This window comes from Photobacterium sp. (assembly GCF_057456235.1).
Genome location: NZ_JBVCPH010000024.1, coordinates 1 through 51,628, shown reverse-complemented (window position 1 = coordinate 51,628; position 51,628 = coordinate 1). Strand labels below are relative to the sequence as shown.

General features: G+C 47.7%; 48 protein-coding genes and 1 tRNA gene. 37 read left to right on the top strand and 12 right to left on the bottom strand.

The genetic code is table 11. The annotated features are described in order from the left end of the window. Positions 1 to 43: 43 nt before the first annotated feature. Positions 44 to 120, top strand: a tRNA-Met gene (locus AC2204_RS19645). 851 nt (positions 121 to 971) lie between these two features. Here the strand turns inward: AC2204_RS19645 and queG are convergent. Further along, the gene (gene queG / locus AC2204_RS19640; protein WP_318927588.1) at positions 972 to 2,105 is read right to left on the bottom strand and encodes a tRNA epoxyqueuosine(34) reductase QueG; all 1,134 of its coding nucleotides are present in this window, start codon (positions 2,103 to 2,105) and stop codon (positions 972 to 974) included. A gap of 179 nt (positions 2,106 to 2,284) precedes the next feature. On the opposite strand from queG, the gene AC2204_RS19635 reads away from it, so the two are divergent. From AC2204_RS19635 to motX, 12 genes are all read left to right on the top strand, one after another. Continuing rightward, positions 2,285 to 3,772: an NAD(P)H-hydrate dehydratase gene (locus AC2204_RS19635; protein WP_318927587.1), complete on the top strand. Its 1,488-nt coding sequence runs from the start codon at positions 2,285 to 2,287 to the stop codon at positions 3,770 to 3,772. 8 nt (positions 3,773 to 3,780) lie between these two features. Further along, complete coding sequence (gene tsaE / locus AC2204_RS19630; RefSeq protein ID WP_318927586.1) at positions 3,781 to 4,245, top strand: tRNA (adenosine(37)-N6)-threonylcarbamoyltransferase complex ATPase subunit type 1 TsaE; 465 nt, start codon at positions 3,781 to 3,783, stop codon at positions 4,243 to 4,245. 5 nt (positions 4,246 to 4,250) lie between these two features. Next, entirely contained in the window at positions 4,251 to 6,008 is a 1,758-nt protein-coding gene (locus AC2204_RS19625; RefSeq protein WP_318927585.1) for an N-acetylmuramoyl-L-alanine amidase, read from the top strand. A 2-nt stretch (positions 6,009 to 6,010) separates the two neighbouring features. Continuing rightward, the gene (gene mutL / locus AC2204_RS19620) at positions 6,011 to 8,200 is read left to right on the top strand and encodes a DNA mismatch repair endonuclease MutL (protein ID WP_318927584.1); all 2,190 of its coding nucleotides are present in this window, start codon (positions 6,011 to 6,013) and stop codon (positions 8,198 to 8,200) included. After that, the gene (miaA, locus tag AC2204_RS19615; protein ID WP_318927583.1) at positions 8,193 to 9,128 is read left to right on the top strand and encodes a tRNA (adenosine(37)-N6)-dimethylallyltransferase MiaA; all 936 of its coding nucleotides are present in this window, start codon (positions 8,193 to 8,195) and stop codon (positions 9,126 to 9,128) included. Before mutL ends, miaA begins: the two co-directional genes overlap by 8 nt. Before the next feature lie 87 nt (positions 9,129 to 9,215). Then, on the top strand, positions 9,216 to 9,485 hold the full coding sequence (gene hfq / locus AC2204_RS19610) for an RNA chaperone Hfq (protein WP_318927582.1): 270 nt from the start codon (positions 9,216 to 9,218) through the stop codon (positions 9,483 to 9,485). A gap of 26 nt (positions 9,486 to 9,511) precedes the next feature. Next, the gene (gene hflX / locus AC2204_RS19605; protein WP_318927581.1) at positions 9,512 to 10,801 is read left to right on the top strand and encodes a ribosome rescue GTPase HflX; all 1,290 of its coding nucleotides are present in this window, start codon (positions 9,512 to 9,514) and stop codon (positions 10,799 to 10,801) included. Between the two features lie 54 nt (positions 10,802 to 10,855). Continuing rightward, positions 10,856 to 12,013, top strand: a complete 1,158-nt coding sequence (gene hflK / locus AC2204_RS19600) for an FtsH protease activity modulator HflK (protein ID WP_318927580.1) — start codon at positions 10,856 to 10,858, stop codon at positions 12,011 to 12,013. 2 nt (positions 12,014 to 12,015) lie between these two features. After that, complete coding sequence (gene hflC, locus AC2204_RS19595) at positions 12,016 to 13,011, top strand: protease modulator HflC (RefSeq protein WP_318927579.1); 996 nt, start codon at positions 12,016 to 12,018, stop codon at positions 13,009 to 13,011. 113 nt (positions 13,012 to 13,124) lie between these two features. After that, positions 13,125 to 13,319 (top strand): DUF2065 domain-containing protein, encoded by a 195-nt coding sequence (locus tag AC2204_RS19590; protein ID WP_318927578.1) that lies wholly within the window; start codon positions 13,125 to 13,127, stop codon positions 13,317 to 13,319. A 122-nt stretch (positions 13,320 to 13,441) separates the two neighbouring features. After that, positions 13,442 to 14,740, top strand: coding sequence for an adenylosuccinate synthase (locus AC2204_RS19585; protein WP_318927577.1), 1,299 nt, complete (start codon positions 13,442 to 13,444; stop codon positions 14,738 to 14,740). A 282-nt stretch (positions 14,741 to 15,022) separates the two neighbouring features. After that, complete coding sequence (gene motX / locus AC2204_RS19580; RefSeq protein ID WP_318927576.1) at positions 15,023 to 15,649, top strand: flagellar protein MotX; 627 nt, start codon at positions 15,023 to 15,025, stop codon at positions 15,647 to 15,649. Between the two features lie 99 nt (positions 15,650 to 15,748). On the opposite strand, the gene hmpA is transcribed toward motX, so the two are convergent. Beyond that, a complete protein-coding gene (gene hmpA / locus AC2204_RS19575) occupies positions 15,749 to 16,933 on the bottom strand; it encodes an NO-inducible flavohemoprotein (RefSeq protein ID WP_318927575.1) in 1,185 nt (394 codons plus the stop codon). Between the two features lie 101 nt (positions 16,934 to 17,034). Here hmpA and nsrR point away from each other — a divergent pair, with 101 nt between their 5' ends. The 7 genes from nsrR to rplI all read left to right on the top strand — a co-directional run bounded on the left by nsrR (position 17,035) and on the right by rplI (position 22,682). Beyond that, complete coding sequence (gene nsrR, locus AC2204_RS19570) at positions 17,035 to 17,469, top strand: nitric oxide-sensing transcriptional repressor NsrR (protein ID WP_318927573.1); 435 nt, start codon at positions 17,035 to 17,037, stop codon at positions 17,467 to 17,469. 134 nt (positions 17,470 to 17,603) lie between these two features. Next, the gene (rnr, locus tag AC2204_RS19565; RefSeq protein ID WP_318927571.1) at positions 17,604 to 20,156 is read left to right on the top strand and encodes a ribonuclease R; all 2,553 of its coding nucleotides are present in this window, start codon (positions 17,604 to 17,606) and stop codon (positions 20,154 to 20,156) included. Beyond that, positions 20,156 to 20,896, top strand: a complete 741-nt coding sequence (gene rlmB / locus AC2204_RS19560) for a 23S rRNA (guanosine(2251)-2'-O)-methyltransferase RlmB (protein ID WP_318927570.1) — start codon at positions 20,156 to 20,158, stop codon at positions 20,894 to 20,896. The genes rnr and rlmB overlap by 1 nt, the downstream gene beginning before the upstream one ends. Before the next feature lie 320 nt (positions 20,897 to 21,216). Then, entirely contained in the window at positions 21,217 to 21,636 is a 420-nt protein-coding gene (rpsF, locus tag AC2204_RS19555; protein WP_107285306.1) for a 30S ribosomal protein S6, read from the top strand. Between the two features lie 9 nt (positions 21,637 to 21,645). Further along, positions 21,646 to 21,960, top strand: a complete 315-nt coding sequence (gene priB / locus AC2204_RS19550) for a primosomal replication protein N (protein ID WP_318927568.1) — start codon at positions 21,646 to 21,648, stop codon at positions 21,958 to 21,960. 3 nt (positions 21,961 to 21,963) lie between these two features. After that, positions 21,964 to 22,191, top strand: a complete 228-nt coding sequence (gene rpsR, locus AC2204_RS19545) for a 30S ribosomal protein S18 (protein ID WP_006233798.1) — start codon at positions 21,964 to 21,966, stop codon at positions 22,189 to 22,191. Between the two features lie 38 nt (positions 22,192 to 22,229). Beyond that, positions 22,230 to 22,682 (top strand): 50S ribosomal protein L9, encoded by a 453-nt coding sequence (gene rplI / locus AC2204_RS19540; protein ID WP_318927560.1) that lies wholly within the window; start codon positions 22,230 to 22,232, stop codon positions 22,680 to 22,682. Between the two features lie 77 nt (positions 22,683 to 22,759). On the opposite strand, the gene AC2204_RS19535 is transcribed toward rplI, so the two are convergent. Then, on the bottom strand, positions 22,760 to 23,515 hold the full coding sequence (locus tag AC2204_RS19535; RefSeq protein ID WP_318927559.1) for a DUF481 domain-containing protein: 756 nt from the start codon (positions 23,513 to 23,515) through the stop codon (positions 22,760 to 22,762). 239 nt (positions 23,516 to 23,754) lie between these two features. On the opposite strand from AC2204_RS19535, the gene AC2204_RS19530 reads away from it, so the two are divergent. Both AC2204_RS19530 and alr read left to right on the top strand, forming a co-directional pair. Then, positions 23,755 to 25,152 (top strand): replicative DNA helicase, encoded by a 1,398-nt coding sequence (locus AC2204_RS19530; protein ID WP_318927557.1) that lies wholly within the window; start codon positions 23,755 to 23,757, stop codon positions 25,150 to 25,152. Positions 25,153 to 25,180: 28 nt separating this feature from the next. After that, positions 25,181 to 26,260, top strand: coding sequence for an alanine racemase (alr, locus tag AC2204_RS19525; protein ID WP_318927555.1), 1,080 nt, complete (start codon positions 25,181 to 25,183; stop codon positions 26,258 to 26,260). A gap of 78 nt (positions 26,261 to 26,338) precedes the next feature. On the opposite strand, the gene AC2204_RS19520 is transcribed toward alr, so the two are convergent. After that, positions 26,339 to 26,758, bottom strand: coding sequence for a secondary thiamine-phosphate synthase enzyme YjbQ (locus tag AC2204_RS19520; protein WP_318927553.1), 420 nt, complete (start codon positions 26,756 to 26,758; stop codon positions 26,339 to 26,341). Positions 26,759 to 27,039: 281 nt separating this feature from the next. Here AC2204_RS19520 and pgi point away from each other — a divergent pair, with 281 nt between their 5' ends. Beyond that, complete coding sequence (gene pgi / locus AC2204_RS19515) at positions 27,040 to 28,692, top strand: glucose-6-phosphate isomerase (RefSeq protein WP_318927551.1); 1,653 nt, start codon at positions 27,040 to 27,042, stop codon at positions 28,690 to 28,692. 66 nt (positions 28,693 to 28,758) lie between these two features. Here the strand turns inward: pgi and AC2204_RS19510 are convergent, their stop codons facing one another. From AC2204_RS19510 to zur, 3 genes are all read right to left on the bottom strand, one after another. After that, positions 28,759 to 28,968 (bottom strand): cold-shock protein, encoded by a 210-nt coding sequence (locus tag AC2204_RS19510; protein WP_318927550.1) that lies wholly within the window; start codon positions 28,966 to 28,968, stop codon positions 28,759 to 28,761. 307 nt (positions 28,969 to 29,275) lie between these two features. Continuing rightward, a complete protein-coding gene (locus tag AC2204_RS19505) occupies positions 29,276 to 29,737 on the bottom strand; it encodes a chemotaxis protein CheX (protein ID WP_318927547.1) in 462 nt (153 codons plus the stop codon). 38 nt (positions 29,738 to 29,775) lie between these two features. Next, complete coding sequence (gene zur, locus AC2204_RS19500) at positions 29,776 to 30,222, bottom strand: zinc uptake transcriptional repressor Zur (protein ID WP_318927545.1); 447 nt, start codon at positions 30,220 to 30,222, stop codon at positions 29,776 to 29,778. Positions 30,223 to 31,041: 819 nt separating this feature from the next. Here zur and dusA point away from each other — a divergent pair. The 7 genes from dusA (at position 31,042) to AC2204_RS19465 (ending at position 38,071) form a co-directional block, all read left to right on the top strand. Continuing rightward, the gene (dusA, locus tag AC2204_RS19495; protein ID WP_318927544.1) at positions 31,042 to 32,082 is read left to right on the top strand and encodes a tRNA dihydrouridine(20/20a) synthase DusA; all 1,041 of its coding nucleotides are present in this window, start codon (positions 31,042 to 31,044) and stop codon (positions 32,080 to 32,082) included. A gap of 196 nt (positions 32,083 to 32,278) precedes the next feature. Further along, positions 32,279 to 32,521 (top strand): envelope stress response protein PspG, encoded by a 243-nt coding sequence (gene pspG, locus AC2204_RS19490; RefSeq protein ID WP_318927542.1) that lies wholly within the window; start codon positions 32,279 to 32,281, stop codon positions 32,519 to 32,521. A gap of 146 nt (positions 32,522 to 32,667) precedes the next feature. Next, positions 32,668 to 33,297 (top strand): TIGR04219 family outer membrane beta-barrel protein, encoded by a 630-nt coding sequence (locus AC2204_RS19485; protein ID WP_318927541.1) that lies wholly within the window; start codon positions 32,668 to 32,670, stop codon positions 33,295 to 33,297. 118 nt (positions 33,298 to 33,415) lie between these two features. Further along, on the top strand, positions 33,416 to 33,649 hold the full coding sequence (locus tag AC2204_RS19480) for a thymidylate kinase (RefSeq protein WP_318927539.1): 234 nt from the start codon (positions 33,416 to 33,418) through the stop codon (positions 33,647 to 33,649). A 165-nt stretch (positions 33,650 to 33,814) separates the two neighbouring features. Further along, on the top strand, positions 33,815 to 35,626 hold the full coding sequence (locus AC2204_RS19475; RefSeq protein WP_318927538.1) for an assimilatory sulfite reductase (NADPH) flavoprotein subunit: 1,812 nt from the start codon (positions 33,815 to 33,817) through the stop codon (positions 35,624 to 35,626). Then, positions 35,626 to 37,317: an assimilatory sulfite reductase (NADPH) hemoprotein subunit gene (gene cysI / locus AC2204_RS19470; RefSeq protein WP_318927537.1), complete on the top strand. Its 1,692-nt coding sequence runs from the start codon at positions 35,626 to 35,628 to the stop codon at positions 37,315 to 37,317. Before AC2204_RS19475 ends, cysI begins: the two co-directional genes overlap by 1 nt. After that, complete coding sequence (locus AC2204_RS19465; RefSeq protein ID WP_318927535.1) at positions 37,310 to 38,071, top strand: phosphoadenylyl-sulfate reductase; 762 nt, start codon at positions 37,310 to 37,312, stop codon at positions 38,069 to 38,071. The genes cysI and AC2204_RS19465 overlap by 8 nt, the downstream gene beginning before the upstream one ends. 175 nt (positions 38,072 to 38,246) lie before the next feature. On the opposite strand, the gene AC2204_RS19460 is transcribed toward AC2204_RS19465, so the two are convergent. Beyond that, positions 38,247 to 38,744: a DUF2780 domain-containing protein gene (locus AC2204_RS19460; RefSeq protein ID WP_318927533.1), complete on the bottom strand. Its 498-nt coding sequence runs from the start codon at positions 38,742 to 38,744 to the stop codon at positions 38,247 to 38,249. 164 nt (positions 38,745 to 38,908) lie between these two features. Continuing rightward, the gene (gene bamJ / locus AC2204_RS19455; RefSeq protein WP_318927531.1) at positions 38,909 to 39,529 is read right to left on the bottom strand and encodes a BamJ family beta-barrel-assembly machinery protein; all 621 of its coding nucleotides are present in this window, start codon (positions 39,527 to 39,529) and stop codon (positions 38,909 to 38,911) included. 125 nt (positions 39,530 to 39,654) lie between these two features. Here bamJ and AC2204_RS19450 point away from each other — a divergent pair, with 125 nt between their 5' ends. Then, positions 39,655 to 40,311 carry a LysM-like peptidoglycan-binding domain-containing protein gene (locus AC2204_RS19450; RefSeq protein ID WP_318927529.1) on the top strand — a complete coding sequence of 219 codons (657 nt, stop codon included), beginning with the start codon at positions 39,655 to 39,657 and terminating at the stop codon, positions 40,309 to 40,311. An 85-nt stretch (positions 40,312 to 40,396) separates the two neighbouring features. Here AC2204_RS19450 and AC2204_RS19445 read toward each other — a convergent pair whose 3' ends face one another. From AC2204_RS19445 to AC2204_RS19435, 3 genes are all read right to left on the bottom strand, one after another. Continuing rightward, entirely contained in the window at positions 40,397 to 40,858 is a 462-nt protein-coding gene (locus tag AC2204_RS19445; protein WP_318927591.1) for a GNAT family N-acetyltransferase, read from the bottom strand. Positions 40,859 to 40,947: 89 nt separating this feature from the next. Further along, a complete protein-coding gene (locus tag AC2204_RS19440) occupies positions 40,948 to 41,514 on the bottom strand; it encodes a Crp/Fnr family transcriptional regulator (protein ID WP_318927527.1) in 567 nt (188 codons plus the stop codon). A 102-nt stretch (positions 41,515 to 41,616) separates the two neighbouring features. Then, positions 41,617 to 43,581 carry a bifunctional 2',3'-cyclic-nucleotide 2'-phosphodiesterase/3'-nucleotidase gene (locus AC2204_RS19435; RefSeq protein ID WP_318927525.1) on the bottom strand — a complete coding sequence of 655 codons (1,965 nt, stop codon included), beginning with the start codon at positions 43,579 to 43,581 and terminating at the stop codon, positions 41,617 to 41,619. A 403-nt stretch (positions 43,582 to 43,984) separates the two neighbouring features. Between AC2204_RS19435 and cysG the strand changes: the two genes are divergently transcribed. Genes cysG through cysQ form a run of 6 tightly spaced genes read left to right on the top strand, consistent with a single transcriptional unit; the run spans position 43,985 to position 50,907 of the window. Further along, positions 43,985 to 45,394 (top strand): siroheme synthase CysG, encoded by a 1,410-nt coding sequence (gene cysG / locus AC2204_RS19430; RefSeq protein ID WP_318927523.1) that lies wholly within the window; start codon positions 43,985 to 43,987, stop codon positions 45,392 to 45,394. 13 nt (positions 45,395 to 45,407) lie between these two features. Further along, the gene (gene cysD, locus AC2204_RS19425) at positions 45,408 to 46,316 is read left to right on the top strand and encodes a sulfate adenylyltransferase subunit CysD (protein WP_318927521.1); all 909 of its coding nucleotides are present in this window, start codon (positions 45,408 to 45,410) and stop codon (positions 46,314 to 46,316) included. 10 nt (positions 46,317 to 46,326) lie between these two features. Then, on the top strand, positions 46,327 to 47,754 hold the full coding sequence (gene cysN, locus AC2204_RS19420) for a sulfate adenylyltransferase subunit CysN (protein WP_318927519.1): 1,428 nt from the start codon (positions 46,327 to 46,329) through the stop codon (positions 47,752 to 47,754). 5 nt (positions 47,755 to 47,759) lie between these two features. Next, positions 47,760 to 49,487 (top strand): SLC13 family permease, encoded by a 1,728-nt coding sequence (locus tag AC2204_RS19415; protein WP_318927590.1) that lies wholly within the window; start codon positions 47,760 to 47,762, stop codon positions 49,485 to 49,487. A 40-nt stretch (positions 49,488 to 49,527) separates the two neighbouring features. Further along, positions 49,528 to 50,148 (top strand): adenylyl-sulfate kinase, encoded by a 621-nt coding sequence (gene cysC / locus AC2204_RS19410; RefSeq protein ID WP_318927517.1) that lies wholly within the window; start codon positions 49,528 to 49,530, stop codon positions 50,146 to 50,148. Between the two features lie 15 nt (positions 50,149 to 50,163). Further along, the gene (gene cysQ / locus AC2204_RS19405; RefSeq protein WP_413466726.1) at positions 50,164 to 50,907 is read left to right on the top strand and encodes a 3'(2'),5'-bisphosphate nucleotidase CysQ; all 744 of its coding nucleotides are present in this window, start codon (positions 50,164 to 50,166) and stop codon (positions 50,905 to 50,907) included. The last annotated feature ends 721 nt before the right edge of the window (positions 50,908 to 51,628 follow it).

Genomic DNA, 51,628 nt, shown 5'->3' with positions numbered 1-51,628 from the left:
GCAGTAGTTGTTACCGTACTCTAACGGTGAGATATAAATCGGACGCGGGATGGAGCAGTTTGGTAGCTCGTCGGGCTCATAACCCGAAGGTCGTTGGTTCAAATCCAGCTCCCGCAACCAATTTACTTGTTGAGAGACAAGCATGCGAGACTAGCACTGCTAGTTGAGCTGACCTACTACTGTGAAGTAATAGTCTCAATGCAGCATTCCTGGATTTATCGATTAACGACAATCTAGTGTGTTGCCTCAAAGTACCTTTATTACGTTGGTTTTAAAGGGTCATTTGAAGCAATCAGCTTCGATACATCATCTTAATGTTTATTCAGATAACCTCCCTTAGGGTGGGCTTTTTTGTCTTCTGAAAAAATCAATAAGATGCTCTGTAACGGCCTGGTGGCCTGAATACCAATGCTGTGAAGCATTGGCGTCATACTACGATGTAAGTGTTAGTCAGTTCGTTGTGATTGTCAGCCGGTAGCATTATTGCTACCAGCCAGTGACTGAATGCTTATGATCCGTACCTGCTCTCTTTTATCCAGATCTTGAAACAGCATGAAAGCTTGTGTTTTCAGGCTTTGTAGCCATGTGGCCAGTCAAAACCATGCTCTTAGTTCACAGAGTTATCCACATACTCTCCGTTGTGGGTAAGTCAGTTGATTACGTGTGCCAGTACGGTGTGAATAACTTTATATTTCACAAAATAATCAACTGATCTCACTTTATCCACAAAACTCCCCTAAGTCTTAAGTTGTTGCTTTTAATTTGTTTTATCGACTTATTCAGTTTTTATATACAGCTTGATCAATATGTGGTGTGGCTGGATAAATATCTTAATGCTGTTATCCACCACCTGTGTTTAATGTTTTGGGGCGAGGTATGAAATCCAATCACTGAAAATGTTTTCCACATTCATATAGAATACAGACTTAGCTCTCATTTTATATGCTTGATCACTGCCGTACACAGGAGGATCAGGCGTCGCGAGGAAGGCCTTTTTCTACAATGCGAATAAGCCTTTTTGTCTTAGATGGTAGTACATCAATAACAAGTTCGGCACGTTTTTCTTGTTGTTTTGTTATCGCCCAGCGGATGTGGATGTCTAGCAGTTCACTGAGCCCCGCACGTTTGTCTAAGGCATCAAGAAGCTCCGCATCATAAGGTGCATTGCCGATGGCAATCGCCAGGTTGCGCAACCATTGGATATGGCCGATACGGCGAATCGCCGAACCTTCAGTGTATTTCAGGAAAGATGGTTCATCCCATTGGAAAAGTGTCAGCAAATCCTGCTGATATAAGGTATCACGGCAGTGGTAATCCGTTTCTTCCGTCAGCTCAGAGAAACGATTGAACGGGCAAACCAGTTGGCAGTCATCACACCCGTAAATACGGTTACCGATTTTTTCTCGAAATTCTTCGGGAATGATCCCTGCAAATTCAATTGTCAGGTATGAAATACAACGCCTGGCGTCAATGACACCTTCTTCGACAATCGCGCCAGTCGGGCAGCTGGTGATGCAGGCGACACATTTACCACATTGATTTTCAACCGGGGTATCAACGGGGAGCGGCAGGTCGATCAGTAACTCGCCAAGGAAAAACCACGAACCGCTATTATCGTTGAGGTTCAGTGAATGCTTCCCCGTCCAGCCAAGTCCGGCTTTTTCCGCTAACGGGCGTTCCAGGATAGGTGCTGAATCGACAAAAGGGCGGTGGCCAAATTGACCGACTTCGGTTTCAATCAGCTGGCCTAAACGTTTTAAGCGGTTGCGAATAAGCTTGTGGTAATCACGGCCCAATGAATAGCGGCTAATGTAGGCTTTCAGCGGTTGCTTAAGGGTTTGGGCAAAACCCGCATCCGGTGGCAGATAGTTCATTCTGACACTGATCACCCTTACGGTACCTGGCAGTAGCTCAGCGGGCCGCGCACGCATCATGCCATGACGAGCCATCCAATCCATATCTCCATGATAGCCCGCGTCTAACCAGCGCTGTAATTGCGCTTCATGCTGCTTGAGATCGATATCGCAGATCCCAACCTGTTGGAACCCTAGCTCTTTTCCCCATTGTTTAATTTTCTGGGTGAGTGCGGTGTAATCAATGCTCATGGTGTCAATGGGAGGCCGTTAAATAATGGGGGCGAAGTGTACCACATAACCTGGCAGACAATAATCGCCGTCGTCGTCAGTGAAAAGGAAAAAAGCGTCGGAAGGTTTTTTCAATGTGTTATGTTTTGTCTGGGAGAAATTGTTTTCTGTTAGCAAGAACAACACAGTAAGGAATGAGTATGGTTATGCCATCGCTGCCTATTTCTTTATATCGGGCAGAGCAGGTTAGAGTCGGAGAAAGGGCTGCCGCACAGGCGATGCAGCTGGAGATGTATCAGCTGATGGAAAGGGCCGGTCATGCGGTGTTTTCTACATTGTTAGAACAGTATCCTGATGCGACTTCTGTGCTGGTCTGTTGCGGCAGTGGGAATAATGGGGGCGACGGCTATGTGGCAGCCCGACTTGCCAAAGAGCATGGCTTGAACGTTCAGCTATGGCATTTAGGGGACGCCTCTCAATTAACCGGTGATGCGGCAACAGCGCGCGATGCCTGGTTAGCTGCCGGTGGTGAGATAGGAGTACCGCATGCCGACGTCCCTGAGCAGGTTGAGGTGATCATCGACGCGCTATTGGGTACCGGGCTTAAGGGCTCAGTACGCTCTGATTGTGCAGTCTTGATTAAGGCAATCAATCGGGCAACTAGCCCTGTTATTGCCGTTGATGTACCTTCGGGTTTATACGCCGACACGGGGGCTTCTTCCGGCGAAGCTGTAGAGGCCGATATCACCGTTACTTTTATTGGTGTTAAACAAGGCTTGTGCACCGGCCTGGCGGCTCGTTATTGTGGTCAAATCCAGTTTGCAGGCTTAGAGGTGGCTGATGCCTTTCAGCAGATCACCGAACCTGCCAGTGTCAGAGTTGATGAAGGTCAGGTATTACGTCATCTACCGAGGCGTGCTCGTACGGCACATAAAGGGGATCATGGCCGGGTATTATGTGTCGGGGGCGACCTAGGTATGGCTGGTGCTATCCGTTTAGCGGCGGAAGCGAGTGCGCGCACGGGGGCTGGATTAACGGCTGTTATCACACAACCTGACAATGTCTTGTCAATTGTGACGGCCCGGCCAGAGATAATGGTGCAAGGCTGGCAGGAAAAAGCCCATGAGATCAGTCAGCGGCTGGATTGGGCTGATGTGGTGGTGATCGGGCCGGGGCTTGGACAGAGCGACTGGAGCCAGGCGCTGTTCTTTTATCTTAACGGTTGTGAAAAAAAGACGGTTATCGATGCTGATGGATTGAACTTATTAGCATTTTCACCAGACCATAAAAATAACCGTATAATTACCCCGCACCCGGGCGAAGCCGCCCGTTTGCTGAAGACGACCGTGAAAGAGGTAGAAGCGGATCGGTTCCGTGCGGTGCGGTCATTACAGCAAAAATATGGCGGAGTGGCGGTATTGAAAGGGGCGGGAACCCTGGTTTATGACGGACACCAGCTTTGGATTTGCTCTGAAGGTAACCCTGGAATGGCAACCGGCGGAATGGGCGATGTGCTGTCTGGCATTATCGGCGCCTTGTTAGGACAAGGCTTATCCTTACCTGATGCAGCCTGCGCGGGTGTTTGGATTCACAGTAAAGCGGCCGATTTGTGCGCCAGAGACGGAGAGCGTGGTATGCTGGCGGGTGATTTGTTTCCGTATATTCGACAATTAGTAAACCCAAGATAAAGATAATAATGCAAACATTTGAAACCATACTTGCCGACGAGCAAGCAACAGTAGATCTAGGCCTGCGACTTGCGACAGCCTGTAAGCGCCAGACTACAATTCATCTTCATGGTGATCTCGGTGCGGGAAAAACCACGTTTAGCCGTGGTTTTATCCGTGCGTTAGGGCATCAGGGGAATGTTAAAAGCCCAACTTATACATTGGTTGAACCCTATGAATTGCCACCCTGGCATGTGTATCACTTTGATCTGTACCGTTTGGCAGATCCGGAAGAATTAGAATTTATGGGGATCCGTGATTATTTCACTGACGATGCGATCTGCTTGGTGGAATGGCCGGAAAAGGGGGAAGGTTTGCTGCCTGCGCCGGATCTGGTATTAGAAATGCGCTATCACGGTGAACAGCGTAAGGTTACGATAATCGCCAATAATGATTATGGTATGGCGTTGATCAAAAGTTTGGAGTTGTGTTGATCAAAATGTCTACGCGGGCTTTTTTTAATATTCTTTTATTAGGGGTAGGGCTATTTAGTTCTGTGGCCATTGCCAATGAGCTGAAAGGGGTTCGTGTCTGGCCGGCGCCAGACGAAACCCGAGTTGTTTTAGATCTAAAAGATAAGGCAACGTACAGTTATTTTACGCTGACCAAACCTGATCGCTTAGTTGTGGACTTAAAACAAACAACACTTAAGACCCAGCTTCCGATTGGGGTGAGTCACAGTGACGTATTGAAGAAAATCCGCAGTAGCAGTGCGCCTGAAAAAGGCTCCTTTCGGTTGGTGTTTGAAACTAAAGCGAAAACCAGCCCTAAGATATTTAGCCTGGCGCCGTCACCTGACGGGCATCACAGCCACCGTTTGGTGTTAGATTTACCGCATAGTAACAACATTGGGCAGAGCAAAAAAACGCAGCCTGAAGGAAAAGTAACCACTAACCAACAAGCCCAGTTACCGTCTGGGCGTGACGATATCATTATCGCAATAGATGCCGGACATGGCGGGGAAGATCCCGGCTCTATCGGGCCGGCTAAAAAGTACGAAAAAAATGTCACGTTGGCAGTAGCGAAAAAAGTGGCGGCAAAAATTGATGCGACACCAGGGCTGAAAGCGGTGATGACCCGCCATAGTGATTACTTTGTAAATCTTAATAAACGCTCTGACATTGCCCGCCGGAATAAAGCGCATCTGCTTGTTTCTATTCATGCGGATGGTTTCCATAAACCGCAGCCGCGAGGAGCATCGGTCTGGGTGTTGAATACCCGCCGCGCCAATAGCGAAATTGGTCGCTGGCTGGAGCAACACGAAAAGCAATCTGAATTATTGGGTGGCGGAGATGTCTTGTCGGGTGACAACAACGATCAATACCTCAGTATGGCAGTGCTCGATCTGCAATTCAGCCATTCCCAGAAAGAAGGCTATGAGGTGGCATCGAAAGTGCTGAAAGAGATCAGTAAAGTCACCACGCTGCACAAAAGCAAACCCGAGCATGCCAGCTTGGCCGTTTTAAAATCACCGGATATTCCGTCATTACTGGTGGAAACCGGGTTTATCACTAACCCTACAGAAGAGCGGTTGCTGAATTCACGGTCCCATCAAAACAAGTTAGCCGGTGCTATCTATAAAGGCATTCTGGCCTACTTTGACAGTAACCCGCCGGAAGGGACGCTGTTTGCCGCCAGGAAAAATGGCATTAAGCATAAAGTCACACCTGGCCAGTCGCTGAGTATCATTGCCAAGAAATACGGTACGTCGATATCAGCCATTAAATCAGCCAACAGTTTAACATCGAGTTCGCTGAAAATTGGACAGGTTCTGGTTGTTCCGAGCGCTGCGCCTGTTGCTCTTACTCATCGGGCGGTTACAAACAAGGCTGCTGCCAACACGATCATCTCGGCGTCAAAACCGAAGGCATCAGCCTCAAATGCAACTGTCACTCAAACCCTGGTGCATAAGGTACAGCGCAGTGAATTTCTGGGTAAAATTGCCGCACGCTATGGCGTGACGATTGCCAGTATCCGAAAAGTGAATAAGTTACGTTCAGATGATCTGGCCGTCGGGCAAAAGCTAAAAATTGAGGTGAGGGTGCCAGCAGCCAAGCAACATACCGTTAAGCGCGGTGAGTTTCTTGGTAAGATTGCCGCGCATTATGGGGTGAGTGTTGATAGCATCCGAACTATGAATAAGCTAAGCTCAGATACATTGGCCGTAGGCCAGACTTTAACCATACCCAGAAGTTAATTATGCCGATTCAGATTTTACCCGCTCGGCTGGCTAACCAGATTGCTGCCGGTGAAGTAGTTGAACGGCCTGCCTCTGTTGTCAAAGAGCTGGTCGAAAATAGCCTGGATGCCGGAGCTACCCGAATTGATATCGATATCGATAAAGGGGGCAGCCGCACGATCCGTATTCGTGATAACGGTAAAGGCATCGTAAAAGAAGAGCTCGGTCTGGCGCTTAGCCGTCATGCCACGTCCAAAATATCGTCGTTGGATGATTTAGAGGCGATTGTCAGTCTGGGATTTCGCGGCGAAGCGCTGGCAAGTGTCAGTTCCGTCTCCCGTCTGACCCTGACATCGCGTACTGAAGGGCAGGAGGAAGCCTGGTCGGCTTATGCTGAAGGGCGGGATATGGACGTGCAGCTTAAGCCTGCGGCACACCCTGTCGGTACCACGGTTGAAGTGCTCGATTTATTCTTTAATACCCCGGCCCGCCGTAAATTCCTTCGAACTGAAAAGACGGAATTTAACCACATTGATGAACTGTTAAAGCGAATAGCACTTAGTCGGTTCGATGTCTCGATCACCCTGCGTCATAACAGCAAAATCATTCGCCAGTATCGCAGTTCACAAACTCAGATCCAGAAAGAGCGCCGTCTTGCATCGGCTTGCGGGCAGGGCTTTTTGCAGCATGCATTGGCGGTTGAGCTTGAACATGGTGATTTGAAATTGTCGGGCTGGATTTGTAGCCCGCAAGGTGCTCGGGTGCAAAATGACATTCAATATTGTTATGTCAATGGCCGTATGATGAAAGATAAACTGATCAATCATGCGATCCGTCAGGCCTACGAGTCCAGCCTTGCGCCCGCTCAATATGCCGCTTATGTCCTGTTTATTGAAGTCGACCCGCATCAGGTCGATGTCAATGTGCACCCGGCTAAACATGAGGTACGTTTTCATCAGGCCCGTCTGGTTCACGATTTCATCTATCAGGGCATTCAGAGCGCATTGCAGCAAAGCGCCGTTGATGACGAACAGATCTACAGCGCCCCGCAGCGAGCCAGTGCGATTGCTGCTCCTTATGCAGAACCGGCCATAACATCAGCAGAAAGCACGGCACATCATATTGCAGAGCCGCGGCCTGTGATGAAGGCGATAGCACGTACGCCTGATTATCCGAACAAAGCACAGCCTGCGGAATGGCTACGTCCACAGACACCGCGTGTCGAGGAAGAAAGACCAGCCCCTGACCATGCCTGCCAAGAGGGTGAAGTGCAGGAGGGGGATAATGATCGTCACGCAGGCCCAAGCGGCGCCAGTTCCCATAATCTCAAGAGTGGCAGAGATTCCGATTACCCGGCAATTGATTCACGTCGCCCTTCTTCATCCGATGGGGCGAATCGTGCTCAGCGGCAGTTCGGTAGTGACAGTCCATCCAGACAGGAAGTGGCCGTTTATCAGCGTTTAATGCAAACGGCGTCGGAATCTTCCCGCTCAGCGGCTGGTTCGGTCGAGAATCCGTCTCATCGGTATGAGCCGTCTGGTCGTGCCATTAAGACAGATAACAGCCATGCCCCACCATCTCGGCAAGACAATAAGCCCATTCAACCAACACGACAAAATGTGATTGATACCAAGCCTGGGGGGGGATTAGGTAAAGCCCTTGGTCTGGTTAGCGATCGTTTTTTGTTACTTAGCCGAAATGCCGGTATTTATGTGCTGTCACTCGATTATGCTCAGGGGTTACGTCACAAGGGGCAATTACGTCGGGCTGCCACTGAAGGCTTAAAGCCGCAGCCACTACTGATCCCGCATTCCGTTCCGGTCGAGCCTGAGCTGATAGCATGTGCAGAGCTGCATGCTCAGCTACTAAAGCAGCTGGGGATCACTTTAAAGGCCAAAGGCAAGACGGGATTGATCATTTTGTCGGTTTGTATGCCGTTAAGGCAGCAAAACTTACAACAGCTTATTCCAAATTTGTTAACCTATCTGGTATCAGTCGCCGACGATCCTGACGCTCAGGGCTGGAGTAAGTTACTGGATTGGCTGTCATTGCAATGTACGGTGCCAGCGGATGCCTTTAGTTTGTCTCAGGCGATCCAATTAGTGACAGAAGTCGAGCAACTATGGGCCGACGATCTTGAACAGTATTATCAATATTTGTTGCGTCCCGTAGATGTTTGCGCAGCAATAGAAGCATTTGAATATGAGTAAGTCATTACCTCAGGCCATTTTTTTAATGGGGCCAACAGCATCGGGAAAAACAGATCTTGCTATCCGTTTGCGTGAACAGTTACCGGTAGAGTTGATTAGTGTCGATTCCGCCCTTATCTATAAAGGGATGGACATCGGTACGGCAAAGCCAGATGCTCGGGAATTAGCATTAGCTCCCCATCGTCTTCTCGATATTCGTGATCCAGCGCAAAGTTATTCAGCTGCAGACTTTCGTGCTGATGCACTGAAAGAAATGGCTGATATAGTTGCAGCTGGGCGCATCCCCTTGTTAGTTGGTGGTACTATGTTGTACTACAAAGCCTTACTTGAAGGTTTGTCGCCCTTACCAGCCGCGGATCGTGAAATCCGTGCTGAAATAGAGCAAGAAGCACAAGAGAAAGGCTGGCAAGGTTTACATGAGGAATTAGTGCGGATTGATCCGGTTTCCGGGGCTCGTATCCATCCTAATGATCCACAGCGATTATCTCGTGCGTTGGAAGTTTTTCGCATTTCGGGTCAAACTTTAACCGAATTGACGAAAGTTCAGGGTGAATCATTGCCGTACAAGGTCCACCAATTTGCAATAGCACCCAAGGATAGGGCTGTTCTACATCAAAGAATTGAGCAACGTTTCGAGAAAATGATCGATGCCGGTTTTGAACAGGAAGTGCGTATTTTATACGAGCGGGGTGATTTACACCCCGATCTTCCATCAATCCGTTGTGTCGGTTATCGACAGATGTGGGACTACTTGGACGGGAAGTGTGATTTAGATGAAGCGGTTTTCCGTGGTATCTGTGCAACCCGTCAATTGGCGAAGCGTCAAATTACCTGGTTACGTAGCTGGAAAGATTTGACGTGGTTAGATAGCAGTAACGGGGATACAGCGTTACAAACAGTCACAAACTCAGTTAGTTGTGATGTTTGAATAAAGTGTATACTCTGAACTGTTTTGCGTATTTTTAGTTTTTGTTCGTTGCTAAATACAACTACAAACAAATAAGGAAAAGAAATAATGGCTAAGGGGCAATCTCTGCAAGACCCGTTTTTGAATGCGCTGCGTCGTGAAAGAATTCCGGTCTCTATTTACCTGGTGAACGGCATTAAACTTCAAGGTCAGATTGAATCCTTTGATCAGTTCGTGATCTTACTTAAAAACACCGTCAACCAGATGGTTTATAAGCATGCTATTTCTACAGTTGTTCCTGCTCGCCCGGTGAATCATCATCATGCGAGTGATCGTCCGGCTGGAGCTGAGCGTACCCAAGAACAAACCGAAGAATAAGATTCTTCAATTAAGGAGTTGATTGCTTGTTTGACCGTTATGAAGCTGGTGAGCAGGCGATTCTTGTTCATATCAACTTCACGCAAGAAGGGGAATGGGAAGATCTCAGCGAATGTGAAATGCTGGTTTCCTCTGCGGGAGTCAATATGCTACGTGTCGTGACAGGTAGCCGTAAGACTCCCCACCCTAAGTATTACGTGGGCGAAGGTAAAGCACAGGAAATTGCCGATGCGGTTCGGGCCGAAGGGGCCGAGATCGTAATATTTAACCATTCTCTTTCTCCAGCGCAAGAGCGTAACCTGGAGCATTTGTGCAAGTGTCGGGTAGTAGACCGAACGGGCTTAATTCTCGATATCTTTGCTCAGCGAGCGCGTACCCACGAAGGTAAGCTTCAGGTTGAGCTTGCTCAGTTACGTCATCTTTCCACTCGATTGGTCCGTGGCTGGACTCACCTTGAGCGTCAAAAAGGTGGTATCGGCCTGCGAGGTCCGGGTGAAACTCAGCTGGAAACGGATCGGCGTTTATTGCGTGATCGCATTAAAACTATTTTGCGAAGGTTAGAGAAGGTTTCGAAGCAGCGGGATCAGGGACGTCGAGCGAGAAATCGCGCCGATATTCCGACAATCTCACTGGTCGGTTATACCAATGCCGGCAAGTCGACGCTGTTTAACCGTATTACCGATGCTGGAGTGTATGCCGCTGATCAGCTGTTTGCGACCTTGGATCCTACATTGCGTAAGATTAATGTAGCCGATGTCGGAACATCTATTCTGGCTGATACCGTCGGGTTTATTCGTCACCTGCCTCATGATTTGGTCGCGGCATTTAAAGCAACACTGAAAGAGACCCAGGAAGCGAACTTATTGCTTCATGTGGTTGATGCCAGTGATGAGCGCTACCGTGAAAATATTGATGCAGTGGATACAGTGCTGGAAGAGATCGAGGCCAATGAAATACCGACTCTGATTGTGATGAATAAAATCGACAATCTGGATGGGTGTGAGCCTCGTATTGAACGTGACGATGAGGGAATGCCGGTACGAGTTTGGGTGTCGGCAATCGAAGGGGAAGGCATTGACCTGCTGTTCGAAGCCTTAACGGCACGTTTGTCTGGTACTATGGTGAAGCACACCTTGCGTTTACCGCCGCCATTGATTGGCCGGTATCGCAGTATGTTTTATCAGCTCGGTTGTATTTTGTGTGAAGAATATGAATCAGATGGCTGTTTAATTATTGATATTCGTTTACCGTTGGCAGACTGGTCACGATTACAAAAAAGAGAAAGTACTTCATTAGATGACTTTATCGTTGCTTAATGGACTGCTACAGTAATAAAAACTGTCGTCATATCATATTGATGGAGTTCTATAATGGCGTGGAATGAGCCTGGAAACAACGGCGGCCGTGATAAAGACCCTTGGGGTAGTAATAATCGCGGCGGACGTGAACAAGGACCGCCAGATCTCGATGAGGTTTTTTCAAAACTGAGTCGTAAATTTGGTGGTATTTTTGGTAATAAAAAAGGCCCTTCAACCGGTGGCAGTGCTGTTGGTTTAGGGGTGATTGCAGTGCTGGCTGCTGCAGTTTGGGGTTTTTCTGGTTTCTATACCATCGGCGAAGCTGAACGAGGCGTGGTATTACGCTTCGGTAAGTTTTACGAGATGGTGGGGCCGGGTCTGAACTGGAAGCCGACTTTTATCGATGAGGTTGAACCCGTAAACGTTCAGGCGATTCGTTCACTGCGTAGCTCTGGTCTAATGCTGACCAAAGATGAAAACGTATTGAAAGTTGAGATGGATGTTCAGTACCGTGTTTCTGATGCAAAAAACTATCTGTTTAGCGTAACGAATGCTGACGATAGCCTGCGTCAGGCAACGGATTCTGCCCTGCGTGCGGTTATCGGTGATTCGAAGATGGATGAAGCCTTAACCACAGGCCGTCAGACAATTCGTGCCAATACCCAGCAAGCGATCGACAAGATCATCCAGAATTACAATATGGGTATCTTGGTCGTTGACGTTAACTTCCAGTCGGCGCGTCCGCCAGAGGCTGTTAAAGATGCCTTTGATGACGCCATTGCTGCGCGAGAAGATGAAGAGCGTTTTGTCCGTGAATCAGAAGCGTACAGCAATGATATTTTGCCTAAGGCAACCGGTCGTGCTGAACGTCTGAAGAAAGAAGCGCAAGGTTATTTAGAAAAAACCGTCAACGGTGCATTGGGTGAAGTTTCTCAGTTTGAGAAGTTGCTTCCTCAGTACCTTGCTGCGCAAGACGTTACGCGTAATCGTTTGTACATTGAAACGATGGAGCGTGTTTACAGCAACACCAGCAAGGTGATGGTTGATTCTAAATCAAGTGGTAATCTGCTTTATTTACCGCTGGATAAGCTGATTAATCAATCAACACAGGCAAAACCGAAAACGGGTACATCAAGCAGCTCTTATGGTATTGAACTTGAAAAAGCTGAAACCCAAAATCCTGTATCGGCGCCAACGCGTACTGATACCGGTCGTCAAGGGAGATATTAATCATGCGTAAATTAATGATCCCAGTGGTTGTCATCTTTATTGCTTTGCTGCTGATGTCAGTCTTTGTGGTGCGTGAAGGTGAACGCGGTATTGTGGTCCGTTTCGGTCGTATTCTGAAAGATGCGAATACTGAAGTAGTCCATATATATAAGCCGGGCTTGCATTTTAAAGTACCGCTGTTTGACCGTGTAAGAACGCTGGATGCTCGTATTCAGACCATGGATGATCAGGCAGACCGTTTTGTAACAGCAGAGAAAAAAGATGTCATCATCGATACTTACGTTAAGTGGCGTATCAGTGATTATGGTCAGTACTACCTAACGACGGGTGGTGGTGATAAGTTGACTGCTGAAGCACTCTTGAAACGTAAAGTGGTTGATAACCTGCGGGCTGAAATTGGTTCGAAAGAAATCAAGCAAATCGTTTCAGGACCAGAGCGTAAAGTTGCTGTTGAAGATACAGAAGCACCAGCAGCGGCAGAAGCGGTGGTCAATGAGATTGTGGCTGAAGTTGCACCTCGTAAAGAAGTAGAAGGTCAGCGTGATCAAATTATGGCTGATGTTCTTGCTGAAATTAAAGTCAGTGCAATGAAAGATTTGGGTGTTGAAGTTGTTGATTTTCGTATGAAAAAAATCAACCTGCCTGATGAAATCAGTGAGTCTATCTACCGTCGTATGCGTGCCGAGCGGGAATCGGTTGCTCGTAAGCACCGCTCGCAAGGTCGAGAAAAAGCCGAAGTTATTCGCGCCCAGTCTGAACTGGAAGTGGCGAAAATACTGGCTGAAGCCGACCGAGAAGCGCGTGTTGTACGTGGTACTGCAGATGCGCAAGTCGCGAAAATTTACGCTGATGCGTTCAACCAGGATCCGGAGTTCTATAGCTTTTTACGTTCATTAAAAGCGTATGAAAATAGCTTTAACTCGAAAAACGATATTCTCGTTGTCGATCCTAGCAGTGACTTCTTCCGGTATATGAAAGAAGCCAGTGGCGTAAAATAAGCCTGCTGAATTGAAAATCGAAAGGCAAGGCCAGAAGGCCTTGTCTTTTTTTTTGTCAGTGGGAAATAATGAATGGATGCAGTATTACTCAATTTGATATGACGGGAATTAGCATGAATAAAGCAGTTTGGATGGCCATCGGCCTTGTGCTGGTGGTTGAAGGGTTAGGTCCGTTATTGGCACCTCGCGGCTGGCGTGAAATGGTCAGTCAGCTAAGTCAGCAGAATGACAACGCTTTGCGCCGAATCGGCGGTTGTCTGGTTGTGGCCGGCAGTATTATTGCCTACATGATGTACTATAGTATGTAAATCGCCCTAGCTGAGTATCGTGATACTCTTCTTTCAGAATAATTTCGTATGGTCAAAAAATGACTGCAAGCGGTTCTGTAAGGTGCTAGAATCCTTTTTTAACTACTGATAGACGAAGAAAGATGGCAAATAATGTAGTCGTTCTTGGCACCCAATGGGGTGACGAAGGCAAGGGTAAGATCGTTGATCTGCTGACCGAAGATGCAAAATACGTAGTGCGCTACCAGGGTGGCCACAATGCAGGTCACACCCTTGTCATTGACGGTGAAAAAACTGTCCTTCACCTGATCCCATCAGGTATCCTGCGTGACAACGTTAAATGCATCATCGGTAACGGTGTTGTACTTTCTCCAGATGCACTGATGAAAGAAATGGGCCCGCTAGAAGAACGTGGTATCCCTGTTCGTGAGCGCCTGTTCCTGTCAGAAGCTTGTCCGCTAATTCTTCCGTATCATATCGCTCTTGACCAAGCGCGTGAAATCGCTCGTGGTAAAAAAGCCATTGGTACTACGGGTCGTGGTATCGGTCCTGCCTACGAAGATAAAGTTGCTCGTCGCGGTCTGCGTGTTGGCGATCTATTCGATAAAGAAACATTTGCTGAGAAGCTGAAAGAAGTTATGGCTTACCATAACTTCCAGATTGAGCATTACTACAATGCTGAACCAGTAAGCTACGAAGAAGTTCTGGAAAATATCATGGCACAGGCTGATATTCTGACTTCTATGGTTATCGACGTAACTCAAGAACTGGATGACGCGCGCAAGCGTGGCGATAAGATCATGTTCGAAGGGGCGCAAGGTACGCTGCTGGATATCGACCACGGTACATATCCGTATGTAACGTCTTCAAATACGACTGCTGGTGGTGTTGCTTCGGGTTCAGGTTTTGGTCCTCGTCACCTGGGTTATATCCTGGGTATCGCGAAAGCCTACTGTACTCGCGTTGGTGCGGGTCCATTCCCAACAGAACTTGATGATGCTGTCGGTGAACACCTTGGCGTTAAAGGTAACGAGTTTGGTGCAACGACTGGCCGTAAGCGCCGTTGTGGCTGGTTCGATGCGGTTGCAATGCGCCGTGCAGTGCAGATCAACTCAATCTCTGGTTTCTGCCTAACTAAGCTAGACGTTATGGATGGCCTGAAAGAGATCAAAATCTGTACTGGCTATAAAATGGCTGACGGTACTGTGCTTGAAGTATCACCAATGGCGGCTGACGCTTACGAGAACATTGAGCTGATTTACGAAACTATGCCTGGTTGGTCTGAGAGTACATTTGGTGCGAAGTCTTTGGATGCGCTTCCACAAACGGCATTAGACTATATCGCTCGTATCGAAGAGCTTACGGGTGTGCCAATCGACATCGTTTCGACGGGTCCTGACCGTAATGAAACTATTATCAAGGTTCACCCATACGGTGAATAATTGCCGCTGTATGGTGAGTCATCGCCCTCTACTGTGAGTCAGTGATAAAAAAAGCCAACCGTTCGGTTGGCTTTTTTATTGCTGCTGTTTAAGTGTTTTTTAACTCATTGCTTTCTAAGTTATTCAATATGACCGACCTCAAACTGATGCAAAAAATATTGTGTCAAATCCTCTTTGTCGTGATGGAGCTCTGCGGCAAATAATTGCCGTTTTTTGTTAAATGCCCTAAAGTCTGGAACGTCTTAGCCGATATGCTATCTACGGTTTAATAGAGATGAGTTCATGGATCTGCGTACCTTACTGCTTTCAACATTGCTGGTTGTAACTCCTGCCTATGCATTGGAAAGTGTCGGTGAGGCCGTGCCGGTGTATTCCGATTCAGAGCTGATCAAGCTATTTGAGACCAATACCCACTTGCAACAAGTGAAGGCTGATGATTGTCAGTTAGTTCAGGATATTGAAGCGCGTGCACGCCGAGTAGAGTCACCCTCTTATCAATTCCTCTATGGGGACATGCTGGCATGGGGGATCTGTGTTGAGCGTGATGTCGAGCTGGGAGTTTATTACATGCAGTCGGCAGCTCATCAGGGATCGCCCGCGGCGCTAGAGCAGCTTGGCCGTTATTACGCCAAGGGTACGCTGGTCCAGCAAGATCAGGAGCGTGCGGTTCCCTACTTGCGTGAAGCGGCCTCGATGGGAAATGTCGATGCACGAATTCAGCTAGCGGAACTGCTATTGAGCAACTACGGCAGCCCGCTTGATTTTGAAGAAGCCTATCGCTGGTTATACAACACCGTGACACCCAGTAAAAACACCCATAGTAAAATTACTCGCTTGCGGGTGGGCCTTGAACGGCGGATGCCAGCGAATGTGATAGCGCGTGCGAAACGCCGGGATACATTCTGGTAGTGATCTTGGTACGATCACTTTCCCCCTTTTGTTTTCCGACGTATAAAAAAGCGCAACCTATTGGGTTACGCTTGGAATCTCCAGATACTTCTGTGTTTGTCAGAGTACTTTATGCGGGCCGAAGCATTCGTAGTGAATACGATCTTCAGTAATCCCCATTTCGATCAACTGATTGGCAACGTGCTGCATGAAACCGATAGGGCCACAGAAGTAAAAATGCATTGCCGGTACGGTCAGTTGAGTCTGTTGTTTCGTTAAGTCAATCAAACCTTCATAATTGAAATCTTCTGCTTGGCGATCCGCGGCAAGTGGTCGGCTATACCAAATAGCTGTGTTGATGTGTTCATACTGTTTTGCCAGCGTCTTTACGTGATCTTTAAATCCGTGTTGCTCGCCGTTTTCTGCGGCATGTAACCAGTGTACCGTGGCTTGGTGCTCAGTTAAAAATTCGAGCATTGATAGGGTCGGTGTTAATCCAACGCCTGCAGAAATGAGAGTCACAGGCGTGGTTGGTTCAACATCGAGAAAGAAATCTCCTGCAGGGGCTGCAAGTTGTACTGTATCTCCTACCTCTAAATGGCGGTGAAGATAACTGGATACGCGGCCTTGTTCTTCATATTTAACAGAGATGCGGTAACTATTATTATTAGGTGCTGATGACAGGCTGTATTGACGGATCTCTTGATTCTCGAATTCTTCCGGGTTTAGGTAAATACCGAGATACTGGCCGGGCTTAAAGGTCGCAACTGAGCGGCCATCGACAGGCTTAAACGTAAAGCTAGTGATAACACTGCTTTCTTGGTTTTTTCCGACGACTTCGAATTCACGAGTACCACGCCAGCCGCCATTTTTAGTTTCATTCTCTTGATAAATGGCTTCTTCACGGGTAATGAAAACATCGGCGAGCACACCATATGCGGCTCCCCAAGCATCTAAAACGTCTTGCCCTGGTGAGAATAGTTCATCAATGGTTGCCAATAAGTGCCTGCCCACAATTTGGTATTGCTCGGCAGTGATCATGAAACTTGTGTGCTTATGAGCGATTTTTTCGACGGCCGGTAAAAGTGCTGAGAGATTATCGATATTGTTCGCATACGCGCAAATGGCGTTAAACAAGGCTTCACGCTGATCCCCATTACGCTGGTTACTCATGTTAAAAATATCTTTGAGTTCAGGGTTATGGCTGAACATGCGCTCATAGAAGTGTGCAGTCAGTGCCGGTCCGGTTTCGGCTAATAATGGTGCAGTTGCTTTTATAGTGTTAATTGTTTGTTGATTGAGCATGACTTTCTCTTAAGTTGTATTTATTATATATCTTATAAGATCTATCTGATCTGTATCTTTTAGTCAAGAACAAGATTAAAATAGCGGCAGGAGGAGTTATTGTGCAGTTAACTAGTTTTACCGATTATGGCCTGCGTGCCTTGATATACCTTGCCACCTTACCTGAAGGCGAATTAGCCAGTATCAGTAAAGTCACTGACGTTTATAGTGTGTCGCGTAACCATATGGTTAAGATCATCAATAAACTAGGTCAGTTGGGTTACGTTGAAACGGTACGGGGTAAAAACGGTGGTATCCGTTTAGGTATGCCTGCCGATAGAATAATTTTAGGTGATGTTGTGCGTGCTATAGAGCCGCTTCAGATTATTGATTGCAGCGAAAGCTTTTGTCATATTACGCCTGCCTGTCGTTTGAAAGGTATTTTAAGCGCGGCAAGAAGTGCGTTCTTGACTGAGTTAGACCAGCATACATTAACGAGCTTGATTGAGGATAATCAGCCGTTGCGTGTGTTGCTTGACAGTCCGGTAACGGAATAATCCGTAAAGCCAATAACCTCCAGCCTAATTAGTGGAGCAGAGAACGTTATTCTTTGCTCCCATCTGTTCACCAATGGCCGGAATCTATTTAATTGATATAATTAATGGATATTCCTGCCAACATGGATCTGTTTATGTCCAAAGGTACTACCGATTTACCGGTCGATCCTTTCCGCGATCGCGAAGCATCAAATTACGAAAACCCTATTCCAAGCCGCGAGCTTCTGCTGGAAGTCATCCGAGGCTTTACTGCCCCGGTTAGCCGTGATCAGTTATTTGCTGAGTTACAGCTAAAAGGGGACGATCAATATGAAGGCTTGCGTCGTCGCCTGCGTGCGATGGAGCGTGACGGCCAGCTCGTTTTTACTCGTCGCCAGTGTTATGCCCTGCCAGAACGTCTTGATTTGATCAAAGGCCATGTTATTGGCCATCGTGATGGCTTTGGCTTTGTTCGCCCTGAAGGCGTGGGAACAAAAGAAGATTTAATGTTACCGCACCACCAGATGCGTGGTGTGATCCATGGTGACTATATTCTTGCGCAAGTTGCCGGGGTCGATAAGCGCGGCCGTCGTGAAGGCCGTGTGGTACGTGTTTTACAAGAAAATACCGCACCGATTGTCGGTCGCTTCTTTATCGAAGAGGGCATGGGGTTTGTCGTCCCGGATGACTCTCGTATCGCCCAGGATATTGTTATTCCAAACGAGCAGCGCATGGGCGCACGGATGGGCAATGTGGTGGTGGTTGAAATTAACCAGCGCGCCACCCGCCAGTACAATGCTGTGGGGAAAGTGGTCGAAGTGCTGGGTGAAAACATGGCACCGGGCATGGAAATCGAAATTGCGCTGCGTACTCATAACATTCCGAATGAGTGGCCTGTCGAAGTCGAAGGCCAGATCAAAGGCTTAGCTGAAGACGTGCCGGAAGAGGCGAAGCAGGGACGTGTCGATTTGCGTGACCTGCCATTGGTGACTATCGATGGTGAAGATGCCCGTGACTTTGATGATGCAGTTTATTGTGAACGCAACACATCCGGTGGCTGGCGTTTATGGGTCGCAATCGCAGATGTAAGCCACTATGTACGCCCTGATTCAGCACTAGATAAAGAGGCAGTCAAGCGTGGTAACTCGGTGTATTTCCCTTCTCAGGTGATCCCGATGTTGCCGGAGGTCCTGTCGAACGGCTTATGTTCACTGAACCCCCAGGTTGATCGCTTGTGTATGGTGTGTGAAATGACCATTTCTGATGAGGGTGAGCTTTCGGGTTACACACATTATGAAGCGGTCATGAATTCCCATGCCCGTTTGACTTATACCAAAGTCAGCAAGATGCTCGATGGCGATGAAGAGCTGCGTGAACGATATCAGCCTCTGGTACCGCATCTGCAAGAACTGTATGCGATGTACAAGGTGCTTAAAAAGTCACGCGATCAGCGCGGTGCCATTGAATTTGAAACCATCGAAACTAAGTTTATCTTTAACGCCGACCGTAAAATCGAGCGTATTGAGCCTGCAGAGCGTAACGATGCCCATAAGATCATTGAAGAATGTATGATTATGGCCAATGTTGCTTCTGCCCGTTTTGTCGAGAAGATGAAAGAACCCGCGTTATACCGTGTCCATGATGTACCGGGCGAAGAACGCTTAACGGGTTTCCGCGATTTCTTGGGCGAGCTGGGGCTGAATTTGAGTGGCGGTCTTGAACCGTCGCCACGTGACTATGCCGATTTAGCACACGCTATCCATAATCGTCCGGATAAAGAGCTGATCCAGACAATGCTCTTGCGTTCGATGAAGCAAGCTCTCTATCAGGCTGACAACGGCGGTCACTTTGGCTTGGCGCTGAAGCAGTATGCGCACTTTACTTCGCCAATTCGTCGTTATCCTGATCTGACGTTGCACCGTGCGCTGAAGTATTTAATTGCCAAACGGGAAGGCAAAAACACGGATCGCTCGACACCGACTGGCGGCTATCACTACTCGCATGACGATATTGATGCCATCGGCGATCAATGCTCAATGACGGAACGCCGTGCCGATGATGCCACCCGGGATGTGGCAGACTGGCTAAAATGCGAATACATGCAAGATCATGTCGGTGATGAATTTGAAGGGGTGATTGCCAATGTTACTGGCTTTGGTTTCTTCGTTCGTCTTAAAGAACTGAATATTGATGGCTTAGTGCATATTTCCAACTTAGCCAATGATTACTATCAGTTCGATGCGATTGGCCAGCGTTTGATCGGTGACAGCTCGGGTCAGATCTATCGTTTAGGCGATACGGTGCATGTGAAAGTGGCATCGATTAACCTCAATGATCGCCAAATCGATTTTGATATTGTCGGCAGTGATCGTAAACCGCGTGGTGCGGGTAAAACCGACAAGCAGCGTGAGAAGCAGCAACGGATGCGTAAGGCGGAAGGTGTGCGCACATCGAGCCATAATAAGAAAGTCTTCCGCGTTGAAGAAGGTGAAGCCAAGGCCGAACACCGTGCTAAGTCGAAGAAAGTCCGGTCGTCTGTTCGTCAGAAGCTGAAAGCAGGAGCGGTACCGAAGCTTGAGGGCGATAAAGCGTCAGCGGCTGATGGTGCCGATGGCAAGGCTAAGAAACCGAGAAAGAAATCGTCTAAGGCACGCAAGACTAAGTCGCGTGCAGGCAAAAAAGAACGGGCAGAAAAGAAGACTAAGTAATGAGTAATGAAATGATTTTCGGCATTCACGCCGTGAAAGCCGTGTTAGCGTCAGATCCTGCGCGCTTTATTGAAGTTTTCGTGCTGAAAGGACGCCAAGACGATCGCTTAATGCCTTTGCTGATGGAATTGCAAACCTTGGGTATTACTATCCAGGAAGCAGGCCGGAAAGCGTTGGATGATAAATCCTGTGGGGCTTCTCATCAGGGTATCATTGCACGGGTGAAGCCGGGCAAGCAGTATAATGAAAATGATCTGGATACCCTTTTAGCGGGTAAGGAAAATCCACTTCTGCTGGTCCTGGACGGGGTAACCGATCCGCATAATTTGGGTGCCTGCCTGCGTAATGCTGATGCCGCTGGTGCAGTGGCCGTGATTGTGCCGAAAGACCGCTCTGCACAGTTGAGTGCAACAGCCAGTAAAGTGGCCTGTGGTGCCGCAGAAGTGGTGCCGTTGGTACGCGTGACTAACCTGGCCCGGACTTTACGTGCACTGCAAGAGCAGGGAATTTGGGTGGTGGGTACTGCTGGTGAAGCGACCCATGATGTTTATCATAGCAAGCTGACCGGTCCGCTGGCGATTGTGATGGGGGCTGAAGGTGAAGGTATGCGTCGGCTGACTCGCGAAACCTGTGATGATCTGATCAAAATTCCGATGGCAGGTTCAGTATCGAGTCTGAACGTATCGGTCGCAACGGGCATTTGTTTGTTTGAAGCGGTACGTCAGCGTCAGGACGTTTAACCGCGGAGACTTAAGCCGGTCCTAGGTCCTGGAAAGAGCAGAAGCGGAGTTTACATGGCGCTTCTGCTTTTTTATGGTTGGCTGGGGCTTCATTTTGCCTGTCTATCCTGCCTGCTGGACCCGGCCGGCAAAAGTCTCCAGCTTACCTGCCTCGCGACTCGAACCACATAACTTCCCGTTGAACCATAAAAACCCCTTGCGTCGATTGGCCATTCTCTGTACTATTCAGCGTCCAAATTCTCGGTTCTTTTTTTAGTTCCTTGCTTCCTCTGGATAACCGAGCCAACTCAGGAAGCTGATTAATCCGTAAGGAGCAACCAATGCGTCATTACGAAATCGTATTCATGGTGCACCCTGATCAAAGCGAGCAGGTTGCAGGCATGATCGAACGTTACACTGGTTCAATCAAAGATTCTGGTGGCCAGATTCACCGTCTAGAAGATTGGGGTCGCCGTCAAATGGCTTACCCAATCAACAAACTGCACAAAGCACACTATGTTCTTATGAACGTTGAAGCTGAGCAGGCTGTAATTGACGAGCTTGAGTCTACTTTCCGTTTCAACGACGCTGTGATCCGTAACATGATCATGCGCACGAAAAACGCTGTTACTGAGCCATCTCCAATGATGAAGGCTAAAGAAGAGCGTTTCACTAAACGTGACGACCGCGAAGAGCGTTCAGATCGTTCAGAGCGTTCAGAAGCTCCAGCGGAAGCTGAAGGTGAAGCTGCAGCTGAGTAATTTGTAACCATGACCAATCGTCTGGAGTTATCTGGCGTTATTGCCAAAGACCCCAAACGGAGCCAATCCCCGGCAGGCGTGCCTCATTGTCACTTTGTGCTTGAGCATCGTTCTTACCAGCGGGAAGCTGGCTTACCTCGACAGGTGTATTGTTACATCAACGTCGTTGTCAGTGGTAAAGGTCAACAAATGCTCACTCAAGATTTAGCTGTTGGCAGTCATATTAAGGTAGCGGGATTTATCTCATACCAAACCGGCCGAAATGGTATCGGTAAATTAGTGTTACATGCCGACCACATTGAAATATTTTGTTCAGGAGATTAGCCCATGGCACGTTTCTTCCGTCGTCGTAAATTCTGCCGTTTCACTGCAGAAGACGTACAAGAGATTGACTACAAAGACGTAGTTACTCTAAAAAACTACATTACTGAAGCTGGTAAAATTGTACCTAGCCGTATCACTGGTACTCGCGCTAAATACCAGCGTCAGCTAGCTCGCGCTATCAAGCGTTCTCGTTACCTAGCACTTCTACCGTATACAGATAAGCATCTGTAAGCCGTAGTAGTTTTTAGACTTATATAGAGGACAAGATAATGCAAGTTATTCTACTTGATAAAATCGGTAACCTTGGTGGCCTAGGCGATCAGGTAAACGTTAAGTCTGGTTACGCTCGTAACTTCCTTATCCCACAGGGTAAGGCTGTTATGGCAACTAAATCTAACGTAGAAATGTTCGAAGTTCGTCGTGCAGAACTAGAAGCTAAAGTTGCTGAGCAACTGACTGCTGCACAAGCACGTGCTGAGAAATTAAACGCTCTGGAAGCAGTAGTTATCGCTTCTAAAGCTGGTGACGAAGGTAAGCTATTCGGTTCTATCGGTACTCGCGACATCGCTGACGCTATTACAGCGGCAGGTGTTGAAGTAGTGAAGAGCGAAGTTCGCCTACCTGAAGGTGCACTACGTACTACTGGCGAATTCGAAGTTAGCATTCAGCTACACTCTGAAGTATTCGCAACTGTTAACCTAAACATCGTTGCTGCAGAGTAATAGCGTTTAGCGTTAATAGAAAAAACCAGCCTTCGGGCTGGTTTTTTTATGCCTGTAATCTAGGGGGCTGTTCGGTATTAGATCTTAAACAGCAAATTGATCGTCATGGTGGAATCGCGTTTTTCCAGTCCCTCTGGCACCCAGCTGTTAAATTTCTGGGTATTACTGAATTTGATCGCGATATGTTCAGTGATCGAGCTGGTCAGGTTTATTTCACTTTCCAGCGTGCTGTTACTATTGCCGGCAATGCCGGTGAAGCGTGCATTCAATTCGACGTTTTTGGCTGGCTTCCAGGTGAATTTCGTACTGCCCCTGATGATCGGTTCATCGACCGTTTCCGGTACGACGATATCGTCATCGTCAATTTCATCAATGTTTGGTTCCTGATGGCGGTAACCCGGGCCGGCTTCCACTTCGAGTAAAAAAGTTTCACGTCGCAATAACTGGTAACCCAAACCGGTTGAGAGGGTAAAATCGGTAAAGTATGGGCCGTATTTATCATCAACATAATTGGCGTTGCCTAAGATGTAGGCCCGTTCATTGATTTTCATATCGCTTTGCAGCTCTAACTCACCTTTGCGTTTATCTTCTTCGCCATCCTTATCAACCAGCAGGTATTTTGCCTCGCCCTGATAACGATATTGATTCTTGACATAAGTCAGCCCCAGACGGCTGTTCAGTGATTGTGAGTCAGAGTTGCCAGATAGAGACTGATAACCCAGTTCGACTTCAGTCGATAAAGGTGAGGGAGGGAGGTTTGGTGCATCGTCCTCTTCATCAGCATAGGCGGCGGTATTGGCAAGCAGTAGCAGGGCGAATAAATATCTTGCCAAGAGTTTTCCTTTTGTTCGTGACATAGCTGATGGTTAATAGTTCGATATATTTTTGGCCCCGCAGTTTACCTTAATAATGTCAGCGTTTGGTCAGGGATCGCTGAGGCGTACGTCTTGCAGCCAGAAAAGCGTCATAATAATCACCTGAGTGAAGCCCCATCTTTTTATTTATCGATAAGTAGATGTGGCATGAATAAGGTATACTAGTCGGCTTAGTTTCCGGCAATCACGCAATTCCTATGGCAGATAAAAGCAAACCGAGTAAACCCAGAGATACCCAGATGGAAGCCATCAAAATGCCTCCGCATTCATTGGAGGCCGAGCAGTCCGTGCTTGGTGGCTTGATGCTGGATAATGAAAAGTGGGACACAGTCGCAGGTAAAGTCGTTGCGAAAGACTTTTACAGCCGCCCCCACCGCATTATTTTTGAAGCGACGTCGTTTTTACTCGATGGTGGCCAGCCGCTCGATCTGATCACCTTATCTGAGCATCTGGAACGCGCCGATAAGCTTGAAGGTGTCGGGGGATTTGCTTATCTGGCAGAGCTTGCGAAAAATACACCATCAGCGGCAAACATTTCCGCTTATGCAGAGATTGTGCGTGAGCGTGCTCTGATCCGCGAGATGATTGGCGTTGCCAATGAAATTGCTGATGCGGGGTATGATCCGCAAGGGCGAACCAGTGAAGATCTGCTCGATATGGCAGAGAGTAAGGTTTTCGCCATCGCTGAGCAGCGTTCTGATGAAAACGAAGGCCCGCAGAATGTAGATACCATTCTGGAAAAAACCTTAGAAAGAATTGAGCTCCTGTATCAATCGCCGCAAGACGGGGTAACCGGGGTTTCAACCGGCTTCAGTGATCTGAATAAGAAAACCGCGGGTCTGCAAGGCTCTGATTTGATCATCGTCGCGGCCCGTCCATCAATGGGTAAAACTACCTTTGCGATGAACTTATGCGAAAATGCGGCAATGGATCAGGAAAAACCGGTCCTTATCTTCTCGCTGGAGATGCCCGCCGAACAGATCATGATGCGTATGCTGGCGTCGCTCTCGCGGGTCGATCAGACTAAAATCCGTACCGGCCAGCTGGATGATGAAGACTGGGCACGTATTTCGTCAACGATGGGTATTCTGATGCAGAAGAAGAATATGTTCATTGATGACAGCTCCGGCCTGACGCCGACCGATGTCCGTTCCCGTGCCCGCCGCATCGCCCGTGATAACGGTGGCCTGAGTATGATCATGATCGATTACCTTCAGCTGATGCGAGTACCCGGACTGCAGGATAACCGTACTCTGGAAATTTCGGAGATCTCCCGCTCGCTTAAAGCGCTGGCCAAGGAACTGAATGTGCCGGTGGTGGCGCTTTCTCAGCTTAACCGTTCCTTGGAGCAACGTGCTGATAAACGCCCTATCAACTCAGATTTGCGTGAATCGGGTGCGATCGAGCAGGATGCTGACTTGATCATGTTCATTTACCGGGACGAAGTGTATAACGAAGAAAGTGCCCTGAAAGGGATTGCCGAAATCATTATTGGTAAGCAGCGTAATGGCCCTATCGGCTCGGTACGCCTGACTTTCCAAGGCCAGTTCTCGCGTTTTGACAACTACGCAGGCCCAGCATTCGACGAAGAGTGATTTTAAGCATAATAACGAGGGATTTCTGATGAAAGCGGCAACAGCCTATATCAATACTGAAGCTCTTACACACAACATTCGTCAGATCCGTTTACAGGCGCCGAACAGTAAACTTCTGGCAGTGGTAAAGGCAAATGGCTACGGCCATGGTCTGTTGCATGTAGCAAAAAGTTTACCTGATGCCGATGCCTTTGGTGTGGCCCGAATGGAAGAAGCCCTGACGTTACGTGCCGGCGGGGTGGTTAAACCTATCTTGTTGTTAGAAGGTTTCTATGGCGCATCGGACCTGTCTGTTCTGGTCACCAATAATATCCACACCGTCGTGCATTCCGTCGAGCAGCTGGAAGCATTAGAACAGGCTCAGTTAGATAATCAGGCGGTTGTCTGGTTAAAGATTGATACCGGCATGCATCGCTTAGGGGTACGTCCTGAGCAGCAGTCTGATTTTGTACAGCGCCTTCATGCCTGTCCCAATGTTGCCAAGCCACTGCGTTATATGAGCCACTTCGGCTGCGCCGATGAGCTAAACAGCGACGTGACCCGTCAACAAATCAATACGTTTTTATCGCTGACGGAAGGCTGTCGCGGCGAACGTTCATTAGCGGCGTCTGCCGGTATTTTAGCCTGGCCTGAAAGCCAGTTAGAGTGGATTCGGCCCGGCATTATTATGTATGGCGTATCACCGTTTACCGGTGCTGAGCGTTCAGCCGAAGCCTTTAACCTGCAACCGGTAATGACGTTAACCTCCAGCCTCATTGCAGTACGTGATGTGAAGAAAGGAGAAATGGTCGGCTATGGCGGGATCTGGACCAGCGAGCGCGATACCAAGGTGGGAGTGATCGCCATTGGCTATGGTGATGGTTATCCCCGGACTGCACCCAACGGTACACCGGTATTGCTGAACGGGCGTCTTGTGCCGATGGCAGGCCGCGTGTCGATGGATATGCTGACTGTCGATCTTGGTCCGGATGCGGAAGATAAAGTTGGTGATGAAGTGATTTTGTGGGGGAAGGGGCTGCCAGCAGAAGTGGTGGCTGGACATATCGGTACGATCGCTTATGAATTAGTGACGAAGCTGACCTCCCGTGTTGCCATGTCCTACTTGTAAATAAAAACAGTATCTTGTAGTTGGCATGATTATCTAAAAGCCGTAGCGGCCGCTGCGGCTTTATTATATTGAGTTATTCTATTCCCCCTGAATGGTCACCACCACTCGGCGCCGCCCGCCGTGATCACGGTGTTCCCCGAGATAAATACCTTGCCAGGTACCTAATGCCAGCAAGCCCTGTGATATTGGAATGCTGATACTGCTGCCCAGTGTCGATGCTTTAATGTGAGCCGGCATATCATCATCGCCTTCATAGGTATGCTGGTAATATGGCGCGCACTCTGGGACATAATGATTAAAGTGCGCCTCCATATCACTGCGAACCGTCGGATCGGCATTCTCATTCATGGTCAGACTGGCTGAAGTGTGTTGGATAAAAAGATGAACCAGACCTATCGAGAGCGGGAGAATTTCAGGAATTTGTTGTTCAATTTCATCGGTTATAAGATGAAACCCTCGTGGCCTGGCTTTCAGCTGAATTGTCTTTTGGTACCACATAGTGCTTGCCTCTTGGTTAAAGCTCTGCTGCAATCAGAGGGAGTTACTGTAATCATTAGTGATAATAGCGTCTATTATTTACTCTTGGTTTTCGTGACCTGACGCAATGAAGGTAGAGGATGCTTCAAGTCATAATCTGTCATAAGTTGTAAAATTACAAAAAAAGGTCTGACTAAAACAGACAGCGCACAATTCACAACATTCGAATATCGGGGATCCATTGGGCTTTAGGTCAAGCTACGCTTAATGGATTGAAAATCTAAAAAATCAGGAACTTCACCATGTTGAAAAACATCAACCCAACGCATACTCAAGCGTGGAAAGCACTGACTGCACACTATGAAGAAGCTCAAGATCTGCAATTGAGCGATCTGTTTGCCAATGACAGCGACCGTTTTGCTAAATTCTCTGCTAAATTCGGCTCTGACATCCTGCTTGATTATTCAAAAAACCTTATCACAGAAGAAACCTTAGCCAAGTTATTTGCCCTTGCTGAGCAAACCGAACTTAAAGCGGCGATTGCTGATATGTTCAGTGGTGAAGAAATCAACCAGACTGAAGGCCGTGCCGTTTTGCATTCGGCGCTGCGTAATCGCAGCAACACTCCCGTCATGGTTGATGGTGAAGATGTTATGCCTAAAGTCAATGCCGTGCTGGAGAAGATGAAAGACTTTACTGCCCGCATTGTGGATGGCGACTGGAAAGGCTACACCGGTAAAGAAATTACCGATGTTGTCAACATCGGTATCGGTGGTTCTGATCTTGGCCCTTACATGGTTTCTGAAGCACTGGCGGCGTATAAAACACGTCTTAACATGCACTTTGTGTCGAACGTTGATGGTACGCACATCGCTGAAACGCTAAAAGATCTGAATCCGGAGACAACCCTATTCCTGATCGCATCGAAGACGTTTACGACTCAGGAAACAATGACCAATGCACATTCTGCGCGTGACTGGTTCCTGGCGACGGCCGAAGAGCAGGCGCACGTCGCTAAGCACTTCGCCGCGCTGTCAACGAACGCGGGTTCCGTGTCAGAGTTTGGTATTGATACTGACAACATGTTCGAATTCTGGGACTGGGTCGGTGGCCGTTATTCGCTATGTTCAGCAATCGGTCTGTCTATTTGTCTTTCAGTTGGCTTCGACAACTTTGTTGAACTACTGAATGGTGCACATGCCATGGATCAGCACTTTGCACAGGCACCACTTGAAGAGAACTTGCCGGTCATCCTTGCGCTGATTGGTATTTGGTACAACAACTTCCATGGTGCCGAGTCAGAAGCAATTTTGCCTTACGATCAGTATCTGCACCGTTTTGCTGCTTACTTCCAGCAGGGCAATATGGAATCAAACGGTAAGTGTGTTGATCGTGGCGGTAACCCTATTGACTATCAGACCGGTCCCATTATCTGGGGGGAGCCTGGTACTAATGGTCAGCATGCTTTCTATCAGCTTATCCACCAGGGTACTAAGTTGATCCCTTGCGATTTTATTGCACCGGCTGTTAGCCACAATCCATTGAGCGATCACCATCCAAAACTGATGGCGAACTTTTTTGCGCAGACTGAAGCACTGGCCTTTGGTAAAACCAAAGAGCAGGTGGAAGCGGAGTTTGTCGCAGCCGGTAAGTCGCTGGATGAAGTGAAAGATCTTGTGCCATTCAAGGTCTTTGACGGTAACCGCCCAACCAACTCAATTCTGGTCAAGCAAGTGACGCCAAGCGTACTGGGTTCATTGATTGCACTGTACGAGCAGAAGATTTTCACTCAAGGCGTTATCTGGAACATCTTCAGTTTTGATCAGTGGGGCGTTGAGCTAGGCAAACAACTGGCTAACCAGATCTTACCTGAGCTTAACAGTGCAGAAGGTATTTCAAGCCATGACAGCTCTACCAATGGCCTGATTAATGCGTTTAAACAGTGGCGCAGCTAAGTCTTTGTGACTGAGAGTATAAAAACGCCGCACTATGCGGCGTTTTTTTCGTTTCGTTATAGTGAACTAAGACAGGGTGACCACTTCAGTGGCTTGCGGGCCTTTCTGGCCATCGGTGACAATAAATTCAACAGATTGCCCTTCACGTAAAGTACGGCGGCCCTGAGCCTGAATTGCACTGAAGTGAACAAAAACATCTTTGCCATTTTCCGCAGAGATAAAACCAAAGCCTTTGTCGTCGTTAAACCATTTTACGGTTCCAGTCAGTTTACTCATGTTACGTTCTTTCCTTTGAATGAGGGAGATGCCCTTGCTTTACCCGGTGGAAAGCAAAATAAGGAGCGGAAAAAGAATCAACCATAAGTGTGTTGATGCGTATTCCGTGTGTCGAGTCTAGAACGAAAATATGCCAGTTTGAAGTGTTTTGTTGCCGTTTTTTGATGTAGGTACACCTTATCCCGAAAGGTATAATTGGCGTGATAAATTGCAGCGGTAATTCAGAGGGTGGCTTAATATACAAGGGTTAATCGCCAGCCAGAAAAACTCTGACTGGAACGATTACAAAGATAAATGAAGAAAAGTATTAATCGAAACAGATTTCGATAAATGCTTTACCGTATTCAGAATCGAAAGGCATGATGATGATGGCTCCATCACATTTATGAGTGATGGTGTGGCTCCGGCCAGAGACGACTGCGGGGGTGGCCATTTCAAAATCATAGCCTTTATCGGCCAGGATGCGTTTCGCGCCGCCGGTGACCATATTGGTAATTTCCCCCACCATATCAGTGACTTCTTCATTGATACCATTGGGGCGCTCACCCAGCATACGCTGCATAATTTCCAGCGCTAAGCCCTCATCAAAGGTTATCGACATAGAACCTTTGGTTTGAGGTCCTATCAGGCCTATTAACCCCGATACGTCGCCGCGTGCCACCTCATCTTTCTTGATGCGTGGTTTTTGTGGTGCCAGCTCCATCGACGCCATGGTCTTTAATACATTCAGGAGTGAAGCTAAGAAAGGGTTTACGAATTCTGCTCGCATAGTTACTTTATGACTGTATCTGAAGATTTAAAAAATGATTATTTGCTGTTTTGACACTTGTGGCAAATACCGTGACTTTCTACGACATGATGATCAATGCTGAAGCCGTGCTTTTCCGCCCTCTGGCGAAGCCATTTTGCCAGATCATCGTCATGGCACTCTTCGACAGTACTGCACACATCGCAGATAAGCAGCTGTGAACAGTGATCCGCATGGCCTAAAACACAACAGGCAATGTAGCTGTTAGTTGATTCTACTTTATGAACAAACCCTTGAGTCAAGAGAAAATCCAGTGCGCGATATACCGTTGGTGGCTTTGCTTGCGGCTCTGTGACTCTGAGCAAATCTAACAACTCGTAAGCACTGATAGAGCAGTGGTGGTCAATAATTAGCTCAAGTACTTTTAGTCTTTGAGGTGTAAGCCTGACTCCACGTTGCTCGCAAAGCTGTCGCGCTTTATCCAGCAGTTGCGTTTGATTTGCCATAAAACCTCAAAAAACGGTGGTAAGTCCAGTAGTTTACCATAGCATTCGATAAACGTATCTCGGTTCGATGAATTCTACGAAGATATGGCGGACATTTCGAGGGCTGGAAAATGAAGCCAGTTGGCTATAGTCCGTTGAAGATCTGTTGGGATTTGTTTTTGCCATCATATGTGCGCGTTTCGTACTGGGATGGGGCTTTTATGCAGATAATTCACTCCGTACACCTTTTTGCCTTATTTTCACCTAAAAGTCGTCGTTCGTTAATGATTTACCGATAGTCATATTTCTAACGTATTGAATCTTTAAAGTTTACATCGACCGTTCAGCTTTTTGCCTACTGGTGTCTAAAAGCTTGAAATGCTGTACAGGTGGTAAGGGTTGGGAAGTAAAATACTTAAATAACAATCTATTAAATTAAAAAGGAAAAAGAAGCCAATGTTCTTTTTACTTTTTACTTTTTACTTTTTACTCTTGCCTCTGACGGCGCATTTTTTCACCTTCAAGCCTTTGCTGCTATTCGTTTTATGACCGCTTCATATGTGTCAGTTAGCCTAGGGTTGCTTTGTTTATACACATTTCTAATACTGAGATGTGTCATCGCCATAGCCCCTATGATGCTCTCCTTATTTGGGCTTGTGTCCGTAATGGGGTAGAATCCGCTCTCTTTGATAAAGCTAACCATCGCTGGATGGATATTCGGCGGATTGAAGCGACGGTTATCGGCGCTCAAATAGGATGCTGAAGGAAGATTTTTTGGGTCATTGTTGTGAACCCAAGGGGTCAAAAAACAGGCAAAAACGGGTCAGAATGAGGTTTTCGATGCCAAATAGTGCTGTTGCAAATTGCGACGATTTACGATCAGAACAAACACTTAAGGGTGAGTTCCCCTCATGTCGTTTCTCCGTCGCCCCGATGCTCGATTGGACGGATCGCCATTGCCGTTATTTTCATCGTCTGCTGAGTGAGCACGCGTTGCTTTATACCGAGATGGTGACAACCGGCGCGATCATTCACGGTAAAGGGGATTATCTGGCGTATAACGACGAAGAGCACCCGTTGGCATTGCAGCTGGGTGGTTCGAATCCGGCAGATCTTGCACATTGTGCCAAGCTGGCCCAAGATCGCGGTTATGATGAAGTTAATCTGAATGTGGGTTGTCCGTCGGATCGTGTACAGAATGGCCGTTTTGGTGCTTGTTTGATGGGCGAAGCGGAGCTGGTGGCCTTGTGTGTCTCAGCTATGCGTGAAGTGGTTGATATTCCAGTGACGGTTAAAACCCGGATTGGTATTGATGAGCAGGATTCTTACCAGTTCCTGACCGATTTTATCGGTACGGTAAGCGAAAAAGGCGGCTGTGATAACTTTACCATCCATGCCCGTAAAGCCTGGTTAAAGGGGTTGAGCCCGAAAGAAAATCGTGAAATCCCGCCATTGGATTACCCGCGTGTTTATCAGCTAAAGCAAGACTTCCCTCACCTGACCATGGCCGTTAATGGCGGCGTAAAAACACTGGCAGAAATTGAAGCTCACCTGATACACCTTGACGGGGCGATGGTTGGCCGTGAAGCATACCAAAACCCTTATATGATGGCAGAGCTTGACCAGCGCCTGTTTGGCAGCAATAAGCCGGTGAAAAAACGTCGTGAAGTGGTGGAAGCCATGTATCCGTATATTGAGCGCCAGCTGGCTGATGGATCCTACCTGGGGCACATTACTCGCCATATGCTGGGCCTGTTCCAGAGTATGCCGGGTGCCCGTCAATGGCGTCGTCATATTAGCGAAAATGCCCACAAGCCTGGCGCAGGGATAGAAGTGCTGCAGCAGGCTCTGGATAAAATCCCGGCGCATTTAGATGTCTGACTGAGATTGCTAACTGTTTGGGTGTGGTCAGCCACACCATTCGATATGGTGAATTTGACCAATAAATTGAAGCGTGATCTTAATCAAAGGTCACGTTTTTTTATATCTGTCTGATCTATATGGTATTGGCCTGTTTCATATTTCTGGCCTGCTTTGTGCACATCTCTCATAGAGCCGATAATATAAAGGAAAGGGTATGATTGAGTTTCTATTTCTAATCGTTTTTGCGGTGGTGCTGGTCTTTACCGGCATCAGTATGATGGGGGTCGTGATAGCGGTAATGGCCGGTTTTGCCATTATGGCAGTGGCTGGCATGATCGGCGTGGTGTTCAAGTTGTTGCCCTGGATCATTTTGATTGCCGTTGTGGTCTGGTTTTACCGGAAAAGAAAAGCCGAGCAATGTCACCGCACGCCGCCGCGTTATCGACGTCGTTATTAATGGTACCCATGTTGTGTTGTTGACATATAGCATTGATTTTTTTGTGCTTAACATTTCATCAATGCGAATGAAGTGCGGTTTTCTTATACCGCATCTGGTATAGTCTTCGCCAATTTTTTAAATACTAATAAGAGCGGAGACTCGGCATGAAAAAACTCATTCTTTCCGCTGCAGCGGTTGCTGTAGCTTTTGCTGTTCCTGCACAAGCTGCAACCCTGATAGGGGCTAAAGTCGGGGCGGATGCATGGTTTGCAGATGCAAAAGTGAACGACACACGTCATAGTGATGATACCGCGACGTCGCTGTATGTTGCTGTCGAGCACTTTATCCCTCTAGTGCCAAATCTGCGTATTCGTTATAACGATATTGATACGGGATCAGTGGCGTTCGGCCAGACAGATTACACCGCATACTATGAAATTTTGGACAATGACGCCGTTGCTTTTGATGTTGGCTTCTCATTGTCAAAGTTCAATGCGGGTAAGTTTGAAGGCGAGAGCTTCAGCGAGTGGCAGCCAAGTCTGTACGGAAACGTGGAAGTTGGCATTCCTATGACGCCAGTCTCGGTGTTCGGTGATCTGAACGTTGGCAGCTATGACAGTACAAGCACGGTTGATGGCCAGGCTGGTGTTAAGTGGACTCTTCCTTTAATCGCCGCCGATCTTAACCTGCGTGCAGGCTATCGTGTGATGGACTATGACTTTGACTTCATTAAAAATACTGATGGCAAAGTGAAGCTAGACGGTTGGTTTGCGGGTATCGAAATCGATATCTAAGCCACTCTGCGAGAGTGATTGATTGAAACAAGCCACGATTTTCGTGGCTTTTTTGTTGCCTGTTCTCCTGCTTTTGTACCATTTTTAATAAGTAGGGTATTTATCAGGAAGCGGTCTCATGACATTAACCGAATTACAACGTTTATATGCTGCCAGCGATTTAGTTGAAGCTGTCATTGAGCCATCGATCCAGGAGAATGGATGGATTGTTGAATTCCGTCACCGCCGAGGCGGGCTGGTACCTTTAACGGATAGCGCTGGCAGTGAAAAGTGCTATCACGATATTGATACTGCTACCGAAAGGGCATTTGAAGTGGGCTTTCATCAGGTGCGTATCGCCGATACTTTCTGATGCCATCTTTCCTGTTGAGAGTTTTTTTGACTTAATAGCTGACTGAGTCAGACGTCCTCGCGCCTCGTTCATACTAAAAGTTATAAAACATTCTTATCTATTCTTTCTTGTTATGGCCTTAAGTGGCTAATCTAACATGACGCAATATATAGGGATCGTCGTGTCATGTTACTTAAGGAACTCTCGGCTATAGCCAGCCCCATCAATGATCAACAAATCGAGCAGCTGCAGCAAGCAGCCGCTGAATCATCGCCGCAGCAACTCGCGTGGATCAGTGGCTATTTCTGGGGGCTGAGCCAGACTCAGGCCTCAGGCCATCTGCAGTCGGTCACACAACCAGCAGCTGCCGCGCCCCCGGCTGGTAAGTTAACCATTATCTATGCTTCACAAACGGGGAATGCCAAAGGCGTTGCAGAAACGCTGAAAGCAGAAGCGAGCGCTGCGGGTATGTCTGTTGAGCTGTTCTCGGCAGGTGATTACAAAGGGAAGAATTTGGCGAAAGCCACTCATGTCATCATTGTTGCTTCAACGCACGGTGAAGGGGAAGCCCCGGATGATGCCATTGAATTGCACGAGTTCTTACAGTCGAAGAAAGCCCCGAAATTACCGAACCTGAAATATGCCGTCATTGGCCTGGGTGATTCGAGCTACGAGTTCTTCTGTCAGACAGCAAAGGATTTTGATGGTTTCCTTACCCAGCTTGGCGCTCAGCCAATGCTAGAACGCCTTGACTGTGACGTTGACTATGATGCGTCTGTTGCTGCATGGCGTGCGAAGGCGCTGGATAAAGTCCGGGAAACGCTAGCGAGCGGTGAGGCTGAAGTGGTGCAGCTGCCTGTTGGCCAGACGCAGCAGGCGCCATCACCGTATTCCAAGCAAAAACCGTATTCGGCTACCTTACTGACCAGCCAGAAAATTACGGGTCGTCGTTCGGGCAAAGATGTACGCCATATTGAAATTGATCTGGAAGAGTCCGGGTTAACCTACCAACCAGGCGATGCGCTGGGCGTTTGGTATGAAAATGATGCTACTTTGGCGGCAGCCATTCTGGCTAAAGCCGGATTGAGCGGAGAGGAAACGGTAGAAGTCGATAGTGATAAGCTGAGCTTAAAACAAGCCCTGATCAGTAAGTATGAAATTACGGCGGCCAACCCGCAGTTGGTCACCAAGTTCGCTCAATTGTCTGGCAGTAAAAAGCTGGAGAAGCTGGTCTCAGACAAAGACAAGCTTCGTGAATACGCGGCTAATACCCAGCTTATAGATGTGCTGGCGGAAAAGAAAACTCAGCTCAGTGCAGAGCAGCTTACCGGTTTACTTCGACGCCTGACCCCCCGTTTGTATTCTATAGCTTCCAGTCAGGAAGAGGTGGGGGAGGAAGTTCACCTGACCGTAGGGGTGGTTGAGTATGAAAAGGAGGGCGAAAGCCGTCTGGGTGGCGCATCCAGCTTCTTGTCTCATCGCCTTGCAGAAGGTGATAGCGTCAAGGTGTTTGTTGAACCTAACAATCACTTCAAATTGCCTGCCGATGATAATACTCCGGTGATCATGATTGGCCCGGGCACCGGTATTGCCCCATTCCGTGCCTTTATTCAGGAGCGTGAAAATCGCGACGCAGAAGGGAAAAACTGGTTGTTCTTTGGTGACCGTACCTTTACTGAAGATTTTCTCTATCAGGTGGAATGGCAGAAGTACCTGAAATCGGGAGTGATTAATCAGCTTGATGTGGCGTTCAGTCGCGATCAGAAAGAAAAAGTGTATGTTCAGCATCGGGTGCTGGAGCAGGCTGAGCAAGTCTGGCAGTGGTTGCAGGACGGAGCGCATGTCTATGTGTGTGGTGATGCGACCCATATGGCGAAAGATGTCCATGAAGCCTTGATCACGGTAATCGAACAACAAGGTCATCAGGACCGGGAACAGGCAGAACAGTATCTTAATGATCTGCGAAAGAATAAGCGTTACCAGAGGGATGTGTACTAATGACTGAACAAAAATTATCAGATAACGAACGCCTGAAGCGAGAAAGTAATTTTCTTCGGGGTACGATCGCTGAAGACTTGCAAGATCGTACCACCGGAGGGTTTACGGCCGATAATTTCCAGTTAATTCGCTTCCATGGTATGTACCAGCAGGATGATCGTGATATCCGTGCCGAGCGTGCCAAGCAAAAGCTGGAACCCTTATACAATGTGATGCTGCGTGCCCGTATGCCGGGGGGCATTATTACCCCTAAGCAGTGGCTGGCGATTGACCAGTTTGCCGAAGAGCACACTCTGTACGGGAGTATTCGCCTGACCACCCGTCAGACTTTTCAGTTTCATGGGGTGTTGAAGCCTGATATTAAATTGATGCACCAGACGTTAAATAAGATCGGTATCGATTCCATTGCCACCGCGGGTGATGTGAACCGTAACGTGCTGTGTACCTCCAATCCGGTAGAGTCGGAGCTGCATCAGGAAGCCTATGAGTGGGCGAAAAAGATCAGTGAACATCTGCTGCCGAAAACCCGCGCCTATGCTGAAATTTGGCTTGATGGTGAAAAGATTGAAGGTGGCGATGAAGAGCCCATTCTGGGCAGTACTTATCTGCCACGAAAATTTAAGACCACGGTGGTTATTCCGCCGCAGAACGATATCGATGTTCATGCCAATGATCTCAACTTTGTCGCCATTGCTGACAACGGAAAATTAGTTGGTTTTAATGTGCTGGTAGGCGGTGGCCTGGCGATGACCCATGGTGACACATCGACCTATCCGCGCAAGGCTGATGATTTTGGCTTTATCCCGTTAGACAAAACCCTGGATGTGGCGACTGCGGTGGTTACTACCCAGCGTGACTGGGGTAACCGCTCTAACCGTAAGAACGCGAAAACGAAATATACCCTGGATCGTGTCGGTGTTGATGTCTTTAAGGCGGAAGTCGAAAATCGGGCCGGCGTGCAATTTGAAGCAAGTCGCCCCTACGAATTTACCGAAAGGGGCGATCGTATCGGTTGGGTTGCAGGCATTGATGGCAAGCACCACTTAGCGTTGTTTATTGAAAATGGTCGTTTGCTGGATCATCCGGGCAAACCGCTCAAGACCGGTGTCGCGGAAATTGCCAAAGTCCATCAAGGCGATTTCCGTATGACCGCCAATCAGAACCTGATTGTGGCGGGGGTATCGGCAGAGGAAAAAGATCGGATCGAGAAGATCGCTCGGGATCATGGCTTGATCGATGATGGCGTCAGCGAGCAGCGTAAAAACTCGATGGCCTGTGTCTCTTTCCCCACCTGTCCTTTGGCAATGGCCGAAGCTGAGCGTTTTCTGCCTCAGTTTGTGACGGATGTTGAGGCGGTACTGGAAAAGCATGGTTTAGCGAAAGATGAGAATATCATTCTGCGGGTAACGGGCTGTCCTAATGGTTGCGGACGTGCAATGTTGGCCGAAATCGGATTAGTCGGTAAAGCGCCGGGTCGCTATAACGTCCATTTAGGCGGTAACCGTAATGGTACCCGGGTACCGAAAATGTACCGGGAAAATATCACGGTGCCACAAATTATGGATGAGATCGATCAGCTGGTTGGCCGCTGGGCTACTGAGCGTGAAGACGGTGAAGGCTTTGGTGATTTCACCATCCGAGCCGGTATTATTGAACCTGTGCTCGTCTCAAAGAGGGATTTCCATGCCTAAATACGCATTAGCGGATTTGCTGCAAAAAACGAAGGTTGAGCAGATCCTTCAATTAGCCGAGATTAATGCTGAGCTAGAGGCCCTTTCTGCACCTGACCGGGTGCGCTGGGCACTGGAAAACCTTGACGGTGAATTTGCTCTTGCATCAAGTTTTGGTATTCAATCTGCTGTGATGCTGCACCTGGTGACTCAGGAAGCGCCCGATGTTCCGGTGATCCTGACGGATACCGGTTACCTGTTTAAGGAAACCTATCAGTTTATCGATCAGCTGACAGATCGGTTATCGCTGAATCTGCATGTCTACCGTGCTGAGACCAGTGCGGCATGGCAGGAAGCCCGCCATGGTCAGTTATGGAAGCAGGGCGTCGACGGTATTAAGCAATATAACCGGCTTAATAAAGTCGAACCGATGCGGCGGGCGCTGGATGAGCTGAATGTGAGTGCCTGGTTCTCGGGTTTGCGTCGCGAGCAGTCGAGTTCACGGGCATCGCTGCCGGTACTGGCGATTCAAAATGGTGTGTTCAAATTTTTGCCTCTGATTGACTGGAGTGATAAGGATATTCACCACTACCTGACCCAGCATGAATTGCCTTATCACCCATTACGGGAAGAAGGTTATTTATCCGTTGGCGATACCCATACCACACGTAAGTGGGAGCCGGGGATGAAAGAGGAAGAAACCCGTTTCTTTGGTCTTAAACGCGAATGTGGGTTGCATGAAGATGATGGCGAATCTGATGGGTCCGGTATCTAATAGGTTAACTCACATATCCAATATTGCGTAATAACATGAAAGCCTTATCTGGCCTGCAAGGGTGATGAAGATAAGGCTTTTTCATTATTTTCACTAATTTACCTTATGCTGACAGGGCGGCACGGGCGACCCTGTATGGTTATGGCCAAAAATTGAGTTTGTCGATGAGATTGGCTTAGCTTGTCGAACGCCACACTTGGCCTAATGTTTCCATTAATCCGGCACTGGCTCCCTGATCGCCTAAATATTGCATCACAACCGGAATAAACTGGCTGACCATGCCAGCATCCATACCCAGTGCGGTGAAGACCTGATTGAGTCCATTCATGGTGCTAAGCATGCCGCTGAGCCCGGATGGGATTGCATTCGTTAAGGTATCTAAGCCCGGGATCATTTGGGTTAATTCACTGGCTTGATCGCCCGAGAGTTGACTGGTTGCCATAGACAGTAAAGCCCCTGCTCCGCCAGCGGCTTGTTCCGGGGAGACGCCTAGCTGGCTACTGAGTAAATCAGTGAGCGGATTGGCTGCTATTGAGGTTGTCGTTGCCGCGGGCTCATCATCGCCACCAAAAAGATCTGGCAGACTGAAGGCGAAACTCGAAGGGCTGGTTGCAAGAATACCGATGAGGGTGAAGAGGCTGAAAAAACGGCGGGTTAGTTGAACTTTATCCATGTCATTCTCCTTTTGCGCGTTTACTAAGCGTAGTGGAGAATGTGGTGTAAGTAGCAAATAAAATTGAAAAAATGTGATTAACTGCGCGGTGTGTGTGCGTTATTTCAGGAAGGCAAAACAGCGCGGTTGCACCGTTTCGCCTTCTTACGCTACCTAAAGGTAACTTACAGGATGTCTAGAAGTTCTACTTCGAAGACTAGTGCTGCAAATGGAGGGATAGCAGCACCTGCGCCACGCTCACCATAAGCAAGATCCTGAGGGATGTACAGTTTCCACTTAGAACCAACAGGCATCATCTGCAGAGCTTCAACCCAACCAGCGATGACGCCAGTTACTGGGAATTCAGCTGGCTGACCGCGAGATACAGAGCTGTCGAATACCGTACCGTCAGTTAGCTCACCGTGGTAGTGAACACGTACTTGCTTGTCAGATGAAGGGATTTCGCCGTTACCTTCAACAAGTACTTCGTACTGAAGACCTGATTCCGTTACTGTAACTTCTGAGCGTAGTGCGTTATCTTTTAGGAAAGCTTCACCGTCAGCAGCTGCAACTTTAGCCTGCTCTTGGCGAGCTGTTTCAGCAGTGGTGTGAAGTTCACGAAGTGCATTGTTGATGTCATCCACTTCGATTTCTGGCATGTCACCAGTTAGAGAAGTTGCGATACCTTTAGCAATAGCAGCAACGTTTAGGCCTTCAAGACCGCTTTGCGCTAGTTGTTGGCCCATTTGTAGACCAATACCGTAGCTTGCTTTAGTTTCAACTGTATCTAGTTTAACGTCAGACATTTTTGTCATCTCTTAATGTAGAGTGAATTAAAGCAGGCAGGATAACAGTTTCGACCCCAAGGGGTAAACTTTTGTAAATAGTATTCCTTGATTGCGTGGCTTAAAAAAGCTCTGGAGTGTTGTATATGGGACAGGCCAAACGCCGTTCAAAGAAAAATAATGGATTTAAACTGCCGGATTTTTCCTTTAGTCAAATTCGCTTGACTGGCAGTAAGCAAGCCTGGCTGGAAAAATTGGCGCCATTGAAAGCCAAGTGGCAACGCCTGCCGAAATTACATCGTCGTGCTCTGGCGGTACTGATCCCTTTGGTGCTGGTTTTAGTATTGCTTCCCGCCAGCAAGAAGGCGGATAGCTCTATACCGGAACAGACGGTACGCCGTGATATTGAGCTGAATATTGATAATACGCCGGAACCGGTAGACAAGCGTGCTGAGCCGGTGTCTCCGAAGCGTCCGAGTCAGCTCGCTGCTGAGGTTACAGAACCGGCAGCGACGACGGAGGTCAAAGCGGTTGTGGCGGAACAATGGTTTAAGTACCAAGTGCAGAAGGGAGAAACGCTGGCGCATATTTTCCGTGAGAAAGCGCTGCCATTGTCAGATCTGTATGCGGTCGCGGCGATTGAAGGAAAAGGGAAACCGTTGAGCCAGATACAATCCGGTCAGTGGCTGCGTTATAAGCAAACCGCGAATGGTCAGCTGGATGCGCTGCAGATCGAGAGCAGTGATGGTGATCCGGTGATGTTCTTCCGCCGTTCAGACGGCAGCTTTGCGCGTGGCCAGTAACGGGCTTCATGCCTGATCTAAGCTTGTAGAAGGCCGCATCATGCGGCCTTCTTTTTTCTACCTTCTCGTTTTTTATACAGTGTTTTCACTGTGCGCTTTTGGTTAAGCGCATATCAATATGAGGAATGTCATCTTCGAGGTAGGTCTCTGAGAACGCGGTAAAGCCATATTGCCGGTAATAATCCTGCAGATGTGCCTGCGCGCCAATATCAATCGTTTTTCCTGACCACAATAACTCAGCTTGCTGTAAACCCTGTTGGAGCAGGCTGTGGCCTAGGCCAAGGCTTCTGGTCGATGGCGCGATCGCTATGCGGCCAAGACTGACATTGTCGTAAGTTGTCCCGGGCGGTAACAGGCGTAAATAGGCCACCAGTTTATCGTTTTTATAGCCTAGCAGATGATGAACCCCGTCTTTTCGATCATGGTTATCCAATTCGTGATACGGACAGTTTTGCTCGACCACAAAAATATCGACACGCAATTTCATGAGGTCGTAGAGCTGATCGGTTGATAACTGGCTGAAAGGAAGGCATAGCCACTGCATGATATATTGCTCCTTGGGTTTGGTGTAAACCAGTTCGTATAATTGGGCCTAACATAGCGGCTCGAAGAGAAGGACGCCTTAACAATTGTTAATTATTTTTCACCGAGTCGTTTTTTGAGCCTGCTTAAGCTAATGGGAGGAATACCAAGATAAGAAGCCACTTGGTGATCCGCCACGTGTTTGAGTAAATCGGGAAAGCTTTCGCTAAATAGCTGAAAACGTTCTTCTGGTGAATGCAGTAACATGAAACGTTCTTTTTGTTCTTTATGTACCAGCTGACGTTCCAGTAATTTGATATAGAGAGGATCGCCCTGTTCGCGCCATTGCTGTAGCAACTCAATAGGAAGTGCCAGTAGCTGGCTGGCAGAAAGTGTTTCCAATAGATAGGGGGAAGGCTGCTCGGTGATCAGACTATCAAAGCCAATCAGCACATCCTGATCCCAGTAAAATTCCTTGCTGTACTGACGTCCATCTTCGGTGAGATAGCAGGCATGACAAACACCCTCTAATAAGAAATAACACTCGCTGGGGGTTTCGCCTTGATTAAGCAGTATGTGACGAGTCGGCAGTTCGAGCAGTTTGGCTTGATCTGTTGCCATTTGGGTGGCATCGCTGCTGCCCCCTAACTGCTGGAGAAAATGATTCAGTACATCTTTCATCTTGGAGATCTGGTTAATTAGCCTTACTGGCATCATAGCAAAAAAATACCGCAGTCTAGGCTACGGTATTTTATCTGTATCATTATCAGGCTGAATGAGGCCTTATTTTGTCTGCAGATCCAGTTGATAAATGGCAAAGCCAACTTTATCGGTACCTGTTGGTGTCATTGGATACAGGCTTTTCTCTTTGATGAACTTAGCTGCTTTTTCACTTGGCGAGGTTTCAAAAGTGATGTTCAGCTTGTGATCACTCTTCAGTGGAGTGAAGTGCCAGTTGTTATCAGCATTGGGTACAACCTGGCCTTTTTCTTTGCTGATCCGGCTGATGTAATCAGCAACGACCGTGCGGTTTTCATCAGGAGAAGCAAAAGCGACGAACTGCTCACCAGTACCGGCAAACTTACCGCTATAAGCGCGGTAGTTATTGGTTGCGATGATAAATGGCTGCTGAGGATCAACCGGCCGACCGTTAAAGCTTAAGCCTTTTATCCGCTCTGCCTGGCCATTAATACGCTTACAGTTGCCATCATAACGTGCGGGTTGTGAGACATCGATACCGTACTCAACCCCTTCCATAACATCGAAGTTGTAGGTGCGGAAACCTTCCCAGTTAATAAGGCCTTGTTGGGCGGTGCTGGTCAGGTCGATTTGATTAAATTGGGCGGCAGAGCATTCCAGCCACTCTTTCACTTCTTTGCCGGTGACTTTCATTGCCACTAAGGTATTCGGGTAAAGGTAGAGATCGGCGGCATTACGGAAAGTCAGCTGGCCAGCCTCTACTTCCGTAAAGTTGCTTGGATCGTTACCTCGACCGCCGGCTTTAAAGGGGGCTGCAGCAGAAAGTACCGGAGTGCCGTCCAGATCCGGATCCCCCTGAATAAAGCGTTCGACATAATCTTTTTGTGCAAGGTTAACAATCTGAACCGTTGGATCGTCCTGGACCAGTGCCAAGAAGCTGTACATCACATCGCTGGCTTTACCAATTGGCTGGTTAACGAATGTACGGGTTGCCGCGTGCTCACCGCTGACTGCTTTAACCAGCGCTTCATCCGCTTCAACTAATGGCTTTTTATCAAATTTATCATAGATCGGGCGAGCTTCAGTTTGTGCGTTGGTGACTGCCCAAGTATCACCTTGCTTATCCAGTACCAGATCCATCACCCCCAGATGATCGCCCCAGCGGCCGGGCATAACGGCAGCGACACCATTAATCGTGCCTTTTTCAATGTCGGCATTGGGCAGTTTTTCGAAGCTTTTACTTGGGAATACGGCATGGGAATGGCCAAAGGCAATGGCATCAATGCCTTCCACTTCGGTGAGGTAATACACTGAGTTTTCGGCCATGACTTTGTATGGGTCTGCCGACACCCCGGAATGCGGAATAGCGATGATAACATCAGCCCCTTCAGCTTTCATTTGCGGAACAAATTTCTCAGCCGTTTGTTTGATATCTCTGGCTTCTACTTTGCCTTCCAGGTTTTTCTTATCCCAAATCAGGATTTGCGGAGGAACAAAACCGATATAACCGATTTTTATTTCATGCGCCATCCCATCAGTGTCTTTAAAGGTATGAGGTTTGATGATGTAAGGCGTGAACATGTTTTTACCTGTTTTCAGGTCAATCACGTTCGCATTGATGTAAGGAAATGCCGCGTCATTAAGGGATTCTTTTAAGAAAGCCAGACCATAGTTGAACTCGTGGTTTCCCAGATTACCGACATCGTAGTTTAATAAGTTCATCGCCTTATAAACAGGATGAACCTCACCAGGCTTGATCCCTTTATCTGCCATGTAATCGCCCATCGGGCTGCCCTGAAGCAGATCACCATTATCAACTAATACGCTGTTAGTCACTTCAGCTCGGGCTTGTTTTACTAATGTTGCGGTACGGACAAGACCTGTTTTTTGCGTTGGCTTATTTTTGTAGTAATCATAATCCATCACATTGGTATGGATATCGGTGGTTTCCAGAATCCGTAATTTGATGGTTTCTGCAGTGGCCGGACCCGCCAGCGCTAGCAGACCACCCAGTACTGCAATTGACAGTGGCTTGGCAGATAATTTCATGATTTTCTCCAGGGAAAATAGACACGGGAAAGTGTGCTAAAGGTATCAAAAATATGTGGGTGATGACGGTAACTTCTTAATTTATTGTGCTTTAAATCGCGTATTTAGGCTCATTGGCTGTCTTTAAGTCGACGTTGATGAGGATTTACTTGTCGATATTTCATCTAAAAGGGCATTAAGTTAATCCTGATGAGTCTGGTTCATTGCTATGCCTTGCCCCATTCTGTTGTGATCATCGTTATTCTGGCTTCTTTTCTCTGTCCATTAAGTTTCCTCCTGCACAATTGACTGGTTTTTCAATCGCTCAAACTTTTTGGAATAAAAAATGATATTTTAGAATTTCAAGTAATATCCCGCTCCATCTATAGTGCAAGTGAAGTTGATAATATTGAGAGCACTGGAAATGGATTACTTGCCAATTTTTGCGGATTTGAAACGTCGTCCCTGCCTCGTTGTAGGGGGTAATGATGTGGCATGGCGTAAAACCCGAATGTTGTTGAAAGCGGGAGCCGATGTTCGCGTAATTGCGCCAGTATTGAATAACCAGTTCCAGCAAGCTGTTCAGCAACACCAAATTACCCATGTCGCCGATGAATTTGAACCGTCACACCTTGATGGCATTTTTCTGGCTATTGCGGCGACTGAACGTAAATCGGTCAATGCATTGGTCTATCAATCGGCAAATCAGCGCCAAGTATTAGTAAACGTAGTCGACGATACGCAGCGCTGCAGTTTCATTGTCCCGTCCATTGTTGATCGGTCACCCATTATTGTGGCGATCTCGTCGTCAGGCAAAGCCCCCGTGCTTGCGCGTTTAATTCGCGAAAAACTTGAAGTCATACTGCCGCAGCACCTCGGCAAAATGGCAACCATTGCCGGACGTTTTCGTAACCAACTCGCCAAGACCGTTACCTCTTTCTCTGCCCGCAGACAGTTCTGGGAAAAAGCCTTTGATGGGCGTTTCTCCGAGTTAGTGGCTGCGGGACAAGAACAGCAAGCCGAACAGGCGCTGGTTGAGCTTTCGACGTCGGATGCTCCTCAGGGCCAGGTGGCACTGATTGGTGCCGGTCCTGGTGATGCAAGCTTGCTAACGCTGCGCGCACTGCAACTGATGCAGCAGGCGGATGTCGTGCTTTACGACTACTTAGTTTCAGACGAAGTGATGGACTTAGTGCGTCGTGATGCCGAGCAGGTCTGTGTCGGGAAAAAAGCGGGCTTTCACAGTGTGCCGCAAGAACAAACCAATCAATTGATTGTTCAGTATGCCCGGCAGGGCAAACGTGTTGTGCGGCTGAAAGGCGGTGATCCTTTTGTTTTTGGCCGCGGTGGCGAAGAGCTTGAAGTGTTGTTTGACGCTGGCATTCCTTTCCAGGTGGTACCTGGCATTACTGCCGCCGCCGGAGCAACAGCCTATGCGGGTATTCCGCTGACTCATCGCGATCATGCCCAGAGCGCACTGTTCATAACCGGGCATCTTAAACCTGATAGCGATCAGCTTGACTGGTCGACGTTAGCTCGTGGCAAACAGACTTTGGTCATTTATATGGGGCTGATGAAATCCGGTCATATCCAGCAACAGCTACTGGAACATGGCCGGGCCAGCGATACACCTGTTGCAATTATTGAAAGGGGGACGCAGAAAACGCAGAAAGTCCTCAAAGGTCAGCTGAGTGAACTTGAGCAGCTGGCGCAGAATGCCGCATCACCTGCGCTTATTGTTGTGGGAGAAGTGGTGAAATTATCAGAAAAATTACATTGGTTCGGAAAGCAGGAACAGCAACTACAGCAATCAGCAGTAGTAAGGTTGGCATAGCATGGAGAGAGTAATGGATCCAAAACGATTAACTCACCTCAAGCAACTTGAAGCGGAAAGTATTCATATTATCCGTGAAGTAGCTGCTGAGTTTGATAACCCTGTGATGATGTATTCCATCGGGAAAGACTCATCGGTCATGTTGCACTTAGCGCGAAAGGCATTCTATCCGGGCAAGATCCCATTTCCTTTGCTGCATGTTGATACTGACTGGAAATTTCGCGAAATGATTGAGTTTCGCGATCACGCCGCCAAGAAATATGGCTTTGACCTGCTGGTTCACAAAAACCCTGAAGGGTTAGCTATGGGGATCAGCCCCTTTGAGCACGGATCGTCGAAGCATACCGATATCATGAAAACTCAGGGATTGAAGCAGGCTCTGGACAAGTATGGTTTTGATGCGGCATTTGGCGGGGCCCGTCGTGATGAAGAGAAATCCCGTGCCAAAGAGCGGGTGTATTCATTCCGCGATAAGAACCATACCTGGGATCCGAAAAACCAGCGTCCGGAGCTATGGAAAACCTATAACGGCCAGATCAATAAAGGTGAAAGCATCCGTGTTTTCCCGTTATCAAACTGGACCGAGCTGGATATCTGGCAATACATCTATTTAGAAAATATTGAAATCGTCCCGCTTTATCTGTCGGCTGTGCGTCCGGTGGTCGATCGTGATGGCATGTTAATCATGGCTGATGATGATCGCATGACACTGCTGCCAGGCGAGAAAATAGAGCATAAAAGTGTTCGTTTCAGAACGCTGGGGTGTTATCCGCTAACCGGTGCTATCGAGTCGGAAGCGAATACCTTAACGGGTATTATTGAAGAAATGCTGGTGGCGACATCGAGTGAGCGTCAGGGGCGGGCGATTGACCATGATCAGTCTGGATCGATGGAATTGAAGAAGCGTCAGGGTTATTTCTAAGGAAAGACAAATGAACAGTACGATAGAACAACAAGTCGCTGAGTTAGGCATTGAAGCGTATCTTGACCAGCACCACAACAAATCTCTACTTAGATTTTTAACCTGCGGCTCAGTGGATGACGGTAAAAGTACCCTGATTGGTCGTCTGCTGCATGATTCTCATCAAATTTATGAAGATCAGTTAGCGGCAATTCATACGGACAGCCAGAAAATAGGTACAACGGGCGATAAGCCGGATCTGGCTCTGCTGGTCGATGGCCTGCAGGCGGAGCGGGAGCAGGGCATCACCATTGATGTTGCTTACCGTTATTTTTCGACCAAAAAACGTAAATTCATTATTGCCGACACGCCAGGGCATGAGCAGTATACCCGTAACATGGCTACGGGTGCATCGACTTGTGATGTTGCAGTGATCTTAATTGATGCGCGTAAAGGGGTATTGGATCAGACTCGCCGCCATTCGTATATCGCCAGTTTGCTGGGGATCCGCCATTTTATTGTTGCGATTAACAAAATGGATCTGGTTGATTTTGATCAAGTTCGCTATGAGCAGATCCGCGAGGAATACCTGGCATTTGCCGATAAGCTTAATGCCGACCTTGATATTCAGTTAGTGCCGCTTTCGGCACTCGATGGCGACAATGTGGTAAACCTGAGTGATAAAACACCTTGGTACGAGGGGGATTCCCTGCTGGCGCTATTAGAAAACGTGGATTTCGGTCAGGAACGCGAATCCGGTGATTTTCGTTTCCCGGTGCAATATGTCAATCGTCCTCACTTAGATTTCCGTGGTTTCGCCGGCACTGTTGCCTCTGGCGTAGTGAAAGTAGGTGATGAGATCAAAGCGCTGCCGTCAGGTAAAACGTCAACTATCAACCGTATCGTTACTTTTGATGGCGATCTGCCTGAAGCTCATCCCGGTCAGGCGGTGACGCTTACGCTGAACGATGAAATTGATATCAGCCGTGGCGATACCATTGTCGCGATTAATGACGATGTACCGCTGAGTAATCATCTGTTAGCCGATATTGTCTGGATGGCTGAAGCGCCATTAGAAGCCGGGCGCCAGTACGATATAAAAGTTGCTGGCAAAAAAACGGTCGGCTCGGTACAGACTATTCGCCACCAGGTGGATATCAATAATCTTGAGACCTTTGCAGTTGAGGCTTTACCTTTGAATGGTATTGGCTTGTGTGAAGTTGTCCTTAATGAAGCCATTGCTGTTGATGCTTATAAAAACTGCATGGATACCGGCGGATTTATTATCATTGACCGTTTAACGAATGTGACGGTTGGTGCTGGCATGGTCTGTGAAGCACTCGCTGAATCAACGGCGAAACACCATGACTTTAGTGCTTTTGAGCTAGAACTTAATGCCTTAATTCGTAAACATTTCCCACATTGGGGTACGAACGATATCAGTAGGTTACTGGGGTAATGAACATGGGCTGGGAGCAAGGGATGGTGCTCGCCATGTTGATGGTGATAGTAACCTGTCTATTAACCACACGGATCAAACCCGCTTATTTGTTTGCAGGGGCGGCGTTTGTTGGATTCCAGACCGGGATGATTGATCTGCCGGCGCTGGCAGGCAATTTTACTAATTCGTCACTGTTAACACTGGTATTACTGATCCTTGCTTCCATTGCTCTTGAAAAAACGCGCCTGATCAGCTGGGTCGGGCGGCAGATTTCTGAGGGCGGGCACTCATCAGTGGTGGCAAAATTAGGTTTATCAACGGCTTTTCTTTCGTCGTTTACCAATAATACCGCCGTTGTTGTGTCGTTAATTGGCGCGGTTAAACGCAATCAGCGTCATGCTCCGTCTAAGTTGCTGATCCCGCTTTCTTATGCCGCTATTTTAGGTGGCACTTTGACCCTGATTGGTACATCAACCAACCTCATTATAAATAGCTTCGTAGAAGATGTCGGCTTACCCAGCCTGGGCTTCTTTGCCCCCACAGGCATTGGCCTGGCAGTGTTACTGATTGGTTTGACTATCTTAATCCCGTTAAGCCATTTTTTACCCAGCTACGATGACAGCGCCCAGGATGAATTACCCTATTTTCTGGAAGCCAGAGTTGAGGGAGGGACTCCATTAGTGGGTAAAACCGTCACGGAAAATGGCCTTCGGGCACTTCGTCGCCTGTTTTTGGCTGAATTACTGCGTGACGGGAAGACGATTGCACCGGTATGTCCGGATACCAAGCTCCAGGCTGGTGATACTTTGTTGTTTTGCGGTGATGTGGAAAGCGTGACAACATTGCAAGAAATCAAAGGACTGCAACTATTTGGTCAGCACCACCTTAATGGCCAGACCATGATGGAAGTGATTGTCAGTCATTCTGCGGGTATCCGGGGCAAGACGTTAAAGAGTGTTAAGTTTCGGGAACAGTTCGATGCGGTCGTAGTGGCTATTCGACGTGGCCATGAACGTCTGGCTGGCGGTTTGGGAAATATTGAATTACATGCTGGTGATACATTAATTATCGTGCCGGGCAAGAGCTTTCACGAGAAAAGGCGAAAGCTGAACCGTGAGTTCGTTCTGGTCAATGGTCTAGATTCCAGTGCACGTCTTGATAGTACGAAAAGCCTGGCTGTGCTGGCAGGATTTATGGCCGTGATCCTTGCTGCTTTATCGGATGTACTTCCAATCATTAAGGGCCTGACAGCTTACATCTTACTTTTATTAGCAACCGGTGTTATCTCTTTTACTGAGCTAAGGCGTCAATTCCCGATAGATATAGTCGTTATTGTCGGATCTGCGTTATCACTGGCACAGTTAATGATCTCCAGCGGGTTATCTGAACGTATGGGTAACCTGTTGATGACCTCATTTAATGGTTGGGGGATGTATGGTGCTTTAATTGCCGTCTATCTGTTGACCTTGGTATTAACTGAGCTGGTGACGAACAATGCCGCCGCGGCGTTATCATTTCCTATCAGTTACAGCCTGGCGATGGGGTACGGTGCAGATCCTATGCCTTTTATTATGGCCGTTTTATTTGGTGCCAGTGCGAGCTTTATTTCTCCTTATGGCTATCAGACGAATTTGCTGGTTTACAGTGTCGGGAATTACAGACTGAAAGATTATCTGCGTATCGGTTTCCCGATTTCAGTGGTGTACTCCGTGGTTGTTCTCACGTTAATCCCACTATTATTTCCATTTTAAATCCTATTATTAAATACAGCGTCATGGAACGGAGTTTGTTATGACCGCCATTATTCAACCTCAAGACAATGAAAATGTGGTATGGCACAGCCATAATATTGATAAAGCATATCGTTCTGATCAGAAAAAACAGAAACCCTGTGTGATGTGGTTTACCGGTTTAAGCGGTGCCGGTAAGTCAACGGTTGCCGGAGCGTTAGAGAGCCGTTTAGCTGAGCTGGGTTACCATACCTATCTATTAGACGGTGATAATGTACGTCATGGTTTGTGCCGTGATCTCGGATTCTCATCAGAAGATCGCCGTGAAAATATCCGCCGGATTGGCGAAGTCGCTAAATTAATGGCTGATGCGGGATTGATTGTACTGACAGCTTTCATTTCACCTCATAGAGAAGAACGTCAGTTAGTGCGTGAATTACTCCCTGAAGGGGAGTTTCTTGAAGTCTTCGTTGATACTCCATTAGGTGAATGTGAGAAGCGTGATCCCAAAGGGTTGTATAAAAAAGCCCGAGCAGGTGAAATTAAGCAGTTCACGGGGATTGATTCTGAATATCAGGCACCAGAACATCCGGAAATTCATTTGCAGGCGGGTGATAAGTCGGTAACAGAGTTGGTTGAATTGTCCTTGTGTTCATTGAAAGAACGTCAAATTATCCGCTAATAAAAGGAGCCGCTGGTGAGTGCACTGCTCGAATCTATCTATGGCATTGCTTTAGATGCCGGAAAAGCGATCATGGATCGTTACCATGCAAATGTTCAGGTTGAAGAAAAAGCGGATAGCAGTCCGGTGACTGAAGCTGATATTGCGGCAAATACTATTATAGTAGAGCGACTCATGTCGCTAACCCCTGATATCCCTATCTTATCAGAAGAGTCAGCTCATACTCCTTGGCCGGAACGGCAACACTGGTCGTCATTCTGGCTGGTGGATCCATTAGATGGCACAAAAGAGTTCTTGCGTCAGAATGGTGAGTTCACCGTTAATATTGCCCTAATAAAAGAAGGTAAACCGGTTCTGGCGATTGTTCATGCTCCAGCGCTAGACAAAAGCTGGTTGGCTGATGGAAAAAATGCATGGCTCCAAACTAAAGCGGGTCGAGATCAGATCAAAGTGCGGCCAGCAACAGTGCCAACCGTTGTGGGTAGCCGCTCTCACCCAAGTCAGGATATGGCGAGTTATCTGGAACAGCTCGGGGAATACAAAATGACAGAAGTCGGCTCATCATTGAAGTTCTGTCTGGTTGCTGAAGGTCGGGCTCAATACTACCCTCGTTTAGGTCCTACAATGATGTGGGATACCGCTGCGGGTCAATGCGTGGCTGAAAGTGCGGGAGCGACTGTTAATCAATTAACGGGTGAACCGCTGTATTATCACCGTGAAGATTTACTGAATCCTTTCTTTATTGTCGCCATTGACTGATCTTCTTTAGGTAGTCAGGAGCTTTCTGACTACTACTTTTTCTTGTATGTCTCTTTATTAAGAAACAACCTGCCGATAATAGACTAAGCTTAAGTGCTGTTCTGAGCTTGGATACCATAATCCACGTAGTTAAATCGGGTATTAACGACGATTCTCCTGAGCTCCAGAATACCCGACTCTAACTTTGATGGTTTTTTGTTGGTTTTGGCCTGTTTGGCTGGAAATATCATCAAGTGGGATATAAACAACAAAAAAGAGTTGCCATGCTTGAATGGTTCCCTATAATGCCGCCACACCAGCAGGGAGTATGCGAGCTTAGTAAGTTATTTATAAGCTGTGTATAACTTGTAGGTAAATAGGAAGGTTAACAAAAACAGCTAAAATGGGTGCTTGACACGCTACTGTTTTTGTCTAGAATGGCCGTCCTGCTCAGCGATGAAGGTGAAAACGTTAAAGTTTTAACTTTAAGTTCGCGGGGGTAGGTTAAGAAGGGTTTTTCAGTAAATTAAAAAAACTTCTTGACTTAAAATTAAAGGCGCGTAAGATTCGCTGCCTGACTGACACAATGTGTTAGTCAACGTTCTTTAACAATTTGACCATGCAATCTGTGTGGGCACTCGTGAAAAAGTTAAGTCGAAAGATTTATCAATGAACTGAGTGACCGAACAGTATGATTCCTGCAGAGGAATGATATTGGCACAGTCAATTTATGCTTCAACTT

Coding starts and splice junctions, on each gene's coding strand:
- queG (WP_318927588.1), bottom strand. CDS start 2,105: ATGAGCATTGATTACACCGCACTCACCCAGAAAATTAAACAATGGGGA.
- AC2204_RS19635 (WP_318927587.1), top strand. CDS start 2,285: ATGGTTATGCCATCGCTGCCTATTTCTTTATATCGGGCAGAGCAGGTT.
- tsaE (WP_318927586.1), top strand. CDS start 3,781: ATGCAAACATTTGAAACCATACTTGCCGACGAGCAAGCAACAGTAGAT.
- AC2204_RS19625 (WP_318927585.1), top strand. CDS start 4,251: ATGTCTACGCGGGCTTTTTTTAATATTCTTTTATTAGGGGTAGGGCTA.
- mutL (WP_318927584.1), top strand. CDS start 6,011: ATGCCGATTCAGATTTTACCCGCTCGGCTGGCTAACCAGATTGCTGCC.
- miaA (WP_318927583.1), top strand. CDS start 8,193: ATGAGTAAGTCATTACCTCAGGCCATTTTTTTAATGGGGCCAACAGCA.
- hfq (WP_318927582.1), top strand. CDS start 9,216: ATGGCTAAGGGGCAATCTCTGCAAGACCCGTTTTTGAATGCGCTGCGT.
- hflK (WP_318927580.1), top strand. CDS start 10,856: ATGGCGTGGAATGAGCCTGGAAACAACGGCGGCCGTGATAAAGACCCT.
- hflC (WP_318927579.1), top strand. CDS start 12,016: ATGCGTAAATTAATGATCCCAGTGGTTGTCATCTTTATTGCTTTGCTG.
- AC2204_RS19590 (WP_318927578.1), top strand. CDS start 13,125: ATGAATAAAGCAGTTTGGATGGCCATCGGCCTTGTGCTGGTGGTTGAA.
- AC2204_RS19585 (WP_318927577.1), top strand. CDS start 13,442: ATGGCAAATAATGTAGTCGTTCTTGGCACCCAATGGGGTGACGAAGGC.
- motX (WP_318927576.1), top strand. CDS start 15,023: ATGGATCTGCGTACCTTACTGCTTTCAACATTGCTGGTTGTAACTCCT.
- hmpA (WP_318927575.1), bottom strand. CDS start 16,933: ATGCTCAATCAACAAACAATTAACACTATAAAAGCAACTGCACCATTA.
- rnr (WP_318927571.1), top strand. CDS start 17,604: ATGTCCAAAGGTACTACCGATTTACCGGTCGATCCTTTCCGCGATCGC.
- rlmB (WP_318927570.1), top strand. CDS start 20,156: ATGAGTAATGAAATGATTTTCGGCATTCACGCCGTGAAAGCCGTGTTA.
- rpsF (WP_107285306.1), top strand. CDS start 21,217: ATGCGTCATTACGAAATCGTATTCATGGTGCACCCTGATCAAAGCGAG.
- priB (WP_318927568.1), top strand. CDS start 21,646: ATGACCAATCGTCTGGAGTTATCTGGCGTTATTGCCAAAGACCCCAAA.
- rpsR (WP_006233798.1), top strand. CDS start 21,964: ATGGCACGTTTCTTCCGTCGTCGTAAATTCTGCCGTTTCACTGCAGAA.
- rplI (WP_318927560.1), top strand. CDS start 22,230: ATGCAAGTTATTCTACTTGATAAAATCGGTAACCTTGGTGGCCTAGGC.
- AC2204_RS19530 (WP_318927557.1), top strand. CDS start 23,755: ATGGCAGATAAAAGCAAACCGAGTAAACCCAGAGATACCCAGATGGAA.
- alr (WP_318927555.1), top strand. CDS start 25,181: ATGAAAGCGGCAACAGCCTATATCAATACTGAAGCTCTTACACACAAC.
- AC2204_RS19520 (WP_318927553.1), bottom strand. CDS start 26,758: ATGTGGTACCAAAAGACAATTCAGCTGAAAGCCAGGCCACGAGGGTTT.
- pgi (WP_318927551.1), top strand. CDS start 27,040: ATGTTGAAAAACATCAACCCAACGCATACTCAAGCGTGGAAAGCACTG.
- AC2204_RS19510 (WP_318927550.1), bottom strand. CDS start 28,968: ATGAGTAAACTGACTGGAACCGTAAAATGGTTTAACGACGACAAAGGC.
- AC2204_RS19505 (WP_318927547.1), bottom strand. CDS start 29,737: ATGCGAGCAGAATTCGTAAACCCTTTCTTAGCTTCACTCCTGAATGTA.
- zur (WP_318927545.1), bottom strand. CDS start 30,222: ATGGCAAATCAAACGCAACTGCTGGATAAAGCGCGACAGCTTTGCGAG.
- dusA (WP_318927544.1), top strand. CDS start 31,042: ATGCCAAATAGTGCTGTTGCAAATTGCGACGATTTACGATCAGAACAA.
- pspG (WP_318927542.1), top strand. CDS start 32,279: ATGATTGAGTTTCTATTTCTAATCGTTTTTGCGGTGGTGCTGGTCTTT.
- AC2204_RS19485 (WP_318927541.1), top strand. CDS start 32,668: ATGAAAAAACTCATTCTTTCCGCTGCAGCGGTTGCTGTAGCTTTTGCT.
- AC2204_RS19480 (WP_318927539.1), top strand. CDS start 33,416: ATGACATTAACCGAATTACAACGTTTATATGCTGCCAGCGATTTAGTT.
- AC2204_RS19475 (WP_318927538.1), top strand. CDS start 33,815: ATGTTACTTAAGGAACTCTCGGCTATAGCCAGCCCCATCAATGATCAA.
- cysI (WP_318927537.1), top strand. CDS start 35,626: ATGACTGAACAAAAATTATCAGATAACGAACGCCTGAAGCGAGAAAGT.
- AC2204_RS19465 (WP_318927535.1), top strand. CDS start 37,310: ATGCCTAAATACGCATTAGCGGATTTGCTGCAAAAAACGAAGGTTGAG.
- AC2204_RS19460 (WP_318927533.1), bottom strand. CDS start 38,744: ATGGATAAAGTTCAACTAACCCGCCGTTTTTTCAGCCTCTTCACCCTC.
- bamJ (WP_318927531.1), bottom strand. CDS start 39,529: ATGTCTGACGTTAAACTAGATACAGTTGAAACTAAAGCAAGCTACGGT.
- AC2204_RS19450 (WP_318927529.1), top strand. CDS start 39,655: ATGGGACAGGCCAAACGCCGTTCAAAGAAAAATAATGGATTTAAACTG.
- AC2204_RS19440 (WP_318927527.1), bottom strand. CDS start 41,514: ATGAAAGATGTACTGAATCATTTTCTCCAGCAGTTAGGGGGCAGCAGC.
- AC2204_RS19435 (WP_318927525.1), bottom strand. CDS start 43,581: ATGAAATTATCTGCCAAGCCACTGTCAATTGCAGTACTGGGTGGTCTG.
- cysG (WP_318927523.1), top strand. CDS start 43,985: ATGGATTACTTGCCAATTTTTGCGGATTTGAAACGTCGTCCCTGCCTC.
- cysD (WP_318927521.1), top strand. CDS start 45,408: ATGGATCCAAAACGATTAACTCACCTCAAGCAACTTGAAGCGGAAAGT.
- cysN (WP_318927519.1), top strand. CDS start 46,327: ATGAACAGTACGATAGAACAACAAGTCGCTGAGTTAGGCATTGAAGCG.
- AC2204_RS19415 (WP_318927590.1), top strand. CDS start 47,760: ATGGGCTGGGAGCAAGGGATGGTGCTCGCCATGTTGATGGTGATAGTA.
- cysC (WP_318927517.1), top strand. CDS start 49,528: ATGACCGCCATTATTCAACCTCAAGACAATGAAAATGTGGTATGGCAC.